Origin of the sequence: Streptomyces sp. NPDC002809 (genome assembly GCF_040295435.1) — a bacterium.
Classification (GTDB): Bacteria; Actinomycetota; Actinomycetes; order Streptomycetales; family Streptomycetaceae; genus Streptomyces.
The window spans coordinates 1-41,022 of record NZ_JBEOVJ010000075.1 but is presented as its reverse complement, the minus strand read 5'-3'; the positions used below and the strand labels follow the sequence as shown (position 1 = coordinate 41,022).

The 41,022-nt window shown below is 71.9% G+C and carries 31 protein-coding genes; 15 read left to right on the top strand and 16 right to left on the bottom strand.

The features are described from left to right. Positions 1 to 54: 54 nt before the first annotated feature. The 4 genes from ABT025_RS31290 to yczE all read right to left on the bottom strand — a co-directional run bounded on the left by ABT025_RS31290 (position 55) and on the right by yczE (position 3,549). Positions 55 to 429: an RNA polymerase-binding protein RbpA gene (locus tag ABT025_RS31290; protein WP_003959706.1), complete on the bottom strand. Its 375-nt coding sequence runs from the start codon at positions 427 to 429 to the stop codon at positions 55 to 57. Positions 430 to 703: 274 nt separating this feature from the next. After that, positions 704 to 2,080, bottom strand: coding sequence for an MFS transporter (locus tag ABT025_RS31285; protein ID WP_351001794.1), 1,377 nt, complete (start codon positions 2,078 to 2,080; stop codon positions 704 to 706). 45 nt (positions 2,081 to 2,125) lie between these two features. After that, positions 2,126 to 2,890 carry a glycerophosphodiester phosphodiesterase family protein gene (locus ABT025_RS31280; RefSeq protein ID WP_351001792.1) on the bottom strand — a complete coding sequence of 255 codons (765 nt, stop codon included), beginning with the start codon at positions 2,888 to 2,890 and terminating at the stop codon, positions 2,126 to 2,128. Continuing rightward, positions 2,887 to 3,549 carry a membrane protein YczE gene (gene yczE, locus ABT025_RS31275; protein ID WP_351001790.1) on the bottom strand — a complete coding sequence of 221 codons (663 nt, stop codon included), beginning with the start codon at positions 3,547 to 3,549 and terminating at the stop codon, positions 2,887 to 2,889. Before yczE ends, ABT025_RS31280 begins: the two co-directional genes overlap by 4 nt. Before the next feature lie 102 nt (positions 3,550 to 3,651). Here yczE and ABT025_RS31270 point away from each other — a divergent pair, with 102 nt between their 5' ends. Further along, positions 3,652 to 5,151: an SCO1417 family PLP biosynthesis transcription factor gene (locus ABT025_RS31270; protein WP_351001788.1), complete on the top strand. Its 1,500-nt coding sequence runs from the start codon at positions 3,652 to 3,654 to the stop codon at positions 5,149 to 5,151. Positions 5,152 to 5,224: 73 nt separating this feature from the next. Here the strand turns inward: ABT025_RS31270 and ABT025_RS31265 are convergent, their stop codons facing one another. Beyond that, entirely contained in the window at positions 5,225 to 6,817 is a 1,593-nt protein-coding gene (locus ABT025_RS31265) for a P-loop NTPase family protein (RefSeq protein ID WP_351001786.1), read from the bottom strand. 37 nt (positions 6,818 to 6,854) lie between these two features. Further along, positions 6,855 to 7,049, bottom strand: a complete 195-nt coding sequence (locus tag ABT025_RS31260; RefSeq protein ID WP_018103962.1) for a hypothetical protein — start codon at positions 7,047 to 7,049, stop codon at positions 6,855 to 6,857. 311 nt (positions 7,050 to 7,360) lie between these two features. On the opposite strand from ABT025_RS31260, the gene ABT025_RS31255 reads away from it, so the two are divergent. The 7 genes from ABT025_RS31255 (at position 7,361) to ABT025_RS31225 (ending at position 21,042) form a co-directional block, all read left to right on the top strand. Continuing rightward, entirely contained in the window at positions 7,361 to 7,753 is a 393-nt protein-coding gene (locus ABT025_RS31255; RefSeq protein WP_351001784.1) for an ankyrin repeat domain-containing protein, read from the top strand. 217 nt (positions 7,754 to 7,970) lie between these two features. After that, the gene (locus ABT025_RS31250) at positions 7,971 to 9,392 is read left to right on the top strand and encodes a HEAT repeat domain-containing protein (RefSeq protein WP_351001782.1); all 1,422 of its coding nucleotides are present in this window, start codon (positions 7,971 to 7,973) and stop codon (positions 9,390 to 9,392) included. A 173-nt stretch (positions 9,393 to 9,565) separates the two neighbouring features. Further along, complete coding sequence (locus ABT025_RS31245; RefSeq protein ID WP_351001780.1) at positions 9,566 to 13,192, top strand: hydantoinase B/oxoprolinase family protein; 3,627 nt, start codon at positions 9,566 to 9,568, stop codon at positions 13,190 to 13,192. A 195-nt stretch (positions 13,193 to 13,387) separates the two neighbouring features. Then, a complete protein-coding gene (locus ABT025_RS31240; protein WP_351001778.1) occupies positions 13,388 to 14,914 on the top strand; it encodes a hypothetical protein in 1,527 nt (508 codons plus the stop codon). Further along, positions 14,911 to 15,171, top strand: a complete 261-nt coding sequence (locus ABT025_RS31235) for a hypothetical protein (protein ID WP_351001776.1) — start codon at positions 14,911 to 14,913, stop codon at positions 15,169 to 15,171. The genes ABT025_RS31240 and ABT025_RS31235 overlap by 4 nt, the downstream gene beginning before the upstream one ends. Beyond that, complete coding sequence (locus ABT025_RS31230; RefSeq protein WP_351001774.1) at positions 15,168 to 16,121, top strand: hypothetical protein; 954 nt, start codon at positions 15,168 to 15,170, stop codon at positions 16,119 to 16,121. The genes ABT025_RS31235 and ABT025_RS31230 overlap by 4 nt, the downstream gene beginning before the upstream one ends. A gap of 85 nt (positions 16,122 to 16,206) precedes the next feature. Continuing rightward, complete coding sequence (locus tag ABT025_RS31225) at positions 16,207 to 21,042, top strand: coiled-coil domain-containing protein (RefSeq protein ID WP_351001772.1); 4,836 nt, start codon at positions 16,207 to 16,209, stop codon at positions 21,040 to 21,042. Positions 21,043 to 21,074: 32 nt separating this feature from the next. On the opposite strand, the gene ABT025_RS31220 is transcribed toward ABT025_RS31225, so the two are convergent. Next, complete coding sequence (locus ABT025_RS31220) at positions 21,075 to 21,542, bottom strand: hypothetical protein (RefSeq protein ID WP_351001770.1); 468 nt, start codon at positions 21,540 to 21,542, stop codon at positions 21,075 to 21,077. A 431-nt stretch (positions 21,543 to 21,973) separates the two neighbouring features. On the opposite strand from ABT025_RS31220, the gene ABT025_RS31215 reads away from it, so the two are divergent. From ABT025_RS31215 to ABT025_RS31200, 4 genes are read left to right on the top strand one after another with little or no spacing between them, the layout of a single operon-like run. After that, on the top strand, positions 21,974 to 24,826 hold the full coding sequence (locus ABT025_RS31215) for a sensor histidine kinase (RefSeq protein ID WP_351001768.1): 2,853 nt from the start codon (positions 21,974 to 21,976) through the stop codon (positions 24,824 to 24,826). After that, a complete protein-coding gene (locus tag ABT025_RS31210) occupies positions 24,823 to 25,266 on the top strand; it encodes a roadblock/LC7 domain-containing protein (RefSeq protein WP_351001766.1) in 444 nt (147 codons plus the stop codon). Before ABT025_RS31215 ends, ABT025_RS31210 begins: the two co-directional genes overlap by 4 nt. 9 nt (positions 25,267 to 25,275) lie before the next feature. After that, positions 25,276 to 25,698 carry a DUF742 domain-containing protein gene (locus ABT025_RS31205; protein ID WP_351001764.1) on the top strand — a complete coding sequence of 141 codons (423 nt, stop codon included), beginning with the start codon at positions 25,276 to 25,278 and terminating at the stop codon, positions 25,696 to 25,698. Further along, entirely contained in the window at positions 25,679 to 26,284 is a 606-nt protein-coding gene (locus tag ABT025_RS31200) for a GTP-binding protein (RefSeq protein WP_351001762.1), read from the top strand. Before ABT025_RS31205 ends, ABT025_RS31200 begins: the two co-directional genes overlap by 20 nt. Before the next feature lie 80 nt (positions 26,285 to 26,364). Here the strand turns inward: ABT025_RS31200 and glpK are convergent, their stop codons facing one another. From glpK to ABT025_RS31170, 6 genes are all read right to left on the bottom strand, one after another. Continuing rightward, complete coding sequence (gene glpK / locus ABT025_RS31195; protein WP_351001760.1) at positions 26,365 to 27,882, bottom strand: glycerol kinase GlpK; 1,518 nt, start codon at positions 27,880 to 27,882, stop codon at positions 26,365 to 26,367. A gap of 37 nt (positions 27,883 to 27,919) precedes the next feature. Continuing rightward, entirely contained in the window at positions 27,920 to 28,681 is a 762-nt protein-coding gene (locus ABT025_RS31190) for an MIP/aquaporin family protein (protein ID WP_351001758.1), read from the bottom strand. A 234-nt stretch (positions 28,682 to 28,915) separates the two neighbouring features. Continuing rightward, complete coding sequence (locus ABT025_RS31185; RefSeq protein ID WP_351001756.1) at positions 28,916 to 30,106, bottom strand: lipid-transfer protein; 1,191 nt, start codon at positions 30,104 to 30,106, stop codon at positions 28,916 to 28,918. Continuing rightward, entirely contained in the window at positions 30,103 to 30,582 is a 480-nt protein-coding gene (locus ABT025_RS31180; protein ID WP_351001754.1) for a Zn-ribbon domain-containing OB-fold protein, read from the bottom strand. The genes ABT025_RS31185 and ABT025_RS31180 overlap by 4 nt, the downstream gene beginning before the upstream one ends. A gap of 48 nt (positions 30,583 to 30,630) precedes the next feature. After that, positions 30,631 to 30,978, bottom strand: coding sequence for an Mpo1-like protein (locus ABT025_RS31175; protein ID WP_351001752.1), 348 nt, complete (start codon positions 30,976 to 30,978; stop codon positions 30,631 to 30,633). A 128-nt stretch (positions 30,979 to 31,106) separates the two neighbouring features. After that, positions 31,107 to 31,913, bottom strand: a complete 807-nt coding sequence (locus ABT025_RS31170; RefSeq protein WP_351001750.1) for a M15 family metallopeptidase — start codon at positions 31,911 to 31,913, stop codon at positions 31,107 to 31,109. A gap of 114 nt (positions 31,914 to 32,027) precedes the next feature. Between ABT025_RS31170 and ABT025_RS31165 the strand changes: the two genes are divergently transcribed. Beyond that, on the top strand, positions 32,028 to 32,537 hold the full coding sequence (locus tag ABT025_RS31165; protein WP_351001748.1) for an NUDIX domain-containing protein: 510 nt from the start codon (positions 32,028 to 32,030) through the stop codon (positions 32,535 to 32,537). Positions 32,538 to 32,696: 159 nt separating this feature from the next. Here ABT025_RS31165 and ABT025_RS31160 read toward each other — a convergent pair whose 3' ends face one another. Continuing rightward, positions 32,697 to 35,048, bottom strand: coding sequence for a glycoside hydrolase family 31 protein (locus ABT025_RS31160; protein WP_351001746.1), 2,352 nt, complete (start codon positions 35,046 to 35,048; stop codon positions 32,697 to 32,699). Between the two features lie 240 nt (positions 35,049 to 35,288). Here ABT025_RS31160 and ABT025_RS31155 point away from each other — a divergent pair, with 240 nt between their 5' ends. Both ABT025_RS31155 and ABT025_RS31150 read left to right on the top strand, forming a co-directional pair. Then, a complete protein-coding gene (locus ABT025_RS31155; protein WP_351001744.1) occupies positions 35,289 to 37,265 on the top strand; it encodes an acetoacetate--CoA ligase in 1,977 nt (658 codons plus the stop codon). Positions 37,266 to 37,332: 67 nt separating this feature from the next. Continuing rightward, positions 37,333 to 38,250, top strand: coding sequence for a DUF8829 domain-containing protein (locus ABT025_RS31150; RefSeq protein WP_351001742.1), 918 nt, complete (start codon positions 37,333 to 37,335; stop codon positions 38,248 to 38,250). A gap of 82 nt (positions 38,251 to 38,332) precedes the next feature. Here ABT025_RS31150 and ptsP read toward each other — a convergent pair whose 3' ends face one another. Then, positions 38,333 to 40,003, bottom strand: a complete 1,671-nt coding sequence (ptsP, locus tag ABT025_RS31145; RefSeq protein ID WP_351001740.1) for a phosphoenolpyruvate--protein phosphotransferase — start codon at positions 40,001 to 40,003, stop codon at positions 38,333 to 38,335. Positions 40,004 to 40,079: 76 nt separating this feature from the next. Beyond that, positions 40,080 to 40,529, bottom strand: coding sequence for a PTS sugar transporter subunit IIA (locus tag ABT025_RS31140; protein ID WP_351001738.1), 450 nt, complete (start codon positions 40,527 to 40,529; stop codon positions 40,080 to 40,082). Positions 40,530 to 41,022: the final 493 nt, after the last annotated feature.

The window sequence follows — 41,022 nt, the reverse complement described above, 5'->3', positions numbered from 1 at the left end:
GCGACACACAAGGTGTCGCGGCCCGCGGCTCTGTCTCGGTGCGGTGCTACGCGGTCAGGCAGACTTCCTGCTGTCCCGCGGATGCACGGCGATATTCATGGCGCCGGAGCGGAGAACCGCCAGCCTCTCGGCCAGCACCTCTTCCAACTCCTCGCGTGTGCGCCGCTCCATGAGCATGTCCCAGTGCGTACGCGCAGGCTTGCCCTTCTTCTCCTCGGGGCCATCCCCGTCCACCAGGAGTGCCTGGGCGCCACACGCCTTGCACTCCCACTCCGGCGGAATTTCCGCCTCTACCGAGAACGGCATCTCAAATCGATGTCCGTTCTGGCATGCGTACTCCACCGCCTGGCGCGGGGCCAGATCGATGCCGCGGTCCGTCTCGTAGCTGGTAACCACGAGTCGCGTGCCGCGGAGAGCTCGCTCACTCATGAATCGTGCCTCCCGGGCTTGTCGCCCACAGGACAAATGTCGCTGTCGTCGTCATCCGGTCAACGTCCGGTCGGCGGCAAAGATTCCCGTTGCCGGTCATGCGTCGCCCGTCGTGCCGCTGCTTTTTCAGGTTTGCGAGTGTTCACGTACCCGCCAATGCCCGGTTTGTCACATCTGGCGGAAGTTGTCACCCAACGGTTTGGATTCTTCCACTCGCAGTAACGCTCCTCCGGGCAGGCCAAAGGCGTACACTACCGGCCTTTCACTTCAACGTCTAAATCCGTTCGGGAACAGGATTCCCGGCCGCTGCCACAGCCAGCCTGACGGGCACCCTGGCGAGCAGTACGGAACCGACCACGAAGAAGACCACCAACGAGATGATGGCATCCCGATAACTGCCGGTCAGCTGGTACGCGAGCCCGAACACCAGTGGCCCCAGCCAGCTCAGCCCGCGGTCGCTCATCTCGTACGCGGAGAAGTACTCGGCCTCCTTGCCGCGCGGCACCAGATGCGAGTAGAGCGACCGGGACAGCGCCTGGCTGCCACCGAGGACCAGGCCGATCGTGGCGGCCAGCGCGTAGAAGAAGAGCGGTGATCCGGCCGGCAGGAAGTAGCCGGCGACGAGGATCAGCGTCCAGACGACGAGCGACCCGAGGATCGTGTGCTTCGCACCGTAGGCGCGGGCCATCCGCCCCATTCCGAGCGCACCGGCGACTGCCAGCACCTGGACCAGCAGCACCGCCGTGATCAGTGTCGTCTGGCTCAGGCCCAGTTCCTCGGAGCCGTACACGGATGCCTGGGAGATGACGGTCTGCACGCCGTCGTTGTAGACGAGGTACGCCAGCAGGAACGAAAGGGTGAGGGGGTGGCGGCGCATGTCGCGCAGGGTCGCCCTCAGCTGCCGCCATCCGGAGCCGACCGCCTCGGTGCTGCCCGGCTTCGTGTTCCGGTCGCGCAGCCGCCGCAGCGGTATGACGGTGAACGCGCCCCACCAGACGCCGGCGGAGGCGAGACAGATCCGTACGGCGTCCGACTCGGAGAGGCCGAAGGAGTCGTGGCCGGTGTAGAGGACCAGGTTGAGGACGAGGACCAGGGCCCCCGACGTGTATCCGAAGGCCCAGCCCCGGGACGAGACATCGTCGCGTTCCTCGGGCCCCGCGATCTGCGGCAGATAGGCGTTGTAGAGCACCATCGACACGGAGATCGAGGCGTTCGCCACGATGAGCAGGAACACGCCGAGCAGATAGCGGTGCCCGTCCAGGAAGAACATCGCGGCCGTCGCGGTCGCGCCCGTGTAGGCCGCCGCCGCGAGAAGGGGCTTCTTGCGGCCTGTACGGTCCGCCGCCGCGCCCACGATCGGCATGAGGATCACCGCGACGACGAGGGAGGCCGAGATCGCGTACGCGAACAGCGACCCGGCGCGGATCGGGATGCCCAGCGGATGGACGTAGCCGTCGGCGTCGGCGGCGGCCTTCGCGACCGACGTCAGATACGGCCCGAGGAACACCGTGACGACGCTGGTCGAGTAGACGGAGCAGGCGAAGTCGTAGAAGTACCATCCGCGTTGCTCGCGGCGCCGCTCGCCGGCGTCGGCCGTCCCGGCGGCCGTGCCGTCCGCAGGCTCGGCGGTGTCCGTGGTCTCGGCGCTCATTGCGCACCCCTCGTCTCTCCCCGTGGAGACGTCACCGGGCCGGCGTCAGGCCCAGGCCCCCCGCTCGCTCAGCACCGAACGCAGCGTCTCGATGTGATCGGTCATGATGCCATCCACCCCGAGGTCCAGGAGCGCGGCCATCCGCTCCGGTTCGTTGACCGTCCAGACGTGCACCTGGAGGCCGCGTGCGTGCGCCTCCCGCACGAAGCGCCGGTCGACGACCCGCACGCCGCCCTGGCTCTCCGGGACCTGCGCGCAGACCGCACCGGCGCGCAGCGCCGCCGGGATGCCGTACGAACGCAGCCGCAGGGCCAGGACGCCGCGGACACCGTAGGAGGTGGCGAGCCTGGGGCCCGCCAGCCGGTGCGCCCTGGCGACGCGCGCCTCCGCGAACGAGCCGACGCACACCCGGTCCCAGGAGTCCGTACGGCGGATCAGCTCCACGAGGGGCACGAGCGCGGGCTCCGACTTGATGTCCACGTTCCAGCGGGCCTCGGGGAAGGCCTCCAGCAGTTCCTCGAACAGCGGCAGCGGTTCGCGCCCCGCCACCCGGGCCCGCTCTATCTCGCTCCACGGCAGCTCCGCTATCCGGCCCCGGGAGTCCGTGACCCGGTCCAGGGTGGAGTCGTGGAAGGCGACCAGCCGGCCGTCCGCCGAGGCGTGCACATCGGTCTCGAAGTAGCGGTACCCGGCGTCGGCGGCGCGGCGGAACGCGGCCGCGGTGTTCTCGATCCCGTCGGCCGCACCGCCCCGGTGGGCGAACGCGAGCGGGGCCGGGTGGTCCAGATAGGGGTGTTGTACGGAAGTCACTGCGGCAGTATGGCCTGCCCGGATGTCCGGGCGGCGACCGTGGTGCCACCGTCTTCCGTGATCGCGAAGAAGCGCAGGAAGAACTGGGCGAGCGGGCCGATGGCCAGGGTGTAGAGGACCGTGCCCACTCCGAGGGAACCGCCGAGCAGGAACCCGGTGGCCACGACCGAGATCTCGATCGCCGTGCGGACGAGCCGGATCGACCGGCCGGTCCGCCGGTGCAGCCCGGTCATCAGTCCGTCCCTCGGCCCGGGACCGAACCGGGCGGCGATGTAGAGCCCGGTCGCCACGCCGTTGAGGACGATCCCCGCGGCCATCACCCCGGCCTGCGCCGCGAGCCCGTGCACCTCGGGGACCAGGGCGAGGGTGCCGTCCATCGCGAGACCGACGGCGAAGACGTTGGAGACGGTGCCCAGCCCCGGCCGCTGCCGGAGCGGGATCCAGAGCAGCAGCACGATGGCGCCGATGATGATGGAGACGATCCCGATGCTGATCCCCGTGTGCTCGGCGAGCCCCTGGTGCAGCACGCCCCAGGGCTCCAGCCCGAGACCGGCGACGACCAGCAGCGCCGAACTCGCCCCGTACAGCGCCAGGCCCGCGTAGAGCTGGATCAGCCGTCGGGGGAGGTGTGACCCGCGCGGTACGGCGGTGATGGACAAGTGGTGCCCCCTGGTGTGGTGATTGTGGACTGCTGCATGTCACTCTGTGGCAGGGGATTGGCTGCCAACTATGGCCAATCCGAGGAAGGTGGACTGATTCTCATGGCGCAGTGGACTTCGGCCGTCGGTGCGGCACAGCTCGCCCGGCAGCTCCACGCCCAGCAGCCCCGGCCTGCGGGCTCCGGCAGCCGCAGGCCGCCCGCCTATCGCGCGCTCGCCGACGGCATCCGGCTCCTCGTGCTGGAGGGCCGCGTCCCGGTGGCCGCCCGGCTGCCCGCCGAGCGTGAACTGGCACTCGCCCTCTCCGTCAGCCGTACGACGGTCGCCGCGGCCTACGAGGCGCTGCGCGCCGAGGGCTTCCTGGAATCGCGGCGCGGGGCCGGCAGCTGGACGGCCGTCCCCGCGGGCAACCCGCTGCCCGCCCGCGGCCTGGAACCGCTGCCGCCCGAGGCACTCGGATCGATGATCGACCTGGGCTGCGCCTCGCTGCCCGCCCCCGAGCCGTGGCTGACCCGGGCCGTCCAGGGAGCTCTGGAGGAGCTGGCCCCGTACGCCCACACCCACGGCGACTATCCGGCCGGTCTCCCCGCGCTGCGGCAGATGATCGCCGCCCGGTACACCGAGAGCGGCATCCCCACGATGCCCGAACAGATCATGGTCACCACCGGGGCGATGGGTGCCATCGACGCGATCTGCCACCTCTTCGCCGGCCGCGGCGAACGGATCGCGGTGGAGTCCCCGAGCTACGCCAACATCCTCCAGCTGATGCGGGAGGCGGGCGCCCGCCTCGTGCCGGTGGCCATGGAGGAGGGGCTCGGCGGCTGGGACATGAATCGGTGGCGCCAGGTGCTGAGGGACGCGGCTCCCCGGCTCGCGTACGTGGTCGCGGACTTCCACAACCCCACCGGAGCCCTCGCCGACGAGGACCGCCGCCGCGCACTGGTGGACGCCGCCCGGTCGGCCGGCACGGTCCTGGTCGTCGACGAGACGATGCACGAGCTGCATCTGGACGACGACGTGCACATGCCCCGCCGCGTCTGTGCCTTCGACCCGGCCGGCAGCACCGTGCTCACCGTCGGATCGGCCAGCAAGGCCTTCTGGGCCGGCATGCGCATCGGCTGGGTCCGCGCCGCGCCGGACGTGATCCGCAGCCTGGTGGCCGCCCGCGCCTACGCGGACATGGGGACTCCGGTCCTCGAACAGCTCGCCGTCAACTGGCTGATGCGCACCGGCGGCTGGGAGCAGGCCTTGCAGATCCGCCGGGAGCAGGCGCGGGACAACCGGGACGCGCTCGTCACGGCGGTGCGCCGGGAGCTGCCGGACTGGGAGTTCACCGTGCCGCGCGGCGGGCTGACGCTCTGGGTGCGCACCGGCGGCCTCTCCGGCTCGCGGCTCGCGGTGGCCGGGGAGCGGGTCGGGGTACGGGTGCCGTCCGGGCCCCGGTTCGGCGTCGACGGCGCCTTCGAGGGCTACGTACGACTGCCGTTCACGGTCGGTGGTCCGGTGGCGGACGAGGCGGCCCTGCGGCTGGCGGCCGCCGCCCGGCTGGTCGGTTCGGGGGCGGGGGCGGGGGCCGAGGCACCCCGTACGTTCGTGGCCTGAGTGCCTGAGTGCCTGCGGCATACGGGAGGGGCCCGCGGATCAACTGATCCGCGGGCCCCTCCCGTTGTCCGGGTCAGTCGCTGAGAGCCAGGCCGTCGACGGCGACGGAAGCGGTCACGGTGTCCGCCCTCACCGGGTCGGGGACGCTCGCCTCGACCGCGGTGCGCCGCTCGGGAAGCAGGTCGAGCACCGCCTGGCGCTGCGCCTCGCTCGTCGCGTCGTCGTACGGGTCGGGCGTGGCCGGCACCTGGATGCGCAGCACCTGGCCGGTGCCGAGCCGCGCGTACCCACGGCCGGGCGGGACGACCGGAGTGGGGGTGGTGTGCGGCTCAAGGCCGAGGACGGACTCGATCTGACCGGGCGAGCAGTGGCCGAGGACGACCCGGGCCCTGGTGTGGGACCGGACCGTGTCGCTCAGGGCGTCCAGGCTGTCGAACTGCTCGGTCATCACCACGGTGACGTTGGCGGCTCTGCCGTGACGCAGGGGCACCTGGAGCAGCTCCTGCGGATCGGGTCCGCCGTCGGCCGCGGCGAGGTGGCCGAGCACGCTCGGCCGGTCCAGCAGGATCCAGAGGGGGCGCCGGGTGTCCTCGGGGGCCGCGTGGCCGGCCTGCCGGGCCCGGTTGGCGTCGATCAGCCGCCGTTCCGTCTCGTTGGCCGCCCATTCCAGGGTGGACAGCGCCCCGGCCAGTCCGCACTCGACGGCCAGGACCCCCTCGCGCCCGGTGAAGCAGGCGTACTCGCCGGTGCCACTGCCCTCGATGATCAGGATGTCGCCCTGCTGGAGCGCCTGCAGGGCGATGGAACGCAGGAGCGTGGTGGTGCCGCTGCCGGGCTGCCCGGCGATCAGCAGGTGTGGCTCGGTGGAGCGTCCTCCGGTCCGCCAGACGACCCCGGGCGCGTCCCGGGTCTCGTCGCCGTCGCTCACCGGCACCGTGCGCTGCACCGCGCCGTCGTCCGTGAACCCGAGGACGGTCTCGCCGGGGGCGGTGACGAAGCGCTGGGCGGTGAGGGAGGTGGGCAGGGCGTCGAGCACGTTCATGACGAGCTGGTTGCCCTCCTCGTCCCAGCTGAACAGGTACTCCCGGCCGCGGCCCGACTTGGCATGCAGCAGTTGTTCGATCCGGGCGCGGGAAGCGGCCTCGCTGTCGGTGAAGTAGGCGGGATATGTCACACGGAGACTGCTGACACGGCCGTCGCCGTCGAACTCGTACCCGCTGAAGACCTTGTCCCACTCGCCGCCGTGCGTGAACAGCGGGCTGGGGTCGTCGGCCGTCGAGAAGTACGGCACGAGCGCCTCGTACAGGGCCTGCAGACGCCCGGTCTCCGCCTCGTCGGGGCCGGTTCTGACGGGGGTGCGTTCCCGTCCCTTCCATGCGGCGGCGCCCATCACCGTGACGAGGGCCAGCAGCGGCCCGTACGGGATGAGCGCGACCACGAGCACGCAGGCCGCGACGAGGAACAGCGTGGGACCACGCCGGTCCTTGGGCGTCGCGGCCCACTTCTGCCGTCCTGCACCGGCCAGCAGCCGCAGACCACGAGTGATCATGATCAGCGGATGGAGCACGTCGGTGGCGCTGTCGGCGGCCGTGCGCGCGAACTCGCGACTGCGAGTGATCGAAGCGCTGCCGCTGCTCAGAATGCGGGGAAGTGGTCGCCGGGCCACGTGTGTCTCCTGAAGGGGTGGGAGCGGGAGCGGAGGGTCAGAACTTGATCCCGCCCAAGAGGCCGGCGAGGCTCGCCCCGCCCGCGGTGATGCTCGGTGCGATGGCGGTGCCGGCCAGGTAGAAGCCGAACAGGGCGGTGACGAGGGCGTGCGACGCCTTGAGACCGTCCTTCCTGAAGAACAGGAAGACGATGATGCCGAGGATGACGACGCCTGACATGGAAAGGATCATGAGTGGTTCTCCTGGTTGGGGGGACAGTCACCATGAGTCCTTCCAAGCTCACCGGAAGTATCTATATGATAAAAGCTGCAATTGGGTGAAAAGTCGGTTTTTTCACTGGACTGGCGGACAAGGAGGCGTCGGCGGAACGGAAATCCGGAGCCGGGCCGACCCCGTCGTCACTCGACGTGATCCTTTGCCATGGGCGGGCCGGGGCATGTGCGCTCCCGGGCAGTACCCTGTCGTTTCACTCGTACGGCCCACGCCGCGCACGCCCCGGCAGGCCGGCAGCAGCACGAACGGTTAAGGAAGGCGGTCCCCCGATGAGCGAAACCCCTGATCCCGCTGTGGTCGAGCTGGCGACCAAGGTCTTCGACCTGGCACGTCACGGCGACGCCGACGCGCTCGCGGCCTACGTCGACGCCGGTGTCCCGGTGAACCTCACCAACGACCGGGGCGACTCGCTGCTGATGCTCGCGGCCTACCACGGGCACGCCCCCGCCGTCACGGCCCTGACAGGTCGCGGCGCCGACCCGGACCGCGCCAACGACCGCGGGCAGACGCCGCTCGCCGGAGCGGTCTTCAAGGGCGAGGACGCGGTGATCAAGGCCCTGCTCGACGCGGGAGCCGATCCGGCGGCCGGAACACCCTCCGCGCTGGACACGGCGCGCATGTTCGGCAAGGCCGACCTGCTGGAACTCTTCGGCGCCCACTGAACGGGCTTCGCCGTAAATGTGGTCGCGGTGGCGAAATGGGTGGGTCATCATGACGTCGCGGGCCCGATTCGGGCCACCGACGAGAGGCAGGAAGATGCTCTACACCAGGCAGAAGACGGCGGTCGGCCGATCATGTTGCTGCGCGGCCTAGTGCCCACCCGGCACGTGGAACTGCACAGTCCCGGTTGCGTCGACAGCTTGATGTGAGGCTTTTCCCATGTTTGATCCGTTCATAGCGCCGAGCGGCACCCTGCTCGGTCTGCTGCAGAGGGGCCGCGGCGACGGCACGCTCCACGCACTCGCCGCACCACGCCCCGAGGCCCTGGCGGCTCTCAACCACTGTGTTCTGAGCGACCCGCGTCACGACTGGCAGGTCGAGAACCGCTCCCTCTACTACGCCCGCCTGTACCTCGATCTCGACGGTGGGATCGAGGAGATCGAGCGGCACCTGTGCGATGCCGACGACCACCTCGACACGGACGACTCACGGACCGGCCTGGCCCTGGCGGTCCTCGGACACCTCGCCTCGTACGGCCGCGACGACGCCCTGGCCCTCCTGCGGCGCTACGCCGCGACCGGCTCCAACTGGGCCTGGGCCCTGGACGAGCTGGCGCTGCGTGACGACGACGCCGGGCTCCGGTCCCTCGCCGTGCCCGTGCTCGCCCGGTTCCCGGACGACGCCGAGGGCCGCGCCGAGCTGGCCACCACCGTGCGTGACGCCTACGAGCCGCGCCCCTGGCGGCTCTGGGCCGACGATCCGCGCGCCTCGGTCGGCGCCCGGGTCAGGGCCGCCTCCGAACAGGGCTCGTTCGACCGCTGGCAGCGGCAGATGCGGCCGGGCGGCCCCCGCCCGGGATGGAGCGTCCAGGCGGTGTTCGACTGGGCCCAGGAAGGGCTCGACCGCGGCAGCTCTCTCCATGTGCCGGCCGCCCGCTGCCTCTCCGCGGTGGCGGGGCCCGAGGACCGGCCCGTGATCGTCGAGGCCGCCCGCAGCGGTCCGGAAGGCGCCCGCTGCGCCGCGTTGCACTACCTCGCCGCCGAGGTCCGCGACCCGGCCGTGCTCGACCTGATCGAGGCCGCGGCGGTCGGCGCCTCGCGCACCGTCGCCGAAGCGGCCGTCGCCGCCTTCGAGCGGATGTGCGGCGAACCCGCCGTGGAACGTGCGCGCCGCTGGGCACGGCGGCCCGACGCGCTCGGCGCCTCGGCGGCCGGTGTGCTGGCCGGTCGTGGCGGCGCACAGGACTCCCCGCTGGTGCTCGGTGCCCTGCGTGACGCCGTACGGGGCGAGGGGCCGGACACGCCTCGCCTCTGGTCCCTGGTCGACGGCGCCGGCCGGCTCGGCATCGCCTGCGCCGCTCCCGTGCTGCGCCATGTCTACCGGGAGACGTCCTCCTCCCATCTGCGAGGCAGGGCCGCCCGGGCCCTTGCAGCCACCGACCCCTCCTTCGCCACCGGCTTCGCCGTCGAATGCCTGTGGGACTGCGAGGAGACGACCCGGGAGGTCGCCGCACGCCACGCGGAGACCGGTGACATCAGGGTGGCCGAGCGCCTGCGCCGGCTGGCAGCCGATCCGGCCGAGGAGGCCGAGGTGCAGTCGGCCGTACGCAGCAGGATCGGACCGGACACGCCGGCGGTCTGACGGGGCCGGACACCCCGCCCCATCGCACAGCCGCAGAACCGCAGGAGCGCAGCGCGTCGGGGGCGCGCCGCGCCGTACCGCCTCGCCCCGCCACCCGGGGCCTCCGCCACTCCGGACCGCATCCCCACCGCGCCCTGCGCCCCGTTCGTAGGGCCGCGCGCCACTATGGAGGGATGACCGGACGCTGGGAGTTCTGGATCGACCGAGGCGGCACGTTCACCGATGTGGTGGGCCGGGCCCCCGACGGGCGGCTGGTCACCCGCAAGCTCCTCTCGTACGACCCCGAGCGCCACCGGGACGCCGCCGTGGCCGGCATCCGGCTGCTGCTGGGGCTCGCACCGGACGAACCGGTCCCCGCCGACCGGGTCGCCGCCGTCAGAATGGGCACCACCGTCGCCACGAACGCCCTGCTGGAGCGGCGCGGCGAACCCACCGTGCTGGTCATCACGGAAGGCTTCCGGGACGCCCTGCGCATCGCGTACCAGAACCGGCCCCGGCTCTTCGACCGCCGCATCCTGCTTCCCGAGGCGGTGTACGAGCGGGTGATCGAGGTCCCCGAGCGGGTCGACGCCCAGGGGCGGACGGTCAGGCCCCTGGACCGGGCCGCGGTGGCGGAGCGGCTGCGTGCCGCGCGAGGCGAGGGTCTCAGCAGCGCGGCCGTCGTCCTCATGCACGGCTACCGACACCCGGAACACGAGAAGGCGGTCGCCGCCGAGGCCCGTGCGGCGGGGTTCACCCAGATCAGCTGCTCCCACGAGGTCAGCCCACTGATCAAGCTGGTGCCGCGCGGCGACACCACCGTCGTCGACGCCTACCTCTCACCGATCCTGCGCCGGTACGTCGACACGATCGCCGGTGAGCTCGCCGGCATCCGGCTGATGTTCATGCAGTCCAACGGCGGCCTGCGCGAGGCCGGCGGTTTCCGGGGCAAGGACGCGGTGCTGTCCGGGCCGGCCGGCGGTGTCGTCGGCATGGCCCGTACCTCCGGGCAGGCCGGATACGACCGGGTGATCGGCTTCGACATGGGCGGCACATCCACCGATGTCTCGCACTACGCGGGCGAGTTCGAACGCGAGCTCGGCACCGAGGTGGCGGGCGTACGGATGCGCGCCCCCATGATGAACATCCACACCGTCGCGGCGGGCGGCGGTTCGGTCCTGCACTTCGACGGCCGGCGCTACCGGGTCGGCCCCGACTCGGCGGGAGCGGTACCCGGCCCGGCCTGCTACCGCAGGGGCGGACCGCTGACCGTCACCGACGCCCAGGTGATGCTCGGGCGGATCCAGCCGGCCCATTTCCCGGCGGTCTTCGGCTCCGACGGGGACATGCCCCTCGACGCGGACATCGTGCGCGAGCTCTTCGAGACGCTCGCCGACGAGGTCGCACGGGCCACCGGGACGAGGCGCACAGCAGCCGAAACCGCCGCCGGATTCCTGGAGATCGCGGTGCTCAACATGGCGAACGCGGTCAAGAAGATCTCCGTGCAGCGCGGGCGCGACATCACCCGCTACGCCCTCACCGGCTTCGGCGGCGCGGGCGGCCAGCACGTCTGCGCCGTCGCCGACGCCCTCGGCATCGACACGGTCCTCGTACCCCCGCTGGCCGGTGTGCTGTCCGCCTACGGCATCGGGCTGGCCGACGCCACCGCCATGCGCGAACAGTCCGTCGAGGCGCCGCTCGACACCTCCACCCGGGCCCGCCTGGGCGAACTCTGCGACGCGCTGGCCGCCCGTACCCGGGCCGAACTGCGCGCGGACGGCGTCGCGGACCGCGCGATCAGCACCCGGGCGCGCGTACTCCTGCGGTACGAGGGAACCGACGCGAGCCTCTCCGCCGACCTGGACACGGCGACCGCCATGAACGAGGCGTTCACGGGCGAGCACCGTGCGCGCTACGGCTTCACCATGGACCGGCCGCTCGTCGTCGAGGCGGTCTCCGTCGAGGCGACCGGGGCGGCGGGGGAGCATGCGGCCCCGAGTCCTGGACCGGAGCGGGGCGGGGCCACCGCGCCGCAGTCCCGTGAAACGGCACGGATGTTCGCCGGGGGACGATGGCAGGACGCCGCACTCCACCGCAGAACGGACCTGCGGCCGACGGACACGGTGACCGGTCCGGCCGTCATCGCCGAGGCGGACGCCACCACCGTCGTCGACCCGGGCTGGCAGGCCGTCCCCGGCGCCACCGGCCACCTGATCCTGACCCGCGCCCTTCCACGCCCCGCGAGGCAGGCCGTCGGCACCCGTGTCGACCCGGTCATGCTGGAGGTGTTCAACAACCTCTTCATGTCCATCGCCGAGCAGATGGGCGTGCGCCTGGAGAACACAGCCCGCTCCGTCAACATCAAGGAGCGGCTCGACTTCTCCTGCGCCCTCTTCGACGCGGACGGCAACCTGATCGCCAACGCACCGCACATCCCGGTACACCTCGGCTCCATGGGGGAGTCCATCAAGGAAGTGCTGCGCCGCAACCACGGAACGATGCGGCCCGGCGACGTCTACGCCATCAACGATCCGTACCACGGCGGCACGCATCTGCCCGATGTGACCGTCGTGACGCCGGTGTTCGACGAGACGGACGGCGAGCCCGCGCTGCGCTTCCTGGTGGCCTCGCGGGGCCACCACGCGGAGATCGGCGGCATCACGCCCGGCTCGATGCCGGCCTTCAGCCGTACCGTCGACGAGGAGGGCGTGCTCTTCGACAACTGGCTCCTGGTACGGGACGGCATCTTCCGCGAGGCCGGGACCCGCGAGCTGCTCACCACCGCCGCGTACCCCTCCCGTGACCCGGACACCAACCTCGCCGACCTGCGCGCCCAGATCGCAGCCAACGAGAAGGGCATCGCCGAACTGCGCCGCATGGTCGATCAGTTCGGCCCCGACGTCGTCGACGCCTACATGGCGCACGTGCAGGACAACGCCGAGGAGTCCGTGCGGCGCATCGTCGCCGGACTGCGGGACGGCCACTGCCGGTACGAGACCGACAACGGTGCCGTGATCGAGGTGACGCTGGCCGTGGACCGGGAAGCCCGCAGCGCCGTCGTCGACTTCACCGGCACCTCGCCGCAGCAGCGGGGCAACTTCAACGCGCCGAAGTCGGTGGTCATGGCCGCCGTGCTGTACGTGTTCCGGACCCTGGTGGCCGACGACATCCCGCTCAACAGCGGGTGCCTCACCCCCCTGGAGATCAGGGTCCCGGAGGGCTCGATGCTGGCCCCCGTCAACCCGGCGGCCACGGTCGCCGGAAACGTCGAGACCTCGCAGGCCGTCACGGGAGCGCTGTACGCCGCCCTGGGAGTCCAGGCCGAGGGCTCGGGCACCATGAACAACCTCACCTTCGGCAACGACCGGGTGCAGTACTACGAGACCGTGGCGAGCGGTTCGGGTGCGGGGGACGGCTTCGACGGCACGGACGCCGTACAGACCCACATGACCAATTCGCGGCTCACCGATCCCGAGATCCTCGAATGGCGCTACCCCGTGCTGCTGGAGAGCTTCCGGGTGCGCGAGGGAAGCGGCGGGCGCGGCCACTGGCGCGGCGGCTGCGGGGTGGAACGCCGGATCCGCTTCCTCGAACCCGTCACGGTCGCGCTGCTCACCGGCCACCGCCGTGTCCCGCCGTACGGCATGGCGGGCGGCGGGACGGGCGCCCTCGGCAGCCAGCACATCGAACGCGCCGACGGCGCGCGTACCCCGCTGAAGGGCTGCGACACCGCCGACCTGGGCGCCGGGGACGTACTGGTCGTCCGCACCCCGGGCGGCGGGGGCTACGGAGCTCCGGAGACGGCCGGCGGCGGGGACTGAAGAGCCGCGGAGACGGCGGGTGGCGGGGACTGCGGCCCCCGGACACGGCGGGTGGCGGGGGCGGCGGATCCCCGGAACACGACGGGTCGCCGGGCTCGTGGAGACCCCCAGGGCGGGGCATGACCGACTCCGGGGCAACCGGTCGCATCTGCGCCGTTTCGACCGTTGTCAGTCCGAGGACCTAATCTGTGCAGCGTGACTTCGCCTGCCTACACGGAAAACGCTGCGCCCCAGCTCAGCGCGGGGCCGCGGCCCGCACCGGGCCCGGCCGCCGACGAGGGGCTCTCGCGGCGGCTGCGCGCGCTCGCCTGCACGGCGCCGCTGCACGACCTCGACGTGCGCAAGGCGAACCTCGCCGGTGAGTACACCGTGTACGCGATGGCCGAGGTCGCCCTCGCGGCCATCGACCACGTCACCCTCAACATGGACTTCGACACCGGAGCCGACCACGACCAGATAGTGGCCAGACTGCTTCCGCGCGTCGCCGCGCAGGCCCCGAGCCGCCCCGTCGCCGAGCACGAACGGGTCGCCCGCTGGGTGCTGGAGAACCTGATCAACGTCGGCAGTGTGGACCGCGGATTCCGCGCGGTCTACGGCACCTTCGGGGCCGACGGCGTCTACGTGCGCCGGGACTACGACTTCAAACTGATCGAGGAAGTCCCGGGATACGGCGGCACCGTGTACCTGCGGGCCACCGACGAAGCGGTCAACGTCCTGGTCGGCGCGCTCGACACGGACGTCACCAGCGCCCAGATCGCCGCAGAGGTGAAGTTGGAGGTCCTGATCAGCCGGGGCCGCCTCGCCGACGCCCAGCTCGCGGCGGAGCAGGCCCGCTACCGGACCGTGCAGTACGCGGAGACGCTCCGCAAGACGCTCGACGCGACCCGGCGCAACGTCCGCGCGGTCGACTGGCTCAACGCCGTGCCCGACATGATCGCCGAGGCACTCGACCACGTCGCCGACCGGTACCGCCACGAGAACGCGATCCTCACCAACATCCGCAAGGCCCGCGACGAGGCCGAGGAACCCGAGCACAAGAGGCGCGCCGCCGAGCTCGTCGACATCGTCAAGGACTGCATCCGCCGCCACACCCAGCTCCAGTCCCGCCTCCTGGAGGCGGGACCGCTGTTCCGCGCCGAGCAGGACCGCCAGGCCTTCGCCGCGCCCGCCGCCCGCGCGGGACTCGACCTCTACGGACAGCTCCTGGCACCGTTGCTGCCGCTCCCCGTCGAGCAGGCGATCCGGGCCACCGACGCGTTCTTCGCGAACGGCACAGGACTGCGCACCCCCACCTCGGTCCGGGTGGGCGACCTGGTCGACATGCTGCTCACCCCGCCGCTCGAACGGGAACACCTGGGCGCCGAGATGCCCGAGCCGGATCTGATCGCCACCCCGGACGACAGCCGGTTCAGCGAGGAGCAGCTGGCCTCCGCGATGGAGCTGCTCGACCTGGAACACGACGCGCCGCGCCGCCTCTCCGGACTTCTGGCCGAGGCCCGGCGGCGCGACGCGGACCTGCCCTACCTGGTCGCCCTGCTCGCGGTGCACGCCGCCAGCCCGCCGGTCGGCACCGCGTACCGCCAGGGCGAGCGCCGGCTGCTGTTCTCCGTGGACGACGGCACGCCGCTGGAGGACCCCGAGTTCGGCGGCGCCGACCTGATCGTGGGCATGGCCCTGCTGGACGCCGTCGGCATGGCGGCGGACCGTGCGGAGGCGACATGAGGACGCGCCCCACCCCGGCCGCCCCCGCGAGAACCGGCGCCGCGGGCGCGAGCACCCCGGCCGCGAGCACCGCGGCCGGCCACCCCGTGCCGAAGACGTTCCGCAACGCCGGCCACCCCGTACCGAGGACCTGCCGCAACGCCGGCCACCCCGTACCGAGGACCTGCCGCAACCTCGGCCACCCCGTGCCGAAGACCTTCCGCAACGCCGGCCACCCCGTACCGAAGACTGCCCGCACCAAGGAGCGACCGTCGTGAGCGACCACCGCGCAGAGCACACCGACGCGTGGAACGAGCCGACCGCCGCGCACCCGGCCGACCGGGCGACACCCACGGCCGGCCACCCCGGCGACCGGCCCGCCTCCGGGCCGTCGGCCGCCCCCGCCGCGGTCACCCCCGCCGATGCGGCGGACGCCTCCCGGCTCGTCGCCTTCGGGCTCCAGCCCAAACTGCTGCCCGCCCGCGACGCCGAGTACGCCGAGCTGCTCCGCCGCTACCGGGAGGAGCCGGCCTTCGCCCGGCTCGCCGACGCCGTGGCCACCGGGCTCGGCCTCGTCGTACTGGAGGTGTCCACCCGGGCCGGCATGGCCGTCACGGCGGGCGAGGACTCGGTCTTCGCCGTACGCATGGGCGACTACGCCCGGCGCGCCTCCTCGGACTCCGCCGACCGCTTCCTCCACGGACTCGCGCACCTGGCCGTCGCCGCGATGGCCTTCCCACGCCCCGAGGACCTCGCCGACGACGCGTACATCGGCCGGATCACGGTCAACGGCGTCGACGCCTTCGTCCGCCAGGCGTGCCACCGGCTGGAGGAGCGGGCGGAGGAACACGGTGACAACACCGACCCTGCCAGCGAGGCCCCCGGCCTGGAGGCCGGGTGGCGGATCTACGCCCGTCGCAGCGCCACCGGAGCGACGAAGGACGCCCGCCGTCTGGCCGGCTCCACCACCGGCATCGTCGGCAAGGCCGTGGCCTTCCTCACTGACTCCGGCTTCCTCCAGCGCACCGGGGACGACGCCGGAGGCGCCTTCCGCACCACCGCCCGCTACCAGCTCCAGGTCCGGGACATGGCAGGCGGTGCCGCGATGGCCGAGCTCCTGGAACTGGGCGTGGTGCCGGTCACCGACGGATCCGCGACCTTGCTGCCGCCACCCGACCCCGACGACCTGGAACTGGCGGCCGACGCAGGTCTGCCGTTCCACGGCTGACCGCCCCCCACCGCCGGGGGCCGGCCCTGACCGCCCCGCCATCGACGTCTCCTTCCCGCTGCCTGAACGACGAGAGTCCGCCGCCATGTACGAGCTGTCCCGGGTCCGCCTCTACTCCATCGGGCCTGCCGGCGCGCGCTACGCCGACACCGTGCTCGATCTGCGCGGGGTCGGCGAGCCAGTGCCCCACCCCGCACCGGCCCAGGCGGAGTTCTTCGAGGACGAGCCGGTCGGGCCGCCGCGCCGGCCCGCGCCCGCCGGGGTGCTCTTCCTGGAGAACGGCGGCGGCAAGTCCGTCCTGCTGAAGCTGATCTTCTCGGTGATGCTGCCCGGTCACCGCAACACCCTCGGCGGCGCCAGCTCCGGCGTGCTGCGCAAGTTCCTGCTCGCGGAGGACTGCGGACACGTCGCGCTGGAGTGGCAGCACACGCTGACCGGCGAGTGCGTGGTCGTCGGCAAGGTCAGCGAGTGGCGCGGACGCCAGGTCTCCAACGACCCGAGGAAGTTCGCCGAGGCCTGGTACTCCTTCCGCCCCGGACCCGGGCTCAGCCTCGACTCGCTGCCCGTCGCCGAGGCCAGTTCGGTCGGCCGCCCCGCCGAGGGCGTCTCCGGCGCCCGCGGCAGGCGCCGCACCATGAAGGGCTTCCGCGACGCGCTGACCGAGGCGGGCAAGTTCTACCAACACCTCGACGTGCACTGGGAAGAGATCCACGACCGCTGGAACGAGCACCTCGGCGAACTGGGCCTGGACCCCGAACTCTTCCGCTACCAGCGCGAGATGAATGCCGACGAGGGCGAGGCGGCCGGGCTCTTCGCGGTGAAGAAGGACTCCGACTTCACCGATCTGCTGCTGCGCGCCGTCACCGACACCCGCGACACCGACGGCCTCGCCGACCTCGTCAGCGGCTTCGGGAACAAGCTGGGCCGCCGTGCCGAGCTCACCGCCGAACGCGACTTCACCGCAGGCTCCGTCGACCTGCTCGGCCGCATCGTGGAAGCCGCCGAGGCACGCTCCAGGACCCGGGACATCCACGCCGGTGCCGAGCGACGCACCCGCACCCTGGCCCGCAGGCTCTCCGCCCGCGCAGGCCTGGAGCGCGGCCGGACCGCGGAGCTCGCCCAGCAGGTCACCGGCGCCGCCCACACCGTCACCGGTGCCGAGGAGACCCGAAGCCGCAGCGCCCTGATCGCTGCCGAACTGGCCTACCGGCATGCCTCCCTGGCCCTGACCGCGGCCGAGAAGAGTGCCGCGGCCCAGCGCCGGGAACTCGGCGACGCCCGCACCCTGCACTCCGCCTGGCAGGCCGCCGAGGCGGTGCTCCGCCACCGGGCCGCCGCCGACCGTTCCGCCCGCGTCGCCGTCGCGATCCGAGAGGCCGAGCGCGACGCCGCCCCGGCCCTGGCCGCCCGTGCCACCGCGGCCGGCGATCTCGTACGGGCCCTGCACACGGCCGCGGAAGCGGGCGAGAGCGTGGCCAACGAGGAGGAGGAGCGCTCCGACACCCTGCAGACCGCGGGCGAGGCCGCCCACCGAGACGCCACCACCGCCGCCACCGAGGCCCAGCGCGCCCGCAGCGAGGCCGGCCACCTGCGCCAGCGCCTCGCCGAGGTGGAGCAGGAGACCGCGGAAGCCGTCCGCGCGGGCTGGCTCGACGACACCGCACCCAACGCGGACCCTGCCCGCGCCGCGCTCGCCGCCAACGACGCCGAACAGTCCGCCGTAGCCGCATGGGACATCGCCCGCGAGGCCGCCGGGACCGCGGCGGACCGCTCCAGGCAGGCCACCGCGGCCGAGAGCCGGGCCGAACTCGCCGCCGCGCGTGCCGCCGACGGCGCCCGCGCTGCTGAGCAGTCGTACGAGGCCGAGCTCAGGGCAGCCGAGTCCATCGCCGCCGACCACCGCCTCGCCGACCTGCTGGGCCTGCCCGCTGCCGGAGGTGTCCCCCGGCCCCGGCGGGGCGCACAGGACGCGCAGGGCGGTGCGGAGGACCAGCAGCAGTACGACGAGGGCGTGAGCGCGGAGTCCGGCTCCACCGCCCCGGACGGGACCGGACCGGCCGCTCACGGTGCCCACACCGCCACGGCCGCACAGCCCAGGTCCGCCGGACAGCACCTCACCGCGGACGAGTTCGACCGCAGTGCGGAAGAGCTGCGGGACCTCCTCGACCAGGGCGTCGCCTCCGCCGAACGACGGCTCTTCGAACTGCGCACCGCGGCCGCGGACGACTCCCGCATCCTGGGCGCGCTCGGCGACGGCGGACTGCTGCCGCCCGGGCCCGACGTCCTCGCCACCGTCGAATACCTCGGTGAACACGGCATCCCGGCGCTGCCGGGGTGGCGCTACCTCGCCCAGGCCGTCGACCCAGCCGACCACGCGGCCGTACTCGCGGCCCGCCCCGAACTCGTCGACGGCGTCGTCATCACGGACCCGGGCGCGCACGCCCGCGCCCGCGAGGTCCTCGGTGCCGCAGCACTCCTGCCCCGCTCCGCCGTGGCCGTGGGCACCGCTGCCGCGCTGCTCGCCCCCGTGCCGGACCCCGCAGCCGGCTCCGGCGCGAGCACCGACGGCGTGTTCCTCGTCCCGCCGAACCCGGCGATGCACGACGAGCACGCAGCCGACGAGGAACGGCAGGCGCTCAGGAGCCGGACCGCGGCCCGCGACGAGGACATCCGCACGCTGGCGGCCCGCCTCACCGGGGACCGCTCGCTCGCCGCCCGTATCGGCTCCTGGCGCGCCGACTGCCCGCCCGGCATGCTCACCGAACTCGCGGAGGCCGCCCGCACCGCCCGTACGGCCGCCGAGACGGCCCAGGCCGTTCTCGCCGAGGCCCGTACAGTGCGGGCCGAGGCGGACGAGGCCGCGGCGGACACCGCCCGCGTCCGCGACGAACGCCAGGAGGCCGCCCAGCGCGCCCGCCGCGCCGCCGACGCGCTCGCCGGACTCGCCTTCCGGCTCCGCGAACGGGCGGGCTGGCAGGCCAAGCTGCGCGAACTGGTCGACGAGGCGGCCGAGTCCGAGGCACGGGCCACCGTCTGCCTGGAGCGGGCCCGCGCCGCCGACGAGGACCGCAGGGCCGCCCAGCGAGCAGCCGACGACGCCCGCCGCACCGCCCGCGCACTGCGTGCCGAACGGGCCGAGATCGCAGGCGCCCCGGAGCGCCTCCCGGAGCCGGAGGCGGGCGCCCCGCGCCACACCCTGCCCGCCCTGCGTGAGGCCTACCGGGCGGCCTCCCAGCTCTACGAGAAGGTCGGCGTCGGCGCAGACCTGCGCGCCGAACAGGCGCGCGCGGAGAGCGACGAGAGCGCCGCACTGGCCGAGCTCGACCGGCTCACCAACAAGGTCCGCACCCGGGCCGCCCAGCTCCTTGAGAGCACGGACGGCGCCGACGGGCCCTCCCGGCAGGCCGCCGCCGCCCGCGCCGAGTCCCTGGTCCAGCTCCTGGAGACGCGCGCATCGGCAGCCAGCGAGCAACTGGGACGGTTGCGCGGCGAGGCCGAGCGACTGGCCCCGGCCGACGGCGAGAGCCTGCACACCGAACTCCCCGACGAGCAGGTTCCCGCCGACGCCGAACAGGCCCAGGCCCTGCTGCGTACCGCGACGGCCGAGCTCGCCGCCGCGAACGCCGCACTGGACACCGCCCGGGCCGCCCACGCCGAGCTGCTCCACGCCCACCGCACCGCCGAGGACTCGGCGGGCGGCTTCGACGAGACAGCGGCCCTGCTGCGCGACCTCCTGCGGGACCACGGCGCCGAGGACGACCCGGAGGACCCGGAGCCCTACCCCGGCAGCCTGGAGGAGGCGCGGCAGTCCGCAGCCGAGGCCCGCCGTTCACTGCGCGGCTGCGCCGGCGACCTGTCCACCGCGGAAGCGGCCGTACGGGAGGCGAGCGACGTCCTCGTGCGACACGCCAACTCCACTCGCTACGAACAGGTCCGCACCCCGGCCCGCCAGCAGATCCGTGAACTCCCGGCTGCGGCGCTGCCCGAGCACGCACAGAAGTGGGCGACGGCCTTCGCACCCCGGCTGCGGGTCCTCACCGACGAACTGGCCCAGCTGGAGCGCAACCGCGACTCCATCGTCGACCGGCTGCGCGGGCTGGTGGACTCCGCGCTCACCACGCTCCGCTCCGCCCAGCGGCTCTCCCGGCTTCCCGAGGGCCTGGGGGAGTGGTCCGGCCAGGAGTTCGTGCGGATCCGCTTCGAGGAACCCGACCAGGCCACCCTCACCGAACGGCTCGGCGAAGTCATCGACGAGGCGACCAAGGCGGCTCTGAAGAAGAACTCCGACCTGCGCCGCGACGGGATGTCCCTGCTGCTGCGCGGCGTACAGGCGGCGCTGGAGCCCCGGGGCATCGCTGTGGAGATCCTCAAGCCGGACGCGGTGCTGCGAGCCGAGCGGGTGCCGGTCGGGCAGATGGGCGACGTCTTCTCGGGCGGTCAGCTGCTCACCGCGGCCATCGCCCTGTACTGCACGATGGCCGCCCTGCGCAGCAACGACCGCGGCCGTGACCGGCATCAGCACCGTCACGCGGGGACGCTGTTCCTCGACAACCCCATCGGCCGCGCCAACGCCACGTATCTGCTGGAGCTCCAGCGGGCGGTCGCCGATGCGCTGGGCGTCCAACTGCTCTACACGACCGGGCTTTTCGATACGACGGCGCTCGCCGAATTCCCGCTGGTGATCAGGTTGCGCAACGACGCGGACCTGAGGGCCGGGCTGAAGTACATCAGCGTCGAGGAGCACCTGCGCCCCGGACTGCCTCAGCAGGACCCGGGCGGCGAGATCGTGCACGGAGAGATCACCGCCACCCGGATGTTCAAGCGGTCCGCTCAGGCACCGGATGTCCCCACGGCCCGGACCGAGGACACACACCGCTCGGCTCCGGTGCCCAGCACCGCCCCGCAGAGGGAACCTGGGTAGGGAAGCAGGGGCGGGCGCGGGTCAGGCCCGGGTCAGGCCCGGGAGAGACGGCGTCCCGCGTCCCGCCGACGTATCCGCGCCGCGTCCCGCTCGGCGGTCCGCGCCGCCCGCCTCGCCGCGCGCCGCTCCCGGCGCAGCTGACGGGCCGAACTGCTGGGCACCGACACCACACCGTTGCGCTGGTTCCACACCTGGCGGGTGACCCACACGTCCAGGACCGACCAGGTCGCGACCACCGTGCTGGCCACACCGCTGAGCACCGTCGGAAAGGCCAGCCAGGAACCCGTCAGCTCGGCCAGGAAGGCGACCATGGCCTGGATGAGTGTCAGCGACGTGATGAGCACGGCCCGCACGGCCGCCGTGCGCACCGGATCCGGCATCCGCCGACGAGTGGCCGGCTCCTCGACCCAGAGCTGCTGCCGCGGACTCTCCGGCCGGTCCCGCGCCCCCGAGGCCGCCGTACCCGCCTCCTTCGCCGCCCGGGCCGGTGGCACATTCACCGCACCTTGACGCTCCTGCGTGTCCAAGGACTTTCAACTCCCCACCACTGTCCGACTTCAGGTTTGCTGCCCCGCATGCACCCTTTCTACGCGGACGGAGTGTCCCGTCCTGCTCAGTGCACCCTTGCAGCTCTCCTGCCCCCGTACAGACAGACGAGTGCCGGAAGGCGAAGATTCCCGCGGTTCGGCATGGAACGAAGAGATCCAGCCAACCGGCAAGGGGAGGAATATGCCGCTCTGATCGGCGCCTTCTGTCGTATTCGCGAATTTCATCTCCCGGAATACCGGGACAAGTCATGGTCAACTCCCAGCAAGGCGGCCGAAAATCGTCCGGACGCGCCTTCGAGTTGTCTGTGTGTCGGTAGTAGGCTCGCGCCGTTTGTTGACGGAACACCATTCCCGCCCGACGCGGGGCCGAGCTGGGGGAGGCCATGCGCTTTCGCGGAAAGTCCATCCGCAGGAAGATCGTGGCGTTGCTTCTGGTGCCGCTCGTCTCCCTCACCGCACTCTGGGGCTTCGCCACGTATCTGACCGGCCGTGAGGCAGGACAGTTGCTGAGTGCGAGCACCGTCGTGGAGAAGGTCGGCCACCCTCTGGAGGACACCGTCAGGGCGGTCCAGAACGAGCGCCGCCAGACCCTCGTCTTCCTCGCAGACCCGCGGGCCTCCGATGCCCTGCCGATTCTGCGCACGCAGCGCGCGGTCACCGACCGGGTCGTGAAGCGCGTGACATCGAGTGCGCAGCAGAAGGACATCCGCGAGGCACTGCGCCCCGACGCCGAGACCCAGCTCAGCTCGATCCTCGGAGCGGTCGAGGAACTCGACGCCCTCCGCGACTCCGTCGACCGGCGCACCATCGGCCGGGCCAAGGCGATGGACTACTACAACCGCCTCATCGACCCCTGCTACCGCTTCCTGACCGGCCTCCACACGATGGAGAACGTGTCCATGGACAAGCAGGTCCGGGCACTGACAGGTGTCTCGCGGGCCCGCGAGATGCTGTCCAGGGAAGACGCCATGGTCGCCTCGGGACTCCTGGCGGGACGGTTCACCGCCCCGGAACTCCGTCAGATCTCCGACCTCGTGGCCAACCGGGGACTGCTGTACGAGATCAACCTCCAGGTGCTTCCCGCGTCCGAGCGTCGCCGGGTGGAGCAGTACTGGACGGGCCCCGACAGCGAACCGCTGCGCACCGCCGAGGAGAATCTCCTCGCCCAGGGGCCCACCCGCGACTCCCGTACGGTGGACACCGCCCGCTGGCAGGAGGTGGCGCCGCCGGTCCTGGACCGGCTGGCCAACGACTCGACCGAGATGAACAACCGCTTCCAGGACCGGGGCAGGCCCGCCGGCTACGGAGTCCTGATCAAGGCGGGTGTCGCCGGCGTCCTCGGATTCCTGGCCCTGCTCGTCTCCGTCTTCGTGTCCGTACGTATCGGCCGTGAGCTCGTCCGTGACCTCTCCCGGCTGCGCAAGGACGCCCACGAGGTCTCCGGAGTGCGGCTGCCGAGCGTGATGCGCCGCCTCGCCGCGGGCGAACACGTCGACGTCGAGACCGAGTCCCCGCACCTGCAGTACGAACGCGACGAGATCGGCCAGGTCGGCCAGGCGCTCAACACGCTGCAGCGGGCCGCGGTCGAGGCGGCCGTCAAGCAGGCGGACATGCGCCGCGGTGTCTCCGAGGTCTTCGTCAACCTCGCCCGCCGCAACCAGGTGCTGCTGCACCGCCAGCTGACGCTCCTGGACACGATGGAGCGCCGCACCGAGAACACCGACGAACTCGCCGACCTGTTCCGCCTCGACCATCTCACCACCCGGATGCGCCGCCACGCCGAGGGGCTGGTGATCCTCTCCGGAGCCGCGCCCTCCCGGCAGTGGCGCAAGCCCATCCAGCTCATGGACGTGGTGCGCGCCGCGGTCGCCGAGGTGGAGGACTACGAACGGATCGAGGTCCGCAGGCTCCCGCGGATCGGCGTGGGCGGCCCCGCCGTCGCCGACCTCACCCATCTCATCGCCGAGCTCCTGGAGAACGCCACGGTGTTCTCGCCCCCGCACACGGCGGTCCAGGTGCACGGCGAACAGGTCGCCAACGGCTTCACCCTCGAAATCCATGACCGCGGCCTCGGGATGGCCCCCGAAGTGCTCCTGGACGCCAACCTCCGGCTCGCGGAAACCCCTGAGTTCGAACTGTCCGACACCGACCGGCTGGGCCTCTTCGTCGTCAGCCGGCTGGCCCAGCGCCAGAACGTCCGCGTGTCGCTTCAGACCTCCCCCTACGGAGGCACCACCGCCGTCGTCTTCATCCCGGCGGCGCTGCTCACCGACGCGCCGGACTCGCACGGCACCGGATTCCGTCTCGACCGCAGGTCCGAGAAGGCGATCGCCAGCAGCAGGCCGGGCAGCGACCCGAAGGAGGGCCGGGGGGACGGTTCGGCGGACCGCCGTCTCGCCGCCGCCCGCCCGCAGGACCGGCAGGGGAGCCTCGCCCCGGTCCCCAGCGGGCTGCTGGACCCTGCCCTGCTGGACGGCCCCGTCGAGCTCGAGGGACCGGTCTCTCCCCGGGACTTCGGCCGTGACCCCCTCCTCGAAGCCGTCACCGAGCGGGACCCGGACCCCGCGCTCGACGGAGTCTCCGACCTGGACGACACCGAGAGCGAGCGCGGCGGCATCTTCCGCGCCCGAGAGCTCCGGCGCGACGACGAGCGCGAACAGCATCAGCAGGCGGCCGACCGCACGGCGGAGCCGGACGGCACGCGCCCGCTGCCCCGCCGCAAGCCGCCGGTGCTGGTCACCGACCGGGGCCGACGCGTCGACGAGAGCAGCCGCGCCCACCCGACGGGCGCCGATGCGGAGCCCGCGCGCAACCCGGCCCGCCCCCGGGCGACCGGCCCCGTTCCGTACGAGGACCGCCGCCGCTCCACCGAGGCCCGGCAGCCCACCGGCTTCCGGCCGCCCACCGAAGCACCGTCGGCCGCTGGGCCGGTGCCGGCGCCCCGGTCGTCCGCGTCTGCCGTCCCGTCCCCGTCGGCCGCTCCCGACACCGTGGGTGGACTGCCCCGCCGGATCCGCCAGGCGAACCTCGCCCCGCAGCTCCGTGAGAGCTCGGGCGCGTCAGACCCGGACCCGGTGGAGAGCGTCGAGGACATCGAGCGGGACGCCGACGAGGTACGCAACCGCATGGCCTCGCTCCAGCGAGGCTGGCAGCGCGGACGCCTGCAGAACGCCGAGGACGTGACCGGCCCCGGCGACACAGCACAAGGAACCACTCCGGGAGGGGACGGTCCATGACCGCACCGAACGCCGCAGCACTCAACTCCGCACGTCAGGGGTCAGGTGAACTCAACTGGCTTCTCGACGAACTCGTGGAGCGCGTCGCCAGCATCCGCAAGGCGCTGGTCCTCTCCAGTGACGGTCTCGCCACCGGCGCGTCCAAGGACCTGACCCGGGAGGACGGCGAACACCTGGCAGCCGTCGCCTCCGGGTTCCACAGCCTCGCCAAGGGCGTGGGCCGCCACTTCGACGCGGGCAGGGTCCGGCAGACCGTCGTCGAGCTCGACGAGGCGTTCCTCTTCGTCACGGCAGCCGGTGACGGCAGCTGCCTCGCCGTGCTCGCCGACTCCGACTCGGACGTCGGGCAGGTGGCGTACGAGATGACGCTGATGGTCAAGCGCGTGGGAGCCCACCTGGCCAACGCTCCCAGGACAACCGGTCTGTCCTCCGGAGGGTGAGTGGATGGGATGAGCGCCGACACGTCCCGTACCCCGGAGACCCCCGGCGACCCGCAGTCCTCGCGCTGGTACGACGCCGACGCGGGGCCGGTGGTCCGCCCGTACGCCATGACGAGGGGACGCACCAGCAGTGCCTCCCGTCACCGCCTCGACCTGATCGCGATCGTCATGCCGGAACCCGCGGCCGACGACCCCGGCAGGGACCAGATGCTCTCCCCGGAGCACGTGGAGATCGTCGAACTCTGCAGTGACATGCCCCAGTCGATCGCCGAGCTCGCCGCAGGTCTGGACCTCCCCGTCGGGGTGGTCCGGGTCCTGGTCGGTGACCTCGTCGAGGACGAGCTGGTGCACGTAACCCGTCCCGTTCCGCCGGCCGAGCTGCCGGACGTGAACATTCTTCGCGAGGTGATCAATGGCCTTCGGGCGCTCTAGCCGCAACAGGCGGCCCGTTGAGCCCGTTACCCTGAAAATCCTGGTGGCGGGCGGCTTCGGAGTGGGCAAGACGACCCTGGTGGGCGCGGTCAGCGAGATCAGGCCGCTGCGTACGGAGGAGAGACTGAGCGAAGCAGGTCGTCCGGTGGACGACCTGTACGGCGTCGAGGCGAAGACCACGACGACCGTGGCGATGGACTTCGGGCGGATCACGCTCCGCGAGGACCTCGTGCTGTATCTCTTCGGGACCCCGGGACAGGACCGTTTCTGGTTCCTCTGGGACGAACTCGCCCAGGGCGCCCTGGGAGCGGTCGTCCTCGCGGACACCCGCCGGCTAGAGGACTGCTTCGCGGCAGTCGACTACTTCGAGCGCCGCGCGATCCCGTTCGCCGTCGCCGTCAACTGCTTCGAGGGCGCGGACAAGTTCCCAACCGGGACGGTGCAGGCGGCACTGGACCTGGATCCGCAGGTGCCGGTGCTCATGTGCGACGCGCGGGACCGGGCCTCCGTCCGGGACGTCCTGGTTGCCGTCGTCGAACACGCGGTGGCCCGGGTGGACCGGCTCCGCGAGCCCGTCACCACGTAGGTCCCGCAGGCGGAACGCGGCCCGTACCCCCGCCGACAGGGGTACGGGCCGCGCGTCATCGGGTGGCCGGGGAGCGGGCCCTACCGCCCGCCTTCGCCCTCCTCCTGCCAGCCGAGGCTCCGCTCGACCGCCTTGCGCCAGTTGCCGAACTCGCGTTCGCGGACCTCCGGCTCCATCCGGGGCTGCCACTCCACATCGCGCTGCCAGTGCGACCTGAGCTCGTCGAGCCCCGACCACACGCCGGTCGCCAGCCCCGCCGCGTACGCCGCGCCCAGGCACGTGGTCTCCGAGATCCTCGGCCGGATCACCGGAACGCCCAGCACGTCCGCCTGGTGCTGCATCAGCAGATGGTTGGCCGTCATGCCGCCGTCCACCTTGAGCGTCGTGATCGGCACCCCGGAGTCCTGGTACATCGCGTCGACGACTTCACGCGTCTGCCAGCTGGTCGCCTCCAGGACGGCGCGTGCCAGGTGCGCCTTGGTGACGTAGCCGGTCAGCCCGGTGATCACACCCCGGGCGTCGGACCTCCAGTAGGGGGCGAACAGGCCGGAGAACGCGGGCACGATGTACGCCCCGCCGTTGTCCTCGACGCTCGCGGCGAGGGTCTCGATCTCCGCGGCGCTCTCGATGATCCCGAGCTGGTCGCGGAACCACTGCACGAGTGCCCCGGTGATCGCGATCGAACCCTCCAGGCAGTAGACGGGGGGTTCGTCGCCGATCCGGTAGCCGAGGGTGGTGATCAGCCCGTTCTTCGAGGCCACGGGGCGGTTACCGGTGTTGAGCAGCAGGAAACTGCCGGTTCCGTACGTGTTCTTGGCCGTGCCCGGGTCGTAACAGGCCTGGCCGAAGACGGCGGCCTGCTGGTCGCCCAGGGCGGAGGCGACCGGCACCCCGGCGAGCGCGCCGACGGCCGTTCCGTACACCTCGGACGAGGACCTGATCTCCGGAAGCACCGCCGCCGGGATCTTCATGGCGGCCAGGATGGACGGATCCCACCGGAGCGTCTCCAGGTCCATCAGCATGGTCCGCGACGCGTTGGTCACGTCCGTGACGTGGACGCCGCCGGCGGTGCCGCCGGTGAGATTCCAGATCAGCCAGGAGTCCATGGTGCCGAACGCGATCTCGCCCCGCTCGGCCCGTTCGCGCAGCCCGGGGACGTGGTCCAGCAGCCAGGCCGCCTTGGGTCCGGAGAAGTAACTGGCCAGCGGCAGGCCGGTGGTGGCGCGGAACCGGTCCTGCCCGTCCGCGCCGCCGAGCTCGTGGCAGAGAGCGGCGGTACGGGTGTCCTGCCAGACGATGGCGTGGTGGACGGGGACCCCGGTGGCCCGGTCCCAGAGCACGGTCGTCTCGCGCTGGTTGGTGATGCCGAGCGCGGCGAGCTGGTCCGCCCGCAGCCCGGCCCGGTCCAGGGCGCCGGCCACGACGGACTGCACGGTGGTCCAGATCTCGGAGGCGTCGTGTTCCACCCAGCCCGGGCGCGGGAAGATCTGCCGGTGCTCGCGCTGGTCGACGGCGACGACTGCACCGTCCTGGTCGAAGATGATGCAGCGGCTGGACGTGGTGCCCTGGTCGATGGCGGCGACATACCTGATCGTCATGACTCCCCTTGTCCGTCGGGTACTTCCGGCACGGTCCTCAGAACGCGGCGTTGAACACGAGGCCGCCCAGCAGGCCGCCCAGGAGCGGCCCCACGACCGGAACCCAGGCGTAACCCCAGTCCGATGTGCCCTTGTTCGGTATCGGAAGCAGCGAATGCACCAACCGGGGACCGAGGTCACGGGCCGGATTGATGGCATAGCCGGTGGGCCCGCCCAGCGAGAGACCGATGCCCACCACGAGGAGGGACACCAGGAGTACGGAGATCCCGGAGCCGTAGACGCCGGCACCGGCCCCCGCGACCGGGCCGATTCCGATTCCTGCGTTCTTCCCGAAGGCCAGGACCGGCAGCACCAGAGCGGCCGTCGCGATGATCTCGGTGACGAGGTTGGCCACGGGGTTGCGGATCTCCGGAGCGGTGGCGAAGATCCCGAGCGTGGGCCCGGACGTCTCCTCGTCGGCGTTGGCGCGGAACTGCGCGTAGTACGTCAGCCAGGCCAGCACCGCACCGATGACGGCGCCGGTCAGCTGACCCAGGATGTAGAGGGGGACCTTGTCCCACTCGCCGGTGTCGACGGCGATGCCGACGGTCACCGCGGGATTGAGGTGTCCGCCCGACAGCGGGGCGGCCGTGTACGCCCCGGCCAGTACGCCGAAGCCCCATCCGAAGGCGATGACGACCCAGCCCGCGGCCCTGGCCTTCGAGTGGTGGAGCGTGACGGCGGCGCAGACGCCCGCGCCGAAGAGGATGAGGATGGCCGTTCCGAGGACTTCCCCGGCAAAGATGTCTCCATTGCTCATGGCGCTCCCAGTGGTTGTCCGGCGGGTTTCGCCGGGCGCTTCCATGGCTACGGCGGCCGGGAGCAGGCAGATGCCGTGCCCCGCCCGGCGACCGTGACGAGCGTGGGACCAGCCGGCCGCCGTGGAGTGGGAGGGCGACATCGGCTGGGAATGGAGTGTTCACCGTGGTTGATGGGTCGTCAAGAAGGCTGACAGCAAGCACTGTTGGCAGAGGGTGTTCGCGGGGCCACCGCTTCAGCGCACAGCCACGACTGCGGAACCGTGACCGAACAGCCCCTGGTTGGCCGTGATTCCGGCCCGTGCTCCCGGAATCTGGCGCTCTCCGGCCGTGCCGCGCAGTTGCCAGGTCAGCTCGCAGACCTGCGCGATGGCCTGGGCCGGCACAGCCTCGCCGAAGGACGCGAGCCCGCCGCTCGGGTTCACCGGAATGCGTCCACCGAGGGCCGTGGCCCCGGTGCGTACGAGCGACGCGCCCTCGCCCTGCGCGCACAGCCCGATGTCCTCGTACCACTCCAGCTCCAGCGCCGTGGAGAGGTCGTACACCTCGGCCATGGACAGGTCCTCGGGGCCGATTCCCGCCTCCTCGTACGCGGCCCGTGCGATCGAGGCGCGGAAGCTCAGGGGTGCCGGGTCGACGGCGACCGCCGAATCCGTGGCGATGTCCGGCAGGTCGAGCACCGCTTTCGGATACGTGGGCGTCACGGTCGACACGGCACGGATGCGGACCGGATCGGCGGCTCCGTGGCGCCGGGCGAACTCCATGCTGGACAGCACCAGAGCGGCCGCGCCGTCCGAGGTGGCGCAGATGTCCAGCAGTCGCAGAGGATCGGCGACCACCGCGGAGGCCGCGACCTGTTCGGCGCTCACCGGTGCCCGGTAGCGGGCGTTCGGGTTGAGCGCGCCGGCCGCCGCGTTCTTCACCTTGACCCGGGCGAAGTCCTCCGGAGTGTCCCCGTGCAGGGCCATCCGGCGGCGGGCGTACAGCGCGAAGTACGCGGGATTGGTCGCACCGAGCACCCGGAACCTCAGCCAGTCCGGATCATCGGGCCGTTCGCCGCCCGCCGGTGCGAAAAAGCCCTTGGGTGCCGCGTCCGCTCCCACCACGAGCACCACGTCCGCCATGCCGGCGAGGATCTGGGCCCTTGCGGTGTTGACCGCCTGGGCGCCCGACGCGCAGGCCGCGTACACACTGGTCACCCGGGCGCCCTGCCAGCCCAGCGCCTGGGCGAACGTCGCCCCGGCCACATAGCCCGGATAGCCGCCGCGCACGGTGTCCGCGCCGACCACGGACTGCACGTCCCGCCATTCGATGCCCGCGTCCCCGAGCGCGTTGCGGGCCGCGACTGTGCCGTACTCCACGAAACTGCGGCCCCATTTGCCCCACGGATGCATTCCGGCCCCGAGGACTGCCACGTCGCCGCTCATGCCGCACCCTCCCCGGAGCCGTCGGCGACCGGCCGCCAGTGCCAGGTGGTCCGCACCGTACCGTCGTCGTCACCGGGACCGGAGTCCAGCACACCCGGTACGGCCTCGACCGCCATCCCGACCGCGAGATCCCCGACACCGACCCCCGGCGCCGCCTGCCCGAGCACGACCATCCGCTCGGCCGCCAGCTCCACCGCCACCAGCGTGTACGGCTCCCAGGGCACCTCAGGATCCGACAGGTAGGGGGCGGGCGGGCGGTAGCGGCCGTCGGTGTACGACCAGACCGTGCCGCGCCGGGACAGCGGCACCTCGGCGAGCTCGCCGCCCGTACAGCCCGGATTGCGGCAGAGCCCCTTCTGGGGCGGGAAGAAGACCGACGAGCAGAGCGGGCAGCGGGTGCCCAGCAGCCGGAAGTCCTCCTCCGAACCGTCCTCGGTGAACCACCCGGCCACCACAGGTATGCGCTTGCGCGACAAAGCCCCTCCCGGCACTGGATCTGACGGAACGTCAGAAGTGTGCCACGGTCAGCTGTTGTCGGCGAGCCACTTGGCAGCGGTCTCCGCGAGCTCATGGTCGCGGCCGGTCAGCATCATCCCGATCATCTGCGCGTCGCCACGCAGTGACCAGGCGGGATGGCCGAAGGTGGCCGGGTTGTTCTTCTCGATCAGGAAATGGGCGGGCCAGGCGGTCCCGTACCCGATCAGCGGCAGTGCCGCCGCATACCGCTTCCGGCCGCGCGCCAGTCCGTAGGCGGTGATCGCGAGGCCGGTCAGGGTGCCGGTGAGGTGGACCCAGCGGGTCGCGGCCCGGGAGTGCATCGCGACGTAATAGGGCCAGAACTCTTCGTACGAATCGAACGTCTGCTGTGACATACCGGCACCGTAATGGCTGGACCGGCAACCGGATACGGCCGATCCGCGTCCGAGAAGAAGAACGGGTGGCCGGAACCCACGGGGGTGGTCCCGGCCGCCCGCTCGCTCTCCTCCCCGGACGTGCCGCTTCAGTGGCCGGCGACGGACCGGCGGGCCACCGGGAAGTCGAAGTACGTGTCCGGGAACAGCTCGGGCTTGAACGTGTAGTGCCACCACTCCTCGGCCAGGTTCACGAATCCGGCGTCGGTGAGCGTCTTCTTGAGGAACTGACGGTTGGCGCGCTGCACGCCCTGGATCCTCGGGTCGTCGGTGTGCGAGAGCGTGTCGAAGCAGTCGAACCCGGTCCCCATGTCGACCGAGTTGTCCGGGAAGCGGTCCGCCTGCGGGGCGTAGCACGGAACCAGCTCCTCGCCCGGACGGTACGGCCTGGTCGGCAGGGCCGGCAGCCGCACCAGGGTCAGGTCCACCGTGCTGCCCCGGCTGTGCCCGGACTTCTCGGCGATGTAACCGTCCGCGAACAGGCGGGTCTTGTCGACCTGCGGATAGAACTCGCCCTTCATCGTCTCGTCGTCGAGGTCCTTCGCCCACCGTACGAAGTGGTCGACGGCCCGCTGGGGCCGGTAGCAGTCGTACACCTTCAACGAGTACCCCTGGGCCAGCAGCCGGACCTGGGCCCGGTGCAGTGCCTCGGCCGCCGGCCGGGTCAGGATGCACAGGGACTGGCGGTATCCGTCCACCGGCACACCCATGAAGTCGTGCCCGGTGGGGTAGCGCATCTCCTGGATGATCGTGGGATCGACCGTGCGCAGTGCGACGAAGTCCCCGGGGGCCTTCGGCTCGGGCTTCGCCTGCGCCACCGGAGCGGCGGCGGTGACGGCGAGCAGGGTGGCGGCGGTCGCCGCCAGGACACGGAAAACGGAAGCAATGGCTGTCATGAGCACATCGTCCACTGATCGAGCCGTCCCGGGCGGGCGATCGGATACAGTCCGCGCGGGTCAGCCCGGCTCGCACTGCCTGCGGGCCCACGACGACGAGGAACGGAGAAGGCCGTGAAGAACTCCCACTGCGGCACCTGCGGAGTGCCGTACAACGCACTCCCGGCCCCCGAATCATGGCCCCGCACCTGCACCGCCTGCGGAGACACCGCCTACCGCAACCCACTGCCGGTCGCCGTCGCCCTGCTCCCCGTGACCGGCCCCGACGGCACCGGACTCGTCGTCATCACCCGCACGATCGAACCCTGCCTCGGGGGCACCGCCCTCCCCGGCGGCTTCATCGACCACGACGAGGACTGGAAGCACGCGGTCGTACGCGAACTCCGTGAGGAGACGGGCATCGAGGCCGACCGGGACGACGTCCGCCTCGCCGACGCCCTCAGCGACCCCGACGGTCATCTGCTCGTGTTCGGACTGCTCCCCGCCCGTCCGGCCGCCGCGCTCCCGCCGTCCGTGCCGACCGACGAGACCTCCGGCTACGGAGTACTGCGCGCCCCCGAAGCGCTCGCCTTCCCCCTCCATACCGAGGCGGTCCGCTCCTGGTTCGCCGGCCGCTACCGCTGACCGCGCGCACCACCCGGAATCCGGCGCATCCGATCGCACTCACGCCTCGCGCACCACCCGGAATTCGGCGCATCCGATCGCACTCACGCCTCGCGCACCACCCGGAATTCGGCGCATCCGATCGCGCTCACGCCTCGCGCACCTCGCATCCGGTCGCACTCACACCCCCCGAACCCGGACCGGACAGTCAACCAGCGCCTCATCACCGTCCCGCTCCACCACGACCCGCCCGCCCACCAGCCGCGTCGTGTACCGCTCGACCACCGCCGGCTCCCATCCGTCACCCGCGTCACGGACCACCGAGCCGCCCCCGCCGACCCCCGCCGCCGGAGCCCACACCTCCAGCTCCGGCCCACCGTCCGCACCCCGCACCGGAATCACCGCACCGGCCCTCGCCAGCACCGGCACCCGCGCCAGCGGCGCCTCGACCACCACCTGACCGGGCCCCTCGTACACCGCACCGCTCACCGTGTCGTACCAGCGCCCCGGCGGCAGCCGCACCGACCGCTCCTCGACCCCCGGCGCCAGCACCGGCGCCACCAGGAGCGCGTCACCCAGCAGGAACGCGTCCTCGCACTCCCGCAGCGCCCGGTCACCGGGCGCCGCCCACCACAGCGGACGCACATACGGGGCCCCGGTCAGCCGGGCCAAGTGCGCCAGCGTCACCCAGTACGGACGCAGCCGCTCCCGCTCCAACAGCACCTCCCGCGCCCCGTCGAGCACCCGCGGACCGAACTCCCACGGCTCCCGGCGCCCCGCGTCGATCGCCGCATGCGTGCGGAACAGCGGAAGATACGCCCCCAGTTGGAACCACCGCAGATACAGCTCGGGAGACGGCGAACCGTCGAACCCGCCCACATCCGGACCCGAATACGGCACCCCGCACAGCCCGAGACCCAGCACCAGCGCCAACGAGGCCCGCAGCCCGGGCCAGCCGGTCGCCACGTCACCCGACCAGGTGCCCCCGTACCGCTGCATCCCCGCCCAGCCGGACCGTGAGAACAGGAACGGCCGCTCCTGCGGCCGCAGCCGGCGCAGCCCCTCGTAGCCGGCACGCGCCATCGCGAGGCCGTACACGTTGTGGCCCTCACGGTGATCGCCGCCGCGCCCCTCCATCGAGTGCCGGGAGGAACGGGGCAGCGTCGGCTCACCGAACGCCGCGAACGCCACAGGCTCGTTCATGTCGTGCCAGATACCGGAGAACCCCTGCGCCAGCCGCTCCTCGTACAGCCCGCCCCACCACTCACGCACCTGCGGATCGGTGAAGTCCGGATACACGCACTCACCCGGCCAGACCTCCCCGCGCACCGCCCGTCCCCGGGCGTCACGGACGAACGCCCCCGAAGTCCCGACCGCCGCACCGGTGTCGAACACCGCGTTCCCCGGAGCCGCGGCCACCGCCGGGTCCACGATCGACACCAGCCGCACCCCGTCCTCCCGCAACTCCTTCGCCAGCCCCGGAAGATCGGGGAACCGCTCCCGGTCCACCGTGAACACCCGGTGTGCGTCGAAATGGTCGATGTCCAGATGGAGCACCGACAACGGAAGCCCCCGCTCCCGGTACCCCGCGGCGATCCGGCGCACCTCCCGCTCGCTCCCGAACCCCCACCGCGCATGCTGCGGACCCAGCGCCCACGACGGAGGCAGCGCGGGAGCGCCGGTCAGGGCGGACCACCCCTGGAGGACCCGGGCCGGCGTCCCCACCACCACCCAGCAGCGCAACGGGCCCCCGTCCATCCGGACCTCGGACGTCCCCGGCCGGTCATGACCGGAGCCCGCCCCCTCCGCGCCCTCGCGCAGCGCCACCCGCCCCGCCCAGGAGTTGTCGTGGAACGCCAGATGCGTCCCCGCGTCCGAGACCACCACCTGCACCGGCATCGTCAGATACAGCGGATCGTCCTGGGGCCCGAACCGCCCGCCCGGATCCGTGTTCCACAGCCCGTACACACCGTCCCTGAGCCGAGGGCCCGCGGCCCGCCCGCCCAGCCCGAAGAACCGCGCGTCCGCCGGGACCTCGGACCGCTGCACCCACCGAGCCGGACCGCCCGCCACCGGCTCCCACCACCGCGGCGGCAGCTCCCGCCTCAGCACCACCCCGCCCGGCGTCCGCAGCTCCACCGCCCCCAGCCGGGACACCACCACCGTCAGCCGCTCCGACACCACCTGCCAGCCGCCGTCCTTGTCCGGCTCCAGCAGGGCTCGCGGATCGGCGTCCGGCGCAGCCCCCGGCAGCGCGTAGGACGGCAACGGCTCCGCGCCGTCCCACCCCCAGAAGACCGCCCCTCCCACCGCCACCCGGATCCGCAGCTCCGAACGGGCGAACCTCACCACACCGCCGCCCGGTCCGGGTTCCGCACCGACCAGGATCCCCGGCACCCGTGCCCGCTCCGGACCGCGCGCGGGCAGGGCCCGCGCATCCGCCCGCGCCCGCTGCCACGCGTAGCGCACCGTACGCAGCCCCTGTTTCGAACCGACCAATCCCACCGAGCGCACCAGGTCACGACCGTCCATACGACTCACCCTGCCACCCGGTGATCCGGTATCGGGTTCTGTTCAACTTCCGTTCACCCGTGGCCGGCCGGGACGGAGCGTGGCCGGACCACATATCGGGACACGCGGCCATGGGCGGGCAACCCTGGTGCGAAAGACGATCACATGGCATCGTCCGTGAAGCCGCCTCACGCGCACACCCCAGCCCGTGCGCGCGACACACGCACACACCGCGTACCCGTACAGCCAGGGAGCCGCCCCATGACCTCAGCAGCCGACGAAGCCCCCCTGTGGCAGCCCGGCCCGGACCGCATCGCGGCCGCGGCCGTCACCCGCTTCCAGAGCTGGGCGGCCGAGCGCCACGGAGCACCGGCCGAGGGCGGCTACGCGAGCCTGCACCGCTGGTCCGTCGACGAGCTCGACACCTTCTGGCAGGCCGTCGCCGAATGGTTCGACGTACGGTTCTCCACCCCGTACGAGACCGTCATCGGCGACCGCACGATGCCCGGCGCCCAGTGGTTCCCCGGCGCCACCCTCAACTACGCCGAACACGCGCTGCGCACAGCGGAGGACCCCCTGCGAGCAGACGCCCCCGCACTGCTCCACGTCGACGAGACCCACACCCAGGTCCCCGTCTCCTGGTCCGTTCTGCGCCGCCAGGTCGGCTCGCTCGCCGCCGAACTCCGCGCCCTCGGCGTCACCCCGGGCGACCGCGTCAGCGGCTACCTCCCCAACATCCCGCAGGCGGTCGTCGCCTTCCTCGCCACCGCCGCGGTCGGCGGCGTCTGGACCTCCTGCGCCCCCGACTTCGGCGCCCGCAGCGTCCTCGACCGCTTCCAGCAGGTCGAACCCGTCGTCCTGTTCACCGTCGACGGCTACCGCTACGGCGGCAAGGAGCACCACCGGGCGGACACCGTCGCGGAGCTGCGCCGGGAACTGCCCACGCTGCGCGCCGTCGTCCACATCCCGCTGCTGGGCACCGACGCACCCGAGGGCGCCCTCGACTGGTCCGCCCTCACCGCCGCGGACACGGAGCCGGTCTTCGAGCAGGTCCCCTTCGACCACCCGCTGTGGGTGCTCTACTCCTCCGGCACGACCGGCCTCCCCAAGGCCATCGTCCAGTCGCAGGGCGGCATCCTGCTCGAACACTTCAAGCAGATCGGCCTGCACTGCGACCTCGGCCCCGAGGACCGCTTCTTCTGGTACACCTCCACCGGCTGGATGATGTGGAACTTCCTCGTCTCCGGCCTCCTCACCGGCACCACCCTTGTCCTGTACGACGGCAGCCCCGGCTACCCGGACGTCAGCGCCCAGTGGCGCGTCGCCGAACAGACCGGCGCCACCCTGTTCGGCACCTCCGCCGCCTACGTCATGGCCTGCCGCAAGGCCGGTATCCACCCGGGGAGGGACTTCGACCTCTCCCGCATCCAGTGCGTCGCCACCACCGGCTCTCCGCTCCCGCCCGACGGATTCCGCTGGCTCCACGACGAGGTGGCCGACGACCTGTGGATCGCCTCCGTCAGCGGCGGCACCGACGTCTGCAGCTGCTTCGCCGGCGCGGTCCCCACCCTCCCGGTCCACATCGGCGAGCTCCAGGCCGCGTGCCTCGGAACGGACCTCCGGTCCTGGGACCCCGCAGGCCGGCCGCTGACCGGCGAGGTCGGCGAACTCGTCGTCACCCAGCCCATGCCGTCCATGCCGATCCGCTTCTGGAACGACCCCGACGGCAGCCGCTACCGCGACAGCTACTTCGAGATGTACCCGGGCGCCTGGCGGCACGGGGACTGGATCACGATCACCGACCGAGGATCGGTCGTCATCCACGGCCGCTCCGACTCCACTCTCAACCGGCAGGGCGTCCGCATGGGTTCCGCGGACATCTACGAAGCCGTCGAACGCCTCCCCGAGATCCGCGAATCCCTCGTCATCGGCCTGGAGGAGCCCGACGGCGGCTACTGGATGCCACTGTTCGTGCACCTCGCCGACGGAGCCGCACTCGACGACGACCTCCGCGACAGCATCAAGCGCACCATCCGCGAGAACCTCTCACCGCGCCACGTTCCGGACGAGGTCATCGAGGTCCCCGGCATCCCGCACACCCTCACCGGCAAGCGCATCGAGGTTCCGGTCAAGCGTCTGCTCCAGGGAACGGCCCTGGCCAAGGCAGTCAACCCCGGCTCCATCGACAACCTGGAACTCCTCCACTTCTACGAGGAGCTGGCCCGCAAGCGCCGCTGACCGAGGCCACTGTCAGTGCCCGTGATTACTCTGAGTGAGCAATGTTCGACAGCGCACTGGGGGAATCATGGCGCAGACCAGGAACAAGCGGGCCACCGTCCGCGGCCGGACCGGCACCACGATGCGACGCACGCTGCGCCGCGAAGCACCGAGCACCATCGGCCTCCTGACCGATGAACAGGACTTCGCGGCGATGCGGCGCTACCGCACCTTCACCTTCGACGACCACTCCGTCTATCTGCAGCAGGTGGAGGGCCTGCTCAGGGCTCTCGCCGCGCAGGGCGTGCACACGACTGTCGCCCTCTTCGACCCCGAGGAGTACGCGGAGTTCTGCGCCGAATCCGGCATCGCACCCGACGACCCGGCAGGCCGAAGCCGCTTCACCGCGGAGGTCGCGGCCTGTGGCGCCACCGTCGCCTACACCGGACAACCCATCGACACCCTGATCCCGCTCCTGGTCGCCCGAGCGGTCCGCCAGGCCACCTGGGAGTACGCCACGATGCTCCTGGCCGGGCTCGGGGACTGCGCGGACTGCGGACAGGACATCGGCCGCGCCGCCTTCGACCGTGCCTCCCACCTCCTGCTGCGCACCCTGGAGGCGGCCGGCCCCGGCACCCACCACCTGGTCTGCAGCACCCCCACGGAGAACGAGCAACTGCTCGCCGCTCTGCACACCGAGCGCCACGACACCGGCCCCGCACACCTCGACTCGGCGGAGGGCGCCGAGTTCGTGACCGTGCTGGCCGTCGGCATCGCGCTCGCAAGCCACGGGGGAGTCGTCCTGCGGACCAGTGCCCCGGGGACGGCGGACCGGGTCCACGGCTGGCGCCTCACGGGCGGCGGCCTCAACCCGCTCACCGCGGGCGAGGTCTTCAGCGCCTACTGCACCGACGCGGAAACCGGTGACCCCGTGTCCCCCGAATCCGGCGTGGAGTACTGCGCAGGCTTCGACATCGGTGCCGATGAACCGGAGGAGCACCGCTGACAGCAAGAAGGGGCTTCCCGCCGTCTCCGGCGGGAAGCCCCTTCTTCGCACATCGTCCGGACCCTGTGGTCCTGCGCGGGTCCTACTCGCCCGACAGCACCGCCTGCGCGGCGACGCGGGCCTCCTCGGCGGAGTCCGCCGCACGCGCGGCCGACGCGGCGCGCTCGCACTGGGCGAGCGTGTACTTCGCCAGCGTGCTGCGCACGTAAGGAATGGAAGCGGCGCCCATCGACAGCGACGTCACACCCAGACCGGTCAGGACACAGGCCAGCAGCGGGTCGGAGGCGGCCTCACCACAGACACCACAGCTCTTGCCCTCGGCCTTGGCGGCGTCGGCCGACATCGCGACCAGATCCAGCAGCGCGGGCTGCCACGGGTCCTGAAGCCGGGAAACCGCACCCACCTGACGGTCGGCAGCGAAGGTGTACTGCGCCAGGTCGTTGGTGCCCAGCGACAGGAACTCCACCTCCTGCAGCACCGAGCGCGCCCGCAGCGCGGCCGACGGGATCTCGACCATCGCACCGAACTTCGCCTGCAGTCCGGCCGCACGACACGCGTCGGCGAAGGCCTTGGCATCCGCACGGTCCGCGACCATCGGCGCCATGACCTCGAGATAGACGGGAAGGCCCTCGGCCGCCTTTGCCAGAGCGGTCAGCTGGGTCTGCAGCACGTCGGGGTGGTCCAGGAGACTTCGCAGCCCGCGCACACCCAGTGCCGGGTTCGGCTCGTCGGCCGGCGTGAGGAACTCCAGGGGCTTGTCCGCCCCGGCATCCAGCACCCGCACCACGACACGGCCTTCGGGGAAGGCCTCCAGCACCGCGCGGTACGCGGCGATCTGCTTCTCCTCGGACGGCGCCTGCTTGCTGTCGTCGAGGAACAGGAACTCGGTGCGGAACAGGCCCACACCCTCCGCGCCGGCTGCAACGGCTGCCGGCACGTCGCCGGGCCCGCCGACATTGGCGAGGAGCGGCACCTTGTGTCCGTCCGACGTCGCGCCCGGGCCCGTGGACGCGGACAGCGCAGCCTTGCGCGCGGCGGCGGAGCTCTCCATCTCCGCCCGCTTCTCGGCACTCGGCTCGACGAAGATCTCACCGGTACTGCCGTCCACCGCGATCACGGTGCCTTCGGCCAGCTCGCCGGCGCCGGGGAGCGCCACGACGGCGGGTACACCGAGCGCCCGCGCGAGGATGGCGCTGTGGCTGGTCGGCCCGCCCTCCTCGGTGACGAAGCCGAGAACCAGCGTGGGGTCGAGCAGCGCGGTGTCGGCCGGAGCCAGGTCACGCGCGATCAGCACGTAGGGCTCGTCGCTGTCCGGGACACCCGGCATCGGCACGCCGAGCAGGCGCGCCACGATCCGGTTGCGTACGTCGTCGAGGTCGGCGACGCGGCCGGCCAGGTACTCACCGGCACCGGCCAGCAAAGCGCGATAAGAGGCGAACGCGTCGTACACACCGCGCTCGGCGGTGCTGCCGACAGCGATACGACGGTCCACATCGGCCATGAGCTCGGGGTCCTGCGCCATCATGGCCTGGGCCTCCAGCACATGCTGGGCCTCGCCCCCGGCCAGGTTGCCGCGCGCGATGAGATCGGCCGCCACAGCCTCCACGGCCTGGCGGGCCCGCCCCTGCTCGCGCTCGGCCTCCTCGGCCGGAATCTGCTTGGCCGGCGGTTCGAGCACTGCCGTGCCCATGTGCCGTACCTCGCCGATCGCCACACCGTGGCTCACGCCTACGCCTCGCAGCGTTGTCTGCATTGCACCCGTCTCCGGTCGTGCGGTGGCCGATGCCCCCGCGGTGGATATCCAGTCGGCTGTCACTGCGCCGAACGCGTTACTGCCAACCGAACAATGCGTCGCCGATCTTCACGTCGCCGTCCTCGATGACGTCGGACAGTGAATCGGCAGTCGCCTCCAGGGCCACGATGGGGCACACCGGCGACTTGCCGGCCGCCTCGACCGCGACGGGGTCCCACCGGACGACGCCCTGGCCGCGCGTGACGGTGTCACCCTTGTTCACCAGCAGCTCGAAGCCCTCGCCGTTGAGCTGGACGGTGTCGATGCCGAGGTGGGTCAGCACCCCGTGGCCCTCGCCGTCCACGACCACGAAGGCGTGCGGGTGAAGGGAGACGACGATTCCGTCGACGGGCGAGACAGCCTCGGACGGCTCACGCACGGGGTCGATGGCGGTGCCGGGACCCACCATCGCCCCGGAGAAGACCGGGTCGGGTACGGCAGCGAGCCCGATGGCACGTCCGGCAATAGGGGACGTCACAGTGGTCATGGGGGAGCCTCCCAGAGTGGAGCTTCAATGGCGCCGCCGCGGCTGGTAGGGGGACGGCGCACTGCTCAGCAGCGTAAGTCATAAGAAGTCCCGGTTCCGCCCGAGTCCTGGTGGTTCGAGGACCTAGGGGCGTACCGGAAACGATTTGCCTCGACTCCCGGCAGCCTGTACTGTCGTACTCCTGCCTGGCCCCAACGCGACTATGAGTCGGGGGTCGGCGGCGACGATTCAGCCCAAACCCTAACCCGATATCGGGCAGCCGCATGCGTGCGGGGCACCGGTCAGGGGGAGCGGAAAGGCCTGATAGTGTCGGACTCGCCGGAAAGGGAAACGCGAAAGTGAATTCCCGAAAGGCGAGAAATGCAAAACCCGCTTCGACCGGGAATCGGACACGAAACAGTCTGATAGAGTCGGAAACGCAAGACCGAAGGGAAGCGCCCGGAGGAAAGCCCCAGAAAATGTTCTGAGGGTGAGTACAAAGGAAGCGTCCGTT

Coding starts and splice junctions, on each gene's coding strand:
- ABT025_RS31290 (WP_003959706.1), bottom strand. CDS start 429: ATGAGTGAGCGAGCTCTCCGCGGCACGCGACTCGTGGTTACCAGCTAC.
- ABT025_RS31285 (WP_351001794.1), bottom strand. CDS start 2,080: ATGAGCGCCGAGACCACGGACACCGCCGAGCCTGCGGACGGCACGGCC.
- ABT025_RS31270 (WP_351001788.1), top strand. CDS start 3,652: ATGGCGCAGTGGACTTCGGCCGTCGGTGCGGCACAGCTCGCCCGGCAG.
- ABT025_RS31260 (WP_018103962.1), bottom strand. CDS start 7,049: ATGATCCTTTCCATGTCAGGCGTCGTCATCCTCGGCATCATCGTCTTC.
- ABT025_RS31255 (WP_351001784.1), top strand. CDS start 7,361: ATGAGCGAAACCCCTGATCCCGCTGTGGTCGAGCTGGCGACCAAGGTC.
- ABT025_RS31250 (WP_351001782.1), top strand. CDS start 7,971: ATGTTTGATCCGTTCATAGCGCCGAGCGGCACCCTGCTCGGTCTGCTG.
- ABT025_RS31245 (WP_351001780.1), top strand. CDS start 9,566: ATGACCGGACGCTGGGAGTTCTGGATCGACCGAGGCGGCACGTTCACC.
- ABT025_RS31235 (WP_351001776.1), top strand. CDS start 14,911: ATGAGGACGCGCCCCACCCCGGCCGCCCCCGCGAGAACCGGCGCCGCG.
- ABT025_RS31225 (WP_351001772.1), top strand. CDS start 16,207: ATGTACGAGCTGTCCCGGGTCCGCCTCTACTCCATCGGGCCTGCCGGC.
- ABT025_RS31215 (WP_351001768.1), top strand. CDS start 21,974: ATGCGCTTTCGCGGAAAGTCCATCCGCAGGAAGATCGTGGCGTTGCTT.
- ABT025_RS31210 (WP_351001766.1), top strand. CDS start 24,823: ATGACCGCACCGAACGCCGCAGCACTCAACTCCGCACGTCAGGGGTCA.
- ABT025_RS31205 (WP_351001764.1), top strand. CDS start 25,276: ATGAGCGCCGACACGTCCCGTACCCCGGAGACCCCCGGCGACCCGCAG.
- ABT025_RS31200 (WP_351001762.1), top strand. CDS start 25,679: ATGGCCTTCGGGCGCTCTAGCCGCAACAGGCGGCCCGTTGAGCCCGTT.
- glpK (WP_351001760.1), bottom strand. CDS start 27,882: ATGACGATCAGGTATGTCGCCGCCATCGACCAGGGCACCACGTCCAGC.
- ABT025_RS31190 (WP_351001758.1), bottom strand. CDS start 28,681: ATGAGCAATGGAGACATCTTTGCCGGGGAAGTCCTCGGAACGGCCATC.
- ABT025_RS31185 (WP_351001756.1), bottom strand. CDS start 30,106: ATGAGCGGCGACGTGGCAGTCCTCGGGGCCGGAATGCATCCGTGGGGC.
- ABT025_RS31175 (WP_351001752.1), bottom strand. CDS start 30,978: ATGTCACAGCAGACGTTCGATTCGTACGAAGAGTTCTGGCCCTATTAC.
- ABT025_RS31170 (WP_351001750.1), bottom strand. CDS start 31,913: ATGACAGCCATTGCTTCCGTTTTCCGTGTCCTGGCGGCGACCGCCGCC.
- ABT025_RS31160 (WP_351001746.1), bottom strand. CDS start 35,048: ATGGACGGTCGTGACCTGGTGCGCTCGGTGGGATTGGTCGGTTCGAAA.
- ABT025_RS31155 (WP_351001744.1), top strand. CDS start 35,289: ATGACCTCAGCAGCCGACGAAGCCCCCCTGTGGCAGCCCGGCCCGGAC.
- ABT025_RS31150 (WP_351001742.1), top strand. CDS start 37,333: ATGGCGCAGACCAGGAACAAGCGGGCCACCGTCCGCGGCCGGACCGGC.
- ptsP (WP_351001740.1), bottom strand. CDS start 40,003: ATGCAGACAACGCTGCGAGGCGTAGGCGTGAGCCACGGTGTGGCGATC.
- ABT025_RS31140 (WP_351001738.1), bottom strand. CDS start 40,529: ATGACCACTGTGACGTCCCCTATTGCCGGACGTGCCATCGGGCTCGCT.